This is a genomic window from Halomonas salsilacus (genome assembly GCF_051216275.1).
Classification (GTDB): Bacteria; Pseudomonadota; Gammaproteobacteria; order Pseudomonadales; family Halomonadaceae; genus Halomonas.
Map to the genome: position 1 here is coordinate 55,081 of NZ_JBPKAQ010000005.1, position 56,306 is coordinate 111,386.

Below are 56,306 nucleotides of genomic sequence, written 5' to 3' on the forward strand. Positions count from 1 at the left end.
TAACAAGCAAACCGAGCGCTGAGCGCTCGGTGCTGTCGTTAACCGGCTACGACGAAGATCAGGTACATCGCGATACCGACACCGATCATCGGAACGGCGTCGAGCAGGCCAGCCATGATGAAAGTCTTGGTCTGCAGCTGGTCGCCCAGCTCCGGTTGACGCGCGGTGGACTCGAGCAGCTTGCCACCCAGCATGGCAAAGCCGAGACCGGTAGCCAGGGCGCTGATGCTGATGATGATGGCGGCAGCAATGTAGACGATTTCCATGATGGTGCTCCTAGTAGGTTGAGTTACAAGGGGTAGTGGTTGGTTGAGTTACAAGCGTTGCGCGGGTCTCAGTGATGCTCGTGCGCGGCACTCAGGTACACGATGGACAGCGTCGTGAAGATGAAGGCCTGCAGAGTCACCACCAGGATGTGGAAGATCGCCCATGGCACGTCCAGCAGCCAGATGGCCCAGAAGGGCAGCAGCGCGATCAGGATGAAGATCACCTCACCGGCGAACATGTTGCCGAACAGACGCAGGCCCAGGCTGATCGGCTTGACGATGAGGCCGACCACCTCGAGGATCAGGTTGAACGGAATCAGCGACCAGTGGTTGAAGGGCGTCAGCGAGAGCTCCTTGGCGAAGCCGCCTACCCCCTTCACCTTGCAGCTGTAATAGATAATGAGCAGGAACACGCCGAAGGCCATGCCCAGGGTGGCATTGACGTCGGTGGTCGGCACGATCTTCATGTATTCGAAGCCGAGCTTGCCGAACAACTCGGGGAAATAGTCGACCGGAATGATCTTCAGGGTGTTCATCAGCAGGATCCAGATGAACAGCGTCAGCGCCAGCGGTGCGATGTGGGGATTCTTGCCGTGGAAGGTGGAGCGGGTCAGGTTCTCGATGAACTCGATGACCATCTCGACGCCGTTCTGCAGCCCGCCGGGTACCCCGGTGGTGGCCATCTTGCCGGCCTTGCGGAATAGCCACAGGAACAGCACACCCATGGCGATGGACCAGCCCATGGTATCCAGGTGTATCGCCCAGAAGCCCATCTCTACCGCCTCGGTAGAGCTGGACGCCAGCGACCAGCCGTTACGCGGGTGGTAGCCGAAGGTCAGGTTCTGGAGGTGGTGCTGTATGTAATAGATGGCCGATATTTCGTTATCTGCTGCCATACTGCTTCCTCAGGTTCGGGGGGTCGACCGCTCACGCATCAGCCAGGGGGTCAGCCAGTGCATGAATTGGGCCGCCACATATGCAACGAAGAATAAAGCCGGGTTTGAAGGGGGCACTGCCACAAACACGATCACGAACAGTGCCACCGTCAAACCGAACTTGCCCATCGCCGCCTGATAGAGATTGAGCACATTGACCCGTACTCGCTTGCCGCCCCGGCTGCGCAGTCCGCGCCTCACGAAGTAGAACGAGGGCAGCAGGCTGACCAGACCACCCATCAGGGCCGATACCGCCCCGAAGACCCCCGCCAGCCAGAGCCCCGACAGGGCCACTACAAGCACCGCGGCCCCCTGGGCCATGAACAGCCGCGAGAAATCCAGCTGTCGGCGGCCTGCGGCAGATGAGGCTCTGTGCATCGTGTCATCATCCTGGCCCACTGTCAGGGCCCTTTTCGCCGCGGGTGCCATGCAGGATATCAAGGCAAACACCGGCGGATTATAGGGAAGGGCTATCGGGGCTTCAACAGAGCCGCTGTGGATTTTGCCTGGTTCTGCCCCTTCTTGCGACCAAAGATGCAGGAATTGTCAACATCCTACCGATGTCAGCCGCCCGCTAGCGTATGTGCTCGAGGATGCCATCGAGCTCGTCGAGGCTGGTGTAGCGGATGGTCAGCCGCCCCTTGCCACCGCGGCCATGCTGGATCTTCACCGGCGCGCCGAGCAGCTCACCCAGCCGGGTCTCGAGGCGAGCCACATCGGGGCTGGCCGACGGCTTCTCGGCCTTCTTAGGTTCCCCGGCGACGAGGCGCTTCACCAGCGCCTCGGTGTCGCGCACGGTAAGGTCCTTGTTGACCACCTCGTGAGCCGCGCGGCGCTGCTTGGCGCCGGAGAGCGCCAGCAGCGCCCGGGCGTGGCCCATGTCCAGGTCACCGCGCTCCAGCAGGGTCTGCACCTCGGGGTCCAGTGCCAGTAACCGCAGCAGGTTGGCCACCTGGGCGCGGGACTTGCCCACCGCGTCGGCGACCTGCTGCTGGGTCAACTCGAACTCCTCCAGCAGGCGCTTCAGCGCCATGGCCTCCTCCACCGGATTGAGGTTCTCGCGCTGGATGTTCTCGATCAGCGCCAGGGCCAGGGCCACCTCGTCGGTGACCTCGCGGATCACCGCGGGGATCACGTCGAGCTCGGCCAGCTGGGCGGCCCGCCAGCGTCGCTCACCGGCGATGATCTCGTAGCGATCCTCGCCGGCGGGACGCACCACGATGGGCTGCATCACCCCCTGGGCGCGGATCGAGTCGGCCAGCTCCTCCAGGGCCTCGGGCTGGATGTCCCGACGGGGCTGGTACTTGCCGCGAGTCAGCTGGCCCAGCGGCAGGCGCTCGAGACGATCCTCGGCATCCGGCGCGGTGGCCCTCGAAGCAGCATCGTCCAATTCGATGCCTACCTCGGGAAGATCGAGGCTCTCGCGGCGGCGAGCGCCGGCCCCGATCAGGGCATCCAGTCCACGTCCCAGGGCGCGTTTACGCGTCATCGACACTCCCTCATCACAGCGGTTACGGCATGGGCGCGCCATGCTGTCGTCACAGCGACAGCCGGCGGATCAGTTCCTTGGCCAGCACCCGGTGGGCCTGGCTGCCCCGCGAGAAGCGGGCGTACTTGGTCACCGGCAGCCCGTGGCTGGGCGCCTCGGCGACCCGCACGTTGCGGGGAATGGTGGCCTTGAGCAGCGTGTCGCCAAAATAGTCGCGCAGCTGCTTGGTGATATCGCGGGTCAGGCTGTTGCGGGCATCGAACATGGTGCGCAGGATCCCGTAGACCTCGAGCCCCGGGTTCACGTTGTCCTTGATCTGCTCGACGGTGTCGAGCAGCGCCGAGAGCCCCTCCAGGGCGTAGAACTCGCACTGCAACGGGATCAGCACGCCGTTGGCCGCGGTCAGGCCATTGACGGTGAGCATGTTCAGCGAGGGGGGGCAATCGATCAGCACCACGTCGTATTCGCCGGCGACGTCCGCCAGCGCCCGCTCCAGGCAGCGCTCGCGGCCGACCTCGCGATCGAGCAGCGCCACCTCGGCGGCAGTGAGGTCGCCGTTGCCGGGCAGCAGGGTGTAGCCCGCCACGGGACAGTCGACGATCACCTCCGCGGCGACACGGTCGCCCAGCAGCACGTCCAGCACGCTGCCCTCGAGCTCGTGCTTATCCACCCCGCTGCCCATGGTGGCATGCCCCTGGGGGTCGAGGTCCACCAGCAGCACGCGGCGATCCAGGGCCGCCAGGCTGGCGGCGAGGTTGACCGCGGTGGTGGTCTTGCCGACACCACCCTTCTGGTTGGTCAAGGCGATGATCTTGGTCACGGGCAACTCCCTTGCTGGGAAACGCGGGTTGTCATGGGCGCGAGCCATCGGCCTGGCGTTCGAGGACCACCAGCAGCCGGCTGCCGACGTCGAAGGGCACCTCCAGGGGGTGCCGGGCCACCGGCGCCACGCCGGCCGGCACACCGGCGAGTTCGTCCTCCACGGTGGGGCCCTTCATGGCCAGCCACTGGCCGCCGGGAGCTACCAGCGGCAGCGTCAGGGAGACGAAGTCGCCGAGGCTGGCGAAGGCCCGCGAGATCACCTGGTCGAAGCGCCCCTCGAAGGCCTCGACCCGCATCTGCACCGGGGTCACGTTGGACAGGCCCAGCTCCATCACCGCCTGGCGCTGGAAGCGCACCTTCTTGCCGTTGCTGTCGAGCAGGCTCACGGTGAGCTCTGGCCTGAGGATCGCCAGCACCAGGCCAGGAAAGCCGGGCCCGGCGCCCACATCGAGCAGGCTGGGACCTTTGACGAAAGGCAGCACGGCGGCGCTGTCCAGCAGGTGGCGAGCCACCATTTCCTCGGGCGAGCGTATCGCGGTGAGGTTATAGGCGCGGTTCCACTTGTGCAACAGGCCGACCAGCGACAGCAGTTGTTGGCGCTGGTCGGGGTCCACGCCGATGCCGAGACGTTCGAGCCCCCGGTCGAGGCGTGCCTCGACCGTCGGATCCACTGGCATCATGCGTTGGCCGCCTTGTGCTCATCGAGCAGGCGGCGCTTCTTTAGGTGAATCAGCAGGATGGAGATCGCCGCCGGGGTCACTCCCGAGATCCGCGAGGCCTGGGCCAGGGTCTCGGGGCGCGCCTCGGCGAGCTTCTGGCGGATCTCGTGGGAGAGTCCCTCGACCCGCGCATAGTCCAGGTCCGCCGGCAGCGGCGTGGCCTCGTGACGCTTGAGTCTGGCGATCTCGTCCTGCTGGCGGTCGATGTAGCCCTGGTACTTGGCCTGGATCTGCACCTGCTCGGCCACGCCGTCATGGGCTACCGCCTCGCCCTCGATGCCGGGCAGGTCGGCCAGATCGGCGTAGCCGAGTTCCGGGCGCCTGAGCAGGTCCATCAGGCTGTACTCCCGGGTCAGCGGCTTGCCGGTCTTCTCGGCGACTGCTTCGGCGGCCGCGGTGCCTGGCTGCACCCAGCAGGCCTTGAGCCGGGCGTTCACGCGCTCGATCGCCTCGCGCTTCTCGCTGAAGACGGCCCAGCGGACGTCGTCGACCAGCCCCAGCTCGCGGCCAGCCTCGGTGAGACGGAGGTCGGCGTTGTCCTCACGCAGCAGCAGGCGATACTCGGCCCGCGAGGTGAACATGCGGTAGGGCTCCTTGGTGCCCAGGGTGATCAGGTCATCGACCAGCACGCCCAGGTAGGCTTCGTCGCGGCGCGGAGCCCAGGACTCCAGGTCCTTCGCCCGGCGGGCGGCGTTCAGCCCGGCCAGCAGCCCCTGGGCGCCGGCCTCCTCGTAGCCGGTAGTGCCGTTGATCTGCCCGGCGAAAAACAGATTGTGGATAAATTTCGTCTCCAGCGAGTGCTTCAGGTCCCGCGGATCGAAGAAGTCGTATTCGATGGCGTAGCCAGGCCGGGTGATATGGGCCTTCTCCAGGCCCTTGATCGAGCGCACCACCTCAAGCTGTACGTCGAAGGGCAGCGAGGTGGAGATGCCGTTGGGGTAGAGCTCGTGGGTGTCCAGGCCCTCTGGCTCGATGAACACCTGGTGGCTGGCCTTGTCGGCGAAGCGGTGCACCTTGTCCTCGATGGAGGGGCAGTAGCGGGGCCCCACGCCCTCGATCACCCCGGAGTACATGGGTGAGCGGTCGAGGTTAGCGAAGATGATCTCGTGGGTGCGCTCGTTGGTGTGGCCGATATGGCAGCTCACCTGCCGCGGGTGCTGGGTGCGGCTGCCCAGGAAGGACATCACCGGGGTCGGGCTGTCGCCGGGCTGCTCCTCGAGCAACGAGAAGTCGAGGCTGCGGGCATCCAGGCGCGGCGGGGTGCCGGTCTTGAGGCGATCGACCCGAAACGGCAGGGCCCGCAGGCGCTCGGCGAGGCGGTTGGAGGGCGGGTCGCCGGCGCGTCCACCGCGGCTCTGCTCGAGGCCGATGTGGATCACCCCGCCGAGGAAGGTGCCGGTACACAGCACCACGGTCTCGGCGTGGAAGCGGATACCGGTCTCGGTGACCACGCCGCGTACGGTGTCGTTGTCCACGATCAGGTCGCCGGCGGCCTGCTGGAACAACGTCAGGTTGGACTGGTTCTCCAGCATCTCGCGAATCGCGGCCTTGTAGCGGATCCGGTCGGCCTGGGCGCGGGTGGCCCGCACCGCGGGACCCTTGCGGGCATTGAGCACACGGAACTGGATGCCGCCGAGGTCGGTGGCCTTGGCCATGGCACCGCCCAGCGCATCGATCTCCTTGACCAGGTGGCTCTTGCCGATCCCCCCGATGGCGGGATTGCAGGACATCTGGCCCAGGGTCTCGATGTTGTGGGTCAGCAGCAGGGTCTGACAGCCCATGCGAGCGGAGGCCAGGGCGGCTTCGGTTCCCGCATGGCCACCGCCGATGACGATGACGTCAAAGCGGTCGGGGTAATCCAAGGTGCACCTCGTTGGCGCGGCGGCGCCGTCTTCCAGTCAGGGGATGAAATCAGGCCGCGAGTATAAACCTCCTGTGGGTAATCGTCAGGGTTTTCCACACCGCCTTTGTCCCGGGCCGTTGCCTACCCCCTTCCTAACATTAAATATCAATATATATAGAGAGAAGTTCTATTATGGTAGTTACTACTGGTGTGGACAGAATTCGTGGATAAGAGGTTTATTGTTAATTTTTTCATCAGGTTATATTGTTGATAAGAGGCGGGAAAAGAGGGTGGCAGCCTGCGCACAGGGTGGCAGGAGCCTGTGGATGAAAGGACGATTTGTCCACAGTGGCAATTCTGCACTGTTTGTCCACTGATGGGTACCAGGCTTGTGCCCGCAGCTGTGAACAACCGTCGTGGTTATCCTCAAACCCTACTATCAAGGGGGTGAAAGGAGGAAATTCAACCGTCGGAAAAAATTCTATCCACAGGCAAAAAAAGGCCCTGTCGCGTACGACAGGGCCTTTTTTCACGCTTCGAAGGGGGATATCAGTGCTTGAGTACCCGGGCCAGGAAGCTGCGGGTACGTTCATCGGTGGGACGGTCGAAGATCTGCTCGGGCGGCGCCTGTTCGGCGATCTCCCCCTGGTGGATGTAGATCACCCGGTCGGCCACCTCTCGCGCGAACCCCATCTCGTGGGTGACGATGATCATGGTCATGCCCTCTCGTGCCAACTCGCGCATGGCATCGAGCACCTCGCCGATCATCTCCGGGTCCAGCGCCGAGGTGGGCTCATCGAAGAGCATCAGTCGCGGCTCCATGGCCAGGGCGCGGGCCAGGGCCACGCGCTGCTGCTGGCCGCCCGAGAGCTGGTTGGGGTGCTTGGCGGCCTGATCGCTGATACCGACCCGCGCCAGCAGCCGCTCGGCGGTCTCCATGGCATCGGCGCGGCTCCAGCCGCGCACCTTCATGGGGGCCAGGATGACGTTGTCCAGCACGCTGAGATGGGGAAAGAGGTTGAACTGCTGAAACACCATGCCCACCTCGGTGCGGATCTTCTGGAGGGCTTGGCCGCTCTTGCCATGGGGCGTGAGCTCGTTGCCGTCCACTCCGATATGGCCATCCTGGAACTCTTCCAGCCCGTTGATGCAGCGAATCAGCGTCGATTTGCCCGAGCCGCTGGCGCCGATGATCACCACCACTTCGCCGGGGGCGACCTCGAGATCGATATCCTTGAGCACGTGCAGGCTGCCGAAGTGCTTGTTGACCTTCTCCATCTGCACGATGGGAGCGGTTGCGTTGTCGTTCTGTATCATGCGTTAGCTCCCCTTATTGACCTGCCAGGCCGCGGCGCTCGAGCTGGCGCAGCAGTAACGAAAGGGTCCAGGTGATGGCCAGATACATCAGGGCCACCATGAAGTAGACCTCCAGGGCGGTGAAGGTGGTGGCGATGTAGATCTGCCCCTGGCGGACCAGTTCGCCCACGCCGATTACCGAGAACAGGGAGGTGTCCTTGATGCTGATGATGCCCTGGTTACCCAGCGGCGGAATCATGCGGCGGAAGGCCTGGGGCCAGATCACATAGCGGAAGGCCTGGGTGCGGGAAAGCCCCAGCGACAGCGAGGCCTCGCGCTGGCCGCGTTCGATGGACTGCACGCCGCCGCGTACCACTTCCGAGATGTAGGCGCCGGAGTTGACCGCGATGGCGGCGATGCCGGCGGTCAGGGCATTGATGGGGCTACCCAGCAGCTGAGGCAGGCCATAGAAGATAAACAGCACCTGTACCAGGATGGGGGTGCCGCGGAACACTTCGACGTAGACGATCGCCGGCCAGCGGATCAGACGCGACGGACTGATGCGCATCAGACCGAAGACGATGCCGATGATGAAGCCGATGGCCAGCCCGCCGAAGGAGATCAGCAGGGTCCAGGGAATGCCCGGCAGCAGGTGCGGAATGGAGCGGAACGCCGCCGCCCAGTCGAATTGAAAGGTTACTTCCACGGGCGTTTCTCCGGGATGGCTGGAAACGAGGCGGGGCCGGGAGGTGCTACCGCCCGGCCCCGCTGGTCAGCTCGTCGTGTCACAACGACGAGGGTTCAGGGCGGCTCGGATCACTCCTCCGAGGGAGCCTCGCCGAACCACTTCTCGTAGATCTCGGCGTAGGTGCCGTCCTCGCGCATCTCGGCCAGGGCCTCGTTGACCGGCTCGACCCACTGGCTACCCTTGTGGAAGACGATGCCGTACTGCTGGCCTGCATAGAGGGGGCCGACGACCTTGGTACGTCCCTCGCCACGGGTCTGGGAGAAGTAGGCGACGTTGGGGGCGTCATAGAAGGCGGCGTCGACGTTACGGCCGAGCAGTGCCATGTACATGTCGCTGTTGCCCGGGTAGGGGGTGATGTCGGCGCTGTCGCCGAGGTTCTCCTGGAGGAAGTCGTAGCTGGTGGAGCCGATGCGCGTGGCCACGGACATGCCCTCGAGGTCCTCGATGGCTTCGACGCTGTCGTTGTCGGCACGCACGATGATGCGCAGACCGGAGTCGTAGTAGGGGTCCGAGAAGTCGACGATCTGGGCGCGCTCCTCGGTGATGGTCACACCCGCAACGGCGATCTCCTGGCTGCCGGTCTGCACTGCCGGGATGATGCCGGCGAACTCCATGGTGGTGAGGTTGACCTCGAAGCCGGCACGTTCGGCCAGTTCATTGATCATGTCCATGTCGAACCCGATCATCTCGCCGGTCTCGGGGTCGAGCATCTCGAAGGGTACGAAACTGGGATCGGTGACCACGTTGACGGACGGCGTTTCAGCCAGCGCGGAACCGGCCATGCCGAAGCCCAGCGCCAGGGCGGTGGCCAGGGTGGTTTGCTTCAGGAAGGGTGAAGCACAAGCGGATCTTGTCATGAGGTTCCCCATTATTGAGTCTTTTCTGGTGGGTCTCGCCTCTTCAACCTTGGCGAGAATGCTCCAGAGCGTCAAGTTGGGGATTTTCACGGGCGCCGTGTCCACGGTCGCCGTGGCTTACACCATGAAGGAGGCGCCACAGCCGCAGGTGGTGGTGGCGTTGGGGTTCTGGACCAGGAAGCGGGCGCCGGCGAGGCCCTCCTCGAAGTCCACGGTGGAGCCCACCAGGTACTGGTAGGAGAGCGGGTCGATCACCAGGGCGACCTCGCCGAACTCGATGACCGTGTCATCCTCGGCGACCTCATCGGCGAAGTCGAAGCCGTACTGGAAGCCCGAGCACCCACCGCCGGTAACGTAGACCCGCAGCTTGAGCTGGCTGTTGCCCTCTTCCTCGACCAGCGACTTGAGCCGCTTGCGTGCGCTGTCGGACAGCATCAGGGGAGTGGGAACAAAGGATTCGGCACCGCTCATGGAGAGCTCCCTCGAGGGAAATGGAGAATTCGACCCGTCATTATCCCTAATCCCTAGTAAAAGGGTCAACTTTTGCCGGGGACGCGTCGTTGTCAGGGCATCAGTGCGGGGGCGGTGAGGCCGGCGTTCTCGGCGAGGCCGAACATCAGGTTGAGGTTTTGGATCGCCTGGCCGGAGGCGCCCTTGACCAGGTTGTCGATCACCGCGAGCACCACCACGGTATCGCCATTGCCCGGGCGATGCACGGCGATGCGGCAGAGGTTGGCGCCCTTGACGCTGCGGGTCTCCGGGTGGCTGCCGGCGGGCATCACGTCGACGAAGGGCTCATCCGCGAAACGCTGCTCGAAGAGCGGTTGAAGATCGCCTGGCTCACCCGTGAGCCGCCCGTAGAGGGTGGCATGGATGCCGCGGATCATCGGCGTGAGGTGGGGCACGAAGGTGAGTCCCACCGGGACACCGGCGGCATCCGTCAGGCCCTGGCGGATCTCCGGCAGGTGGCGGTGGCCGGCGGCACCGTAGGCCTTGAAGGACTCGCTGGCCTCGGCCAGCAGCGAGGGCACCTTGGCACCGCGGCCGGCGCCGGTGACGCCTGACTTGCAGTCGGCGATGACGTGGCCAGCATCGATAAGGCCCGCCTCGAGCAGCGGCAGAAGGCCGAGCTGCACCGCGGTAGGGTAGCAGCCGGGCACGGCGATCAGTCGCGCCTGGCGGATCGCTTCGCGGTTGACCTCGGGCAGCCCGTAGACCGCCTCACCCAGCAGTGCCGGGGCACCGTGGGGCTGGCCGTACCACTCGGCCCACTCCTCGGCATCACGCAAGCGAAAATCCGCGGAGAGATCGATGACCCGGGTGCCGCGCTCGAGCAGTTCGCCGGCCAGGGCATGGGCCACGCCGTGGGGGGTGGCGAAGAACACCGCATCGCAGGCGCCGAGGCGGTCGGCATCCGGTTCGCTGAAGGCCAGGGTGTCATAGTGGCCGCGCAGGTTGGGGTACATGTCACAGACACGGACGCCCGCCTCGGAGCGGGAGGTGATGGCTTCCACTTCGACCTCGGGATGCTGGGCCAGCAGCCTGAGCAGTTCGACCCCGGTGTATCCGGTGCCTCCGACGATTCCGACCTTGATCACGTTGCACTCCTTCCGCTTGGCCTTGGGCTGGGCTCGGTTGTGACGAATATGATACACAAGTAGACAGGGGCGCACCCAGGAGGCCCCGGAATCGGTCGAACAGGAATCACGCCGTGCCGCGCTTCTCATTGCCAGACCTCAACCTGGAGGGCTTCCGCCAGCGCCTGGCCAGCGTCGATGCCCTGCCCCAGCTCTGCGTGCTGGGGGTGGTGTCGGGGCTGATCACTGGCGGCTTCATGGTGGGCTTTCGACTGCTGATCGACCTCGGCGCGCTGGCCTTGATGCCCGACGGTGACCCCGAGGCCTTCGAGGGGCTCTCGCCCCTGATGCGTTCCCTTCTGCCGATCCTGGCGGTCACCATCGTCGGGGGGCTGCTGTGGCGCCAGCCAGAGAAGGCCCGCAAGCTGGGTGTAGGCCATGTGATGGAGCGACTGACCTACCATCAGGGGCGCTTCCCTCTACGCAACTGGCTCAATCAATGGTGGGTCGGCGTGGTCACCGTGCTCGGCGGGCTTTCCGCCGGCCGCGAGGGACCGGCGATCCATCTCGGCGCGGCTGCCTCCAGCGGCCTGGGCCAGCAGCTGCGCCTGCCCCACAACAGCCTGCGGGTACTGGTCGCTTGCGGCACCGCTGCGGGCATCTCAGCCTCCTTCAATACGCCTATCGCCGGGGTCATCTTCGCCATGGAAGTGGTGATGATGGAGTACACCATCGCGGGCTTCATGCCGGTGATCCTCGCTTCCACCATGGGGGCCGTGGTAGCCCAGCTGGTCTACGGCTCCGAGCCGGCCTTCCAGGTGCCGACGGTGAGTCTCGGCTCCTTCTCCAACCTGCCCTGGCTGGTGGTCACTGCACTGGTGATCGGCCTGCTGGCGGGGCTCTTCATTCACGTGGCGAGAAGCGACTGGATCAAGGGCCTGCCGGTGTGGCTGCGCCTTTCGCTGGTGGCCGTGGCCACCGCCGCGGTGGCCTGGTGGTACCCGGAGGTGCAGGGCATCGGCTATGACAGCCTGAGCGCTGCGCTGACTGGTGACCTGGCGGTGGACGTGCTGCTGGCCCTGGTGGTGGCCAAGTTGCTGCTCACGGCGATCACCGTGGCCAGTGGTATTCCCATCGGCATCATCGGGCCGGTGCTGGTGATTGGTGCGGCGGCGGGGGCGCTGATGGGGCTGTTCGGTGGCTGGATCTGGCCTACGCGGGGGGCGGAACCGGGGATCTATGCCATGCTCGGCATGGCGGCAATGATGGGAGCTGTGCTGCAGGCGCCGCTGGCGGCGCTGATGGCCCTGCTGGAGTTGACCCACAACCCCAACATCATCCTGCCTGGCATGCTGGCAGTGGTGGTTTCCTGCCTGACCTCCCGACAGCTGTGCCGCTGCGACGGCTTCTTCATCAGCGCGACTCGCCATGGCCTTCACCCGCTGCAGCAGCCGCTGATGCAAGCGCTGTCGAGAGTCTCGGTGCCGGCGGTGATGGAGCGAAGCCTGGAGCGCACGCCGCGCATGGTGACGCATGAGCGTGCCCGGGCGCTGCTTGCGCGCAACCCGATCTGGATCCTGATCGAACGCTCCAGCGACGACAAGCCGACCCTGGCCCTCAAGGCCGCCGACCTGGCTCGCTGGTTGATGGAGCATGAGTCCGAGGAGCAGGTCGCCGTCGTGGAGCCAGAGTCCCATGAAGAGGAGATGATCGACCTGCTGGAGATTCCCGGCCTGCGCCTGGAACTGGCGCCCATCCATCTGCAGGCAACTCTCTCGGAGGCCTTCGAGCGTCTCAACGACCAGGCAGTGGATGCGCTCTATGTGGAACACGGCAACCGCCCGAAACAGAAGCGGATTTCCGGTATCATCACGCGGGGCGCCATCGAGCGGTATTATTCGTTAAAAGATTAGTCTTTCAAGGATTAGCCCTTCCATGAACTAGCACCGCCACTTATAGCTAGCGCTCGCGACCTTTCAACCACTCTCCCACGAGGAGCCTGAATGTATCTGTGGATCAAGGCCCTGCACCTGATCGCCATGGTGACCTGGTTCGCCGCCCTCTTCTATCTGCCGCGCCTCTATGTCTACCACGCCATGGCGCGTGACCGAGGCGAGCAGCAGGCGATCGACCACTTCCTGGTCATGGAGCGCAAGCTCTACCGGGGAATCATGACCCCCTCGATGATCGCCGTGCTGGTATTCGGCGGCTGGCTGCTCTACCTGATGCCCTTCTGGCTCAGTCAGGGCTGGATGCACGTCAAGCTGCTGCTGGTGGCGCTGCTGGTGGCCTACCACCATGTCTGCCTGATCTACCTCAAGCAACTGCGCGACGGGCGCTGCACCAAGAGCCATGTGTTCTTCCGCTGGTTCAACGAGCTGCCGGTGATCGCCCTGCTGATCATCATCTTCCTCGCCGTGCTCAAGCCGTTCTGATGGCAATGAGCGACAGGATGACGCCACACCTGCCGGTGGTGCTGGTGCTGGCCGGCCATGACCCCACCGGGGGCGCCGGGCTGGTCGCCGATGCCGAGGCTATCGCCGCCTGCGGGGGCTGGGCGCTGACCATTCCCACGGCACTGACGGTGCAGAACTGCCGTGATGTCCAGGTGGTGGTGCCCTGCGACCCGCATGCCATGCGTGCCGCCGCCGCGGCGCTGGACGACTTCGAGATCGCTGCCATCAAGGTGGGACTGGTGGCCGACCTGGCGACGCTGGATGCGGTGACCGATATCGTGCGTCGCTTTCCTGGGGTACCGCTGGTGGTGGATCCGGTGCTCAGGGCCGGCGGTGGACACGAGTTGTCCACAGCCGAGCTGGTGGATGCCTTCCGCGAGCGGCTGCTCCCCCTGGTGGACATACTGACGCCCAATCGGGAAGAGCTGGCAAGGCTCTCCGCCCAGGCCGGCGAGGATACCGAGCGGGCGGTGGAGCTGATGACCCTGGGTTGCCAGGCAGTGCTGGTCACCGGGACCGATGGGCCAACTGCCGCCACCCCGGTTGACCGTGTGGCCCACACCCTGCACACGCCCTATCAGAGTCGCCAGTGGAGCTGGCCTCGTCTCCCGGGCCGCTACCACGGCTCCGGCTGTACCCTGGCCTCGGCCCTGGCGGCGCGTCTGGCGGCCGGTGAATCGCTGGTGACGGCCTGTGAGCAGGCCCAGGCCTTTACCTGGCAGGCCCTGGCCCACGCCTGGCAACCCGGCACCGGCCAGGCGCTGCCACGTCGCCTCTGGCGTCTACCCGTGACGCCGGTCAAGGGAGTGGACGAGGCGGAGGCTCCGGGCTGAGCCCGAGGCTGGCCATCCCCTGCTTGAACGCAGAGAATGGGGACAGTCGGGTGGCCATTATCAGGTTATCCAGAGAATTATCCACAGCTTTCGAGGACGAGAGACGCCATGACCACATCCGCCGAGCTCTTCGAACGGGCCTGCCGCCATATTCCCGGCGGCGTCAATTCGCCGGTGCGCGCCTTCAAGGGCATGCAGCGTCCGCCGGTGTTCATGGAGCGAGCCAAGGGCGCCTACCTGATCGACGTGGAGGGCAAGCACTACGTCGACTACGTGGGCTCCTGGGGGCCGATGATTACCGGCCACGCCGACCCGGATGTGCTGCGGGCGGTGCGCGAGCGGCTGGACAATGGGCTGTCGTTCGGCACCCCGACGGCCATCGAGACCACCATGGCGGATCTGATCTGCGAGATGATCCCTTCCATGGAGATGGTGCGCATGACCAGTTCCGGCACCGAGGCCACCATGTCGGCGATTCGACTGGCCCGCGGGGTTACGGGGCGCGACAAGATCGTCAAGTTCGAGGGCAACTACCACGGCCACTCCGATTCGCTGCTGGTCAAGGCGGGTTCCGGGGCTCTGACCCACGGTGAGCCCAGCTCTCCCGGGGTGCCGGCCTCCCTGGCCGAGCACACCGTGACCCTGCCCTACAACGACATCGATGCCGTGGAGCAGTGCTTCGAGGAGATCGGCGACCAGATCGCCTGCATCATCGTCGAGCCGGTGGCCGGCAACATGAACTGCATCCCGCCCCAGCCGGGCTTCCTGGATTGCCTGCGCCGCGCCTGTGATGCCCACGACAGCGTGCTGATCTTCGACGAGGTGATGACCGGCTTCCGGGTGGCCCTGGGCGGTGCCCAGGCCCACTACGGTATCCACCCGGATCTCACCTGCCTGGGCAAGATCGTCGGCGGCGGTATGCCGGTGGGGGCCTTCGGCGGCAGCGAGACGATCATGTCCAACATCTCACCGCTGGGGCCGGTCTATCAAGCGGGTACGCTGTCCGGCAACCCGCTGGCCATGGCGGCCGGGATCGCCCTGCTCACCAAGCTGCGCGAGCCCGGCTTCCATGATGCCCTGGCCCAGCGGGTCGAGACCCTCTGCCACGGTCTCCAGGAGCGCGCGGACGCCGCCGGGGTGGAGATGATCACCCAGTACGTGGGCGGCATGTTCGGGCTCTTCTTCACCGGGCAGAGCCGCGTGGACAACTTTGCCCAGGCCACCGCCTGCGATGCCGATGCCTTCCGGCGCTTCTTCACCGCCATGCTGGAGGAAGGCGTCTATCTGGCCCCCTCGGCCTATGAGGCGGGGTTCATGTCCAGTGCCCATGCACCGGAAGATATCCAGCGCACCCTGGATGCTGCCGAAAGGGCCTTCGTGACCATGCGGCAGGCCTGAAGAGACGGATCGCCGCCAGTGTTTGCGCACTTTTTTCTACCACACCATCAGGAGACTCGTGATGCCCCACTCCTCCGCTGCGGCCCGTGATGACAACGAGAACCTGGAATCGCTGGTGGATTCCCTGGTGGCCTACCACCGCCTGCCCCAGGCCGCCGTGAAGGATGTCGACCCCACCCGGCCACTGGCGCAGATGGCAAAGGAGGAACTGGCGGCCATTCGCGAGGGGCTGCTGGACGAGGAGGAGTGCCTGCGGCTCGACCAGCTAGGGGAGTGGCTGGAGCAGGACCTGGTCCGCCTCAAGCCGCTCCTCGAGGGCCGGCGCGAGCGCGTGGTGACCAGCTGGGCGCTGGTTCATCCGGATAGCCGCCTGCGGCATGAGGGCCGGACGCTGCTGGTCAACGCCATTGGTCGTGATCCAGCGGCTCCCGGTAGCGCGCTCCCGGCGGATCCGGCCAGCGACCTGGCGGCGCTGCTGGTGGGGCTGGAAGCGCGGAGAGAGTCGGCGCTGACACGATTGGCGCTGGACCGTTACCTGCGCCTGTCGGGAGACTACCCCCAGGCGCGGTTACTTTCCCTGTTCGGCACCTGCCATGCGCTGAGCGGCGCCCGGCGGGCCCTACAGCGGCGCCCAGCACCCGGCCAGGATCCGGAACATCCGGCAAGGCTGGCCGAGAGCATGGCCGAGTGCCGCTATTACTTGTCTCTGGCCGAGCGTATCGCCGAGTTCCGCTTCCCACCGCTGGTGATCGCCGTGGGCGTGTCCGGTAGCGGCAAGAGCCGCTTTACCTCGGGGTTGGTCAGTCGGCTGGGGGCAATCCGGGTCTGTTCGGACGCGGAGCGTCGACGGCTTCACCAGCTGCCTCAGGACAAGACCTACCCACAGGCTCAGGCGGTGCCACCGGCTGTGGGTATCTTCGGTGAGGTCGCCACCGAGCGAACCTATCGCCACCTGGCAAGCTGCGCGGGAACCCTTCTCGATGCGGGTATCCCGGCTTGTGTGGACGCCACCTGCCTGAAGCGCTGGCAGCGCGATCTGCTTCGTCAGCAGGCCGAGGCCCGCGGCCTGCCCTGCCTGATGGTCAGCTTCGAGGCGGATGAGGCTACGCTCAGGCGGCGTATCGAGAAACGCGCTCGCCGCCTGAGCGTCGAGGTCGCCAACAGTTTGGCGCTACTCGACCATCAACTCGCCGAACGGGAGTGCTTTGGTGACGAGGAGCGCCTGAATCTGGTCCATCTCGATACCACTGCCGACAATGCCGCCGAGACGCTGGCCGATCTCATCGAGGAACACGTGAAGCTGGTCTGAAGGACTCGATGCTTCAGCCCGAGCCTTTTTCATGTCCGACATCCCGTCGCGGATGATTCTTGTTGGGTGGGGGCGGCACGCCCAGGTTATGACGTGCCCAGTTGACGGCCTGGATGCGGTTATGGACATCGATCTTGCGGAAGATATTGTAGAGGTGCGACTTGACGGTGTGCTCGCTGACGAACAGGCGGTCGGCGATCTCGCCGTTTGAGGCACCCGAGCCAAGCAGGCCGATGATTTCCAGCTCGCGGTGGGTAAGTCCGCAGACCGGGCGGTAGGAGTTGAGCTGCTGGCGCCGCAGAAAGGAGATCATGCGCGTCATCAGAGAGCGCGACATCCAGAGCTCGCCGACGATCAGCGCCTGTAGCCCCTTGCAGATCATCTCCAGGCTGTCACTGCGGTAGAAGACACCCTGCAGGTGGAGGGCCGAGAGGGTCTGTATCGCGTGATCCTCGTCCTTGAGGTTGAAGGCGGCTAATGAGATGCGCTCGTCCTCCATGGTTCGAGCGTGCCACTTCTGCATGAGATCTTCACTGATATGGTCGACATCCAGCAAAACCAAAGTGGGCTGTATCTCATTAGGCTGCCAGTCTTTACCGGGTGCCAGCACAGAAATCGTGCAGTCTACATGCTGGTGCAGATAGTCGATGAAAAGTTGGCACTGTGGGCTGTTGGCAGTGACCAGCAGTAGCAGGTTTCTGCTCTGATCCATGTTCGCCCTCCTTGAATTATAGCCAGGGGTCTAATTCCGGTGCATAAAATGGGTGATAGTAATTTCTAAGCCTGAAGTCTTGGCTATTCTGTAATTTTTCGTAACTACTAATTGGTTATAAAGGAAGTGCTTTTTTATTTTATTCAGCGAATAGGTGCCGGTAATTACAGGAAAATCAAACCCTTAATAATTTTTAGGCGCGCGGGATAAGCTCGTCCTGTGAGCAAAACCAGTCTTCCATCATGACATACGTCATCCCCCCATCTGCAGCGGGGGTGAGATTCGGCCGAGTTTCCGGCTGGGGCGTTTCCTGATTCTCACTGCTGGCCCTAGAATGGCAGGTCGTGAATCGCCAGACCAGGAGTACCTGACATGACTTCGACCCCCTTGATTCTCGCCAGCGGCAACGCCGGCAAGCTGCGTGAGTTTCATCAGCTCCTGGCGCCGCTGGGCTTCGACGTCAGGCCCCAGGCGAAACATGATGTCCCCGAGGTAGAGGAGACCGGCCTGACCTTCGTCGAGAACGCCCTGCTCAAGGCGCGTGAGGCGAGTCGCATCAGCGGCCTACCGGCGCTGGCCGATGATTCGGGGCTGGAGGTCGATGCCCTGCACGGGGCCCCGGGGATCTACTCGGCGCGTTTTGGCGGGGAGCCGAAGAGCGACGCGCGCAACAACGCTCGGCTGCTGGAGGCCCTGGCCGAGGTTCCCGAGGGGCAGCGCAATGCACGCTACTGGTGCGTGCTGGTCTACCTGCGCCACGCCGAGGATCCGGTGCCGCTGATCGTGCAGCGCAGCTGGGAGGGTGAGATCCTGGCCCATCCGCGAGGCGAGGGTGGCTTTGGCTACGACCCCCTTTTCTGGCTGCCGGACCAGGCCATGAGCGTGGCCGAACTGTCGGCAACCGAAAAGAACCGCTTGAGCCACCGTGGGCGTGCCCTCCAGGCGCTGGTGGAGGCGCTGGGCGAGGGCCACACAGCACGATGATCTCCTTGCCGCCTCTCGCGCTCTATGTGCATGTACCCTGGTGCGTGCGCAAGTGTCCCTACTGCGACTTTAACTCCCACGGCGTCGGCCGGGAGGCCTCGCTGCCTGAAGCGGACTACCTGGAAGCCCTGCTGGCCGACCTCGCTGCCGATCTGCCTCTGGCCGCGGGTCGGGAACTGGCCAGCATCTTCATCGGCGGGGGGACGCCTAGCCTGATGTCAGCCGGGTTCTATCGGGAACTGCTGGCCGGTATCACCGCACGGCTCCCCATGGCCCCTGATATCGAGATCACCCTGGAGGCGAATCCCGGGACCCTGGAACGCGGACGCTTCGCCGGCTATCGAGAGGCGGGCATCAACCGGCTTTCCCTGGGGGTCCAGAGTTTCCAGGATGACCAGTTGCAGGCCTTGGGCCGCATTCACTCGGGCCATGACGCCGAGGCGGCGGTGGCCGAGGCGCGAGCGGCGGGCTTTGACAACCTCAACCTAGACCTGATGCACGGGCTCCCGGGTCAGACCCCCGAGCTGGCGCTGGACGACCTGGAACGCGCCCTGTCGCTGGGCACCGAGCATCTCTCCTGGTACCAGCTTACCCTGGAGCCCAACACCGAGTTTTACTCCCGGCCACCGCGCCTGCCCGAGGAGGAGGTGCTCTGGGATATCCAGGATCTGGGACACGAGCACCTGGAGGCCGCAGGCCTGTCCCGCTACGAAATCTCTGCCTACGCCCGCCCGCAGCGTCGCTCACGGCACAATCTCAATTACTGGCGCTTCGGTGATTACCTGGGCATCGGGGCCGGCGCCCATGGCAAGTTGAGCGCCGGAGAGGGTGACGCCGGCCTGCTGATCGAGCGACGCTGGAAGGTTCGACAGCCCCAGGCCTATCTGCGCCGGCGGCACGATCCCCGGGGCTTCATGGCCGGCCGCAGTCGGATCCAGGAGAGCGAACTCGCACTCGAGTTTGCCATGAACGCGCTGCGCCTGGTCGAAGGGGTGTCACTGTGCAACTGGCAAACCGCTACGGGCTTTTCACCGGCTGTGCTCGAGGCTCGCCTGACTCGCGCCCGAAAAAAAGGACTTCTTGTGGAAGATGCCACTCGACTGCAGGCATCGCCTCAGGGTCTATTATTCTTGAATGAATTGCTGGCGCTGATCGGCATGGAGTGACCGGTCCGCCAGACTCATCGCAGCTAGTATCAATGATGAACTGCCCGGCAGGGATGCCTTCCGGGCCACCTGATGACTGAAAGGAGATCTGATTTCATGATCAAGCCCATTCGCTTGTTCGTTCCGCTTGCCGCCGCCGCCCTGCTGGTGGGCTGTGCCACGACCGACCCCTACTCCGGTCAGACCCAGCGTTCCACAACGGGGACGGGAGCCGCCATCGGTGCCGCCGTGGGTGCCGCGGCCGGTGCGCTGAGTGGTGACGGCAGCACCAGCCGCCGCGATCGGGCCCTGATCGGTGCCGCCGTAGGTGCCGCTGCCGGTGCTGGCGTTGGTGCCTACATGGACCGCCAGGAACAGGAACTGCGTCAGAGCACGCAGGGTACCGGCATCCAGGTGGATCGCCGTGGGGATGACATCGTGCTCAACATGCCGAGTAGCGTGACCTTCGGCTTCGACTCCAGTGAGCTCACCACGAGTGCCCGCAACGCCCTCAATGATGTGGCATCGATCCTCACCCAGTACTCCGATACCCGCGTCAATATCGCCGGCCACACCGACAGCACCGGCAACGCCGACTACAATCAGCGCCTCTCCGAACGCCGCGCCGACGCCGTCGGCAACTACCTGGCCCAGTCGGGTGTCTCCCGCAATCGTCTCTACATGAGTGGCTACGGCCAGAGCCAGCCCGTCGCCAGCAACGCTACCGAGGAGGGGCGAGCTCAGAACCGTCGCGTCGAGATCACCCTCACGCCGATCGAAAGCCAGTTCCAGTGATCTTCGGGTAGCGCTTTCACTACCCTGATTCCGGGGCCCGTCACTGAGAAGTGGCGGGCCCCTTTCATTGTCGATCGCCTTGCCGATTCACGGACCGTCTTCCATGCTTTCCTATCAGCACGCCTATCACGCCGGTAATTTTGCCGACGTCCACAAGCACCTAACCCTGCATGCGGTCATCGACCATCTGTTACGTAAAGATTCCAGCATTACGTATATAGATACTCACGCCGGGAGGGGGCTGTATCCCTTGGATGCCTCCGAGACCCTTAGGCTGCAGGAGTACCGGGAAGGCGTCATCCCGCTCTGGAAGGCCCGCCAGGCGTTGGCGAACGAACCGCTTCTGAGCGACTGGCTGGCGGCCCTGGCGAATGCCCAGCCCGCTCCCTCGCGTCTGACTCACTACCCCGGTTCCCCCTGGTGGATGGGCCACCGGCGCCGCAAGGGGGATCGTCAGTGGCTGTTCGAGTTGCATCCCGGTGAGCATGAGCATCTGGCGCAGCAGCCGTTTTCCGAGGCGGTGGAGCGCATTCACGGGGATGGTCTCAAGGGTCTGCTGCAGCGGGTCCCGGTGAAGACACCGAGGCTCTGTGTGCTGATCGACCCCAGCTATGAGCGCAAGGCGGAGTATCACGAGGTGGCCGAGACGCTGCTGACGGCGATGCACAAGGCACGCCATGCGGTAGTGCTGGTGTGGTATCCGCTGCTGCCGGCGGGACGCCACCGGGAACTGCTGGAGGGACTTCGCGATGGCGGACTGCGCAAGGTCTGGTACGGCGAATTCATCCGGCAGTCACCCAGAGAGGGGGAGAGAGGCATGTTTGGCAGCGGCATGCTGGTGGTCAACCCGCCCTGGGGCCTCGATGAGCGGCTGGCCGCGGCGATGGCGCCGGTGGTAGACAGTCTGGGCGCCCCGGGGTCCTATCGCAGCGGCTGGTGGGTGGGAGAGTAGAAGGAACTACTTGCCGATGCAGAAGCTGCCGAAGATCTCGCCGAGGAGGTCGTCCGCGCTGAACTCCCCGGTGATCTCGCCGAGTGCCTGCTGGGCGTCGCGCAGGTCCTCGGCCAGCAGCTCGCCGGCGCCGTAGCCCGCGAGTTGGGCCTCGCCATTTTCCAGGGCCTGTCGGGCCCGGTCCAGGGCATCCAGATGTCGTCGTCGCGCCGAGAAGCGCCCCTCGGTGGTGCCGGTATAGCCCATCACGTCCTTGAGATGCCCCTTCAGGTTATCCACACCCGCACCGGTCCGGGCGGAGAGCCGTAACACCGGCGAGCCTGTGGATAAGTCGATTCCGGGTGTATCCGGTGTCGTGTCGATCTTGTTGCGTACCAGTGTCAGCCGTTCCGGGTCCGGCAGCCGGGCGACAAACTCGGGCCAGATCGTCATGGGATCGAGGGAGACGGTGGTGGCGGCATCCACCAGCAGCAGCACCCGGTCGGCCTTCTCGATCTCCGCCCAGGCCCGTGCCACGCCTATCTGTTCCACGGCGTCCGGCGTGTCACGCAGTCCGGCGGTATCGATCACGTGCAGCGGCATGCCGTCGATGTGGATGTGCTCGCGCAGCACGTCCCGGGTAGTACCGGCGATATCGGTGACGATGGCCGTCTCCTGCTCGGTGAGGGCGTTGAGCAGGCTCGACTTGCCGGCGTTGGGACGCCCGGCGATCACCACGCTCATGCCCTCGCGCATCAGCGCGCCCTGTCCGGCGGCGGCCCGCACCGCGGCAAGTTCCGCCATCACCCCGGCGAGCCGCTCGGCCACCTTGCCGTCGGCCAGAAAATTGATCTCCTCCTCCGGAAAATCGATGGCCGCCTCCACGTAGATACGCAGCTCGATCAGCCGCTGCACCAGCGCTTCGACTCGCCGCGAGAAGTCCCCCTGAAGAGAGCGCAGGGCGTTCTCGGCGGCGGCTCGGGAGCTGGCGTCAATCAGGTCGGCGATCGCTTCGGCCTGGGCCAGGTCTAGCTTGTCGTTGAGGAAGGCACGTTCCGAGAATTCCCCGGGGCGGGCCAGGCGTGCGCCGAGCGCCACGCAGTGTGCCAGCAGCAGATCCATGATCACCGGGCCGCCGTGGCCCTGCAGCTCCAGCACGTCCTCGCCGGTGAAGGAGTGGGGACCTTCGAAGTAGATGACGATGCCCTCGTCGATCATCGCCGATTCGCCCTGGAAGGGCGCATAGTGGGCGCGGCGCGGGGGAGGGCAGTGGCCCACTACCCCCACGGCGATCGTCTCGCACAGCGGCCCGGAGACGCGGATGATGCCGACACCGCCTCGTCCGGGTGGCGTGGCGAGGGCGGCGATGGTGTCCTGGTCGTGGAGGCTGGCCATGGGAATCTCCTGAGGGTGGCGGAGTCATTGTCCGTTTCGGGCCCCACCAACGCCAGACCCCCGCACTGGGCGGGGGTCCGGAAGGGCACAGGTGGGCAGGCGCTACAGGGTCTTGACGCTGCCGCTACTGGATTTTCACGCTGGCGCTATTTGGTCTTCATGCCCTTGCCGACGCTGGGATCGTTCTCGATCTTGCGCGTGATGGCGTACTGCTGGACGATGGAGATGATGTTGTTCACCACCCAGTAGATCACGAGGCCAGCCGGGAACCACAGGAAGAAGAAGGTGAAGACGATGGGCAGCATGCGCATGATCTTCGCCTGCATCGGGTCCGGAGGCGTCGGGTTGAGCAGCTGCTGCACGAACATCGAGGCGCCCATCAGGATCGGCAGGATGAAGAAGGGGTCTTTCACCGAGAGATCCTGGATCCAGAACATGAAGGGCGCATGACGCAACTCCACGGACTCCAGCAGCATCCAGTAGAGGGCGATGAACACCGGCATCTGGACCAGGATCGGCAGGCAGCCGCCCAGAGGGTTGATCTTCTCCTTCTGGTAGAACTTCATCATCTCCTGGGACATCTTCTGCCGATCATCGCCGTACTGCTCCTTGAGCCGCTGCATCTCCGGGCCCAGCTTGCGCATGCGGGCCATGGACTTGTAGGCCTTGGCGGAGAGCGGCCAGAGCACCAGCTTGACCACGATGGTCAGCAGCACGATCGACCAGCCCCAGTTGCCGATTAGGCTGTGGATCTGGTCGAGCAGCCAGAACAGCGGGTTGGCGATGAACCACAGCCAGCCGAAGTCAACGGTGAGGCGCAGGTTGGGAGCCACGGCCTCCAGGTAATCCTGCACCTTGGGCCCCATGTAGAGGGTCGCGCCCAGGCGCGCCTCGCCCTCGGGTGCCAGGGTGCTGACCGGACCGGCAAAGGCGGCCACGTTGCGGTTCTGGGAATCGGTGGTGGCGTAGTAGAGGTTCTGCTGGTTCTGGGACGGCGCCCAGGCCGAGACGAAGTAGTGCTGGATGATCGCCACCCAGCCGCCCTGAGCGTCCACATTGTCGAAGCGACCGCTCTGGATATCGCCGAAGTCGACTTTCTCGTAGCGACTTTCCGGCGTGGAGTAGGCCGCGCCAAGGTAGGAGCTCATGCCCATGGCCACGCCGCTGGAGGGGTCCGGGCTGTTGTCTCGGGCCAGCTGGCCGATAAAGCGGGCGGTGACCGGCGTCTCGGTGTTATTGGCCAGGTAGTAGTTGACGTCTACCGCATAGCTGCCGCGTTCGAAGGTGAAGCGCTTGATGACGTCGATGCCGTTGACTTCGGCGCGTAGGTCAACCTCCAGGCGGTTGTCATCCTCGGCCAGGCGGTACTCGGTCTGATCAGGCGTGAAAGCGATGCGGCCAGCCTGGCCGTCGAGCTGCAGACCGGAGCGAGCCACGTAGCTGCGGCTCTCGCTGTCCGAGAGCAGCACGTAGGGCCGGTCCGAGTCAAGCGTGAGCTTATGCTGCGGCAGCGCCGCGTAGACGACATCACCGCCCTGGGGGTCGATACGCAGGTCCAGCACATCGGTGACCACGGCGATCAGGTCGCGGCCGCTGGTAGGCGTGCTCGCCGCGCCGGGCATGGCCTGACTGACGTCACCTGAAGCGCTGGGCGCCGCCGGGACGGCCAGACCATCCGGGTCGGTCTGCCGAGCCTCGCCGTTGGCTGGGCTTGTGAAGGAGGGGGCCTCGGGCTCAGGGGATACCTGGCCATAGTCCTGATTCCACTGCACAACGATCAGGTAGGCGAGCACCGCCAGGGGGATCAGCAGGAGGAGTCGTTTTACGTCCATGAGGGTTCTGCCCGATGGGTGGTGAACTTGCCGAGGGCGAGATGGAAAACATCTGCCCGAGATAGACAAAAGCCTGCCAAGGGCAGGCTGGATGCCGAACACGGACTATCGGCGAAAATGCCAGCAGGCTCAGTGAGCACCATGGATATGAATCTTGACACGGTGATGACTCCTGGCTGAACGGTCATCTGCCCTGACTGGCGTTCGCACTGGGTGTCTCGACCCTTGGCCGGTCTTCGGCGGCGGCTTTTCTTGCCTCACGCTCCAGGCGACGCCACATCCCGTGCAGCTGCCGATGCAGAATCTCGTTATCCAGATCCCCCACGCCTCGTCGGGCCATGAGCACGATATCCACGCCCGGCAGTCGTTGCTGCTGAAGGCGAAGGGATTCCCGCGCGAGGCGTTTGAGGCGGTTGCGGTCGACGGCACGGCGAAGGGTCTTCTTGCTGACGATCAGGCCGAGACGAGGATGCCCAAGCGCATTGGGCGTCGCCAGGGCCATGAGACCCTTGCCGTGAATCTTGAAGACCGCGGTCTCGAAGACCTGCCGATAGTCCCCGGCCGTCAGCAGGCGCAGACGGCGGGGGAAGTCCTGACGGGACACGCGCAGTCCGTGATCAGGCGCTCAGGCGCTTGCGACCCTTGGCACGACGGCGAGCCAGGACGGCACGGCCGTTCTTGGTGGCCATACGGGCACGGAAGCCGTGCACGCGCTTACGCTTCAGAACGCTGGGCTGAAAGGTGCGTTTCATAACTCGTTATTCCCACGTGGTTTTCTGGAAGAATGGACAATTTCGAGGCGTCCGGATTCCATGGTGGAACCCGGGGGTATTCGGCTCAAGACCGGAAATTGTAGTGATATCGTGGCTTGGGTGCAATTTTTCCGTACCGCCTGCCGAACGCGGAGGCAGGGAGGGCGAGCCTCCAGCGGCCTGCGTCAGGCAGCGAAGGGATCCAGTTTTCACCACCCGCACTACTATTACTATTGTAGATTTTCTTATAGAACCTGTTATTAATACTGGGGATGATCTTAGTGGATAACACCTTTTTATACTTTATAATCAGCATTATATAGTATATTTGAGGCTGTGGACAGCCCGTGGAGCAGCGTGGGATCGTCTGTGAGTTAGCAGTGGATGGTATGCACGATGGTCCACAGGTAGGCGTTGTTCCCAGCGTTCGGGGGACTCTGTCCTTAGGGTCCGGGATAAGTTTTCCACAGCTGTCGAGCGGCAGCGGCAGGGTGTGGATAACCGTCCTTGGGGGCGATACACTATGCGACCGTTTTCCAACCGATGGTGAGGCCGCGTGTCGCTAGCTCTCTGGCAACAGTGTCTGGACACCCTTCAGGACGAGCTGAACTCTCAACAGTTCAACACTTGGATCCGCCCGCTGCAGGCGGAGGAGGGGGAGTCAGGCGAGTTGTGTCTGCTGGCACCCAACCGCTTCGTGCGCGATTGGGTCAGCGACAAGTACGCCAAGCGCATCGGTGAGTTGATGCGTGAGCTGTCGCCGGCCAAACCACCCAAGGTAGTGCTGTCGGTGGGCAGTCGGCGTACCGCGCCCCAGCCCCAGCCCCGCGATCTGGGTAATCCGGTTTCGGCGGCGCCGCGACGTCCATCGGCCCCTGCCGTGCATACTCCTCCGCGTGGGGAGGTGTCCGATGAGCGCGAACTCGACGCCTTGCGCGAGGAAGGCTCGGGACGACGTGCCGCCCGAGGAGGTCGCCAGGTTCAGGTCGAGGGTAGCCTGAAGCACAGCAGCGGTCTGAACCCCAACTTCACCTTCGAGACCTTTGTCGAAGGCAAGTCCAACCAACTGGCCCGGGCCGCCTCGCGGCAGGTGTCGGAAAACCCGGGGGGAGCCTACAATCCGCTGTTCCTCTACGGCGGGGTTGGCCTCGGCAAGACCCACCTGATGCATGCCGTGGGCAATGCCCTGGCCATTCGTCGGGAGAATGCCCGGGTGGTCTATCTGCACTCCGAGCGCTTCGTAGCCGACATGGTCAAGGCGCTGCAGCTCAACGCCATCAATGATTTCAAGCGCTTCTACCGCAGCGTCGATGCGCTGCTGATCGATGACATCCAGTTTTTCGCCGGCAAGGAGCGCTCCCAGGAGGAGTTCTTCCACACCTTCAACGCCCTGCTCGAGGGCGGTCAGCAGATGATCCTCACCTCGGATCGCTACCCCAAGGAGATCAGCGGGGTCGAGGAGCGTCTCAAGTCCCGCTTCGGCTGGGGGCTGACGGTGGCGATCGAGCCGCCGGAGCTGGAGACCCGGGTGGCCATCCTGATGAAGAAGGCCGACCAGGCCAAGGTCGACCTGCCCCATGACGCCGCCTTCTTCATCGCCCAGAAGATCCGTTCCAACGTGCGTGAGCTTGAGGGAGCCCTCAAGAAGGTGATCGCCGATTCCCACTTCATGGGCAAGCCGATTACCCAGGACTTCATCCGTGAGTCGCTCAAGGACCTGCTCGCCCTGCAGGACAAGCAGGTGGGGGTCGACAACATTCAGCGCACCGTGGCCGAGTATTACAAGATCAAGCTTTCCGACCTGCTCTCCAAGCGCCGCTCACGCTCCGTGGCGCGCCCACGGCAGGTAGCAATGGCGCTGGCCAAGGAGCTGACCAACCACAGCCTGCCCGAGATCGGTGATGCCTTCGGTGGCCGCGACCACACCACGGTGCTGCACGCCTGCCGCAAGGTGAAGTCGCTGCAGGAGGAGAGCGCCGACATCCGTGAGGACTACAAGAACCTGCTTCGCCTGCTGACCAGCTGACGAGGCAATCGACAGCACCTCGCGGGAGGAGGCGTCGGTCCTTCCGCTGATCGTGCTGCCGGGTGCCCCTTCCTCCTTGCCTTCGCGCACCTCCCAGGGCCGAGCTGTGGTTAAATGATCGCCTTGCCGTTCGGCCCGGGCCGCGCGAGCTGCAATCCTTCAGGACTAGATGTGGAGCCGACATGAAATTTTCCATCTCCCGCGAAGCGCTGCTGCGACCGCTGACGCTGGTTGCCGGTGTGGTGGAGCGACGCCAGACCCTGCCGGTGCTCTCCAACGTGTTGATCCAGGTCGACCAGGACCAGGTCGCACTGACCGGCACCGACCTCGAAGTGGAATTGATCGGTCGCACCGTGGCCAGCCAGGTCGATGAGCCGGGGGCCGCCACGGTGCCGGCACGCAAGCTGATGGATATCTGCAAGTCGCTGCCCGATCAGGCCGAGATCCAGCTCTCCCTGGAGGAGGGTAGGGCGGTGCTGCGCAGCGGCCGCTCCCGCTTCACCCTCTCGACCCTGCCAGTGGCGGAATTTCCCAACATCGAGGATAGCCAGGGCAGCGTCGAGTTGGCGCTGCCGCGGGGCGTCCTGAAGCAGTTGATCGATGCCACCTCCTTCGCCATGGCGCAGCAGGACGTGCGCTACTACCTGAACGGCATGCTGCTGGAAATGCGTTCCGGTCTGGTGCGCGCCGTGGCCACCGACGGCCACCGTCTGGCGGTCTGCTCGCGCCCCGTGGAGATCGAGGTGGAGCCGGCTCAGAAGCTGATCGTGCCGCGCAAGGGCATCCTGGAACTGGTGCGCCTGCTCGACGACGGTGAAGAGCCGGTGAGCCTGACGCTGGGGACCAGCCACATTCGCGCCCATACCGGCGACTTCACCTTCACCTCCAAACTGGTAGACGGTAAGTTCCCCGACTACGAGCGGGTAGTGCCACGCGGCGGCGACAAGGTGTTCATCGCCGAGCGTGCCGAGCTGCGCCAGGTGTTGTCACGTACCGCGATTCTCTCCAACGAGAAGTACCGCGGCGTGCGCCTGCATCTGGCCGAAGGCAACCTCAAGGTCATGGCCAACAACCCTGAACAGGAAGAAGCCGAGGAAAGCATCGCCATCGAGTACAGCGGTCCGGGGCTGGAGATCGGCTTCAACGTCGGCTACCTGATCGACGTGCTCAACGCCCTGGACGAGGACCGTGTGCAGATGACCCTGGCCGACCCCAACAGCAGTGCACTGATGGAGGAGCCGGGTGGCGGCGACGCCCTCTATGTCGTCATGCCCATGCGTCTCTAGTGACCACCGGCGGCACGTCCGGTGCCGCCCTGCCCGTGTGTGCCCATGCCACTCGATCGCCTCTCTTTTCAGGGTCTTCGCAACCTGCAAGCCATTGATTTCCAACCAGGATCTCGGATCAATCTGGTGACGGGAGACAATGGTAGCGGCAAGACAAGCCTGCTCGAGGGCATCCATGTTCTCGGCATGGGGCGCTCCTTCCGTACTCGCCAGATGCGCCATGTGATCGCCCACGACGCCGACGGTCTGGTCCTGCACGGCCGGTTGGCCGGTGATCCCCCGCTGCCCTTCGGCGTGCGCCGTCGTCGCGACGAGAGTGAACTGGAGATTCGCCTCTCCGGTGAACGCGTCAACCGGCTCTCTCGCCTGGTCGAGACGCTGCCGCTGCAGCTGATCAACCCCGATGCCTTTCGTCTTCTCGAGGGTCCTCCCGGGGGACGGCGAGAGTTTCTCGACTGGGGAGTGTTTCACGTGAAACATGACTTCCTGGAGGCCTGGCAGCGCGCTCGCCGAGCCCTGAAACATCGGAATGCCCTGCTCAGACATGATAGAATGGAGGATGCTTCCCTGTCCGTATGGGAGCGCGAGTTCGTCCACTGGAGCGACCGTATCGATGCCATGCGCAACGCCTGGGTCGACGCCTTCTTCCCGGTTTTCGAGGAGACCCTGGCTGGCTTGACGCCGCTGCCGGGCTTGCAGTTGCGCTACTCCCGGGGCTGGGACCGGCGTCGCGAGCTCGGCGAGATACTGAAGCGGGGCAGGGAGGTGGACAGGCAGATGGGGTTTACCCAGCAGGGGCCGCAACGGGCTGACCTGGCCATCAGGCTTGATCGACGCCCCGCGGTGGAGGTTCTCTCGCGAGGGCAGCAGAAACTGGTAGTGAGTGCTCTCAAGCTGGCCCAGGGGCGTCTGCTCGAGGCTGCCACCGGTCGGCAGTGTCTCTACCTGATCGACGATCTCCCGGCAGAGTTGGACAGCGCCCACCGGAAGGTGTTCTGCCATTTGTTGGAAAGTATGCACTGCCAGGCGTTTATTACCAGCGTCGACAAAGGCGCTCTGGCAGATATGTGGCAGCCCGCCACCCCCGTGGCGATGTTTCACGTGAAACGTTCGCCGTCGGGAGAGGGGCAGCTGGCGCCACTGGAACGACAGACTTCATGATGGAGCAGTCAATGAGCGAACAGGCCTACGACTCATCGAGCATCAAGGTACTCAAGGGGCTGGATGCCGTACGCAAGCGTCCCGGCATGTACATCGGTGATACCGATGACGGCACGGGCCTGCACCATATGGTATTCGAATTGGTGGATAACTCCATTGACGAAGCGCTGGCCGGGCACTGCAGCGAAATTCGTGTGGTCATCCATCCCGACGAGTCGGTCACGGTAAGCGACAATGGTCGCGGGGTTCCCACTGATATCCATGAAGGGGAAGGGATTTCCGCTGCGGAAGTGATCATGACGGTGCTCCACGCCGGCGGCAAGTTCGACGACAACTCCTACAAGGTGTCTGGTGGGCTTCACGGCGTCGGGGTGTCGGTGGTCAACGCGCTCTCGGAGGAGCTTAAACTGACCATCTGGCGCGCTGGTGAGGTGTTCGAGCAGATCTATCACCACGGAGTGCCCAAATCGCCCCTGGCCGTGGTAGGCAAGAGCGAGAAGACCGGTACGCGAATCCACTTCAGGCCCTCTCCTCAAACCTTCACCAGCATCGAATTCCATTACGATATCCTGGCCAAGCGACTACGCGAGCTCTCCTTTCTGAACTCCGGCGTGGCCGTACGGCTGATCGACGAGCGTAGCGGGAAGGAGGAGGTGTTCCACTACGAGGGGGGGCTCAAGGCCTTCGTCGATCACCTCAACACCAACAAGAGCGTGCTCAACCCGGTGTTCCATTTCAATGCCGAGCGTGAGGACGGCGTAGGTGTGGAGGTGGCGATGCAGTGGAACGACTCCTTCAATGAAAACATCTTCTGTTATACCAACAATATTCCCCAGCGAGATGGTGGAGCGCATCTGGCGGGCTTTCGTGCCGCGCTGACCCGGACCCTGAATGCCTATATCGAGTCCGAGGGCCTGCTCAAGAAGTCGAAGATCAACACCTCCGGTGATGACGCCCGAGAGGGGCTGACGGCCATCGTCTCGGTGAAGGTACCCGACCCCAAGTTCTCGTCCCAGACCAAGGATAAGCTGGTTTCGTCAGAGGTAAAGACCGCGGTGGAGCAGGAGATGGGGCGGCTCTTCTCGGACTATCTGATCGAGAAGCCCAACGAGGCCAAGGCGATCGTCAACAAGATGCTCGACGCGGCCCGTGCCCGTGAGGCCGCGCGCAAGGCCCGCGACATGACCCGCCGCAAGGGGGCTCTGGACATCGCGGGCCTACCCGGAAAACTGGCCGACTGCCAGGAGAAGGATCCCAGCCTTTCCGAGATATTCCTGGTAGAGGGTGACTCGGCCGGTGGCAGTGCCAAGCAGGGGCGTGATCGCCGCACCCAGGCGATTCTTCCCCTCAAGGGGAAGATACTCAACGTGGAGAAGGCGCGCTTCGACAAGATGCTTTCCTCCGCCGAGGTGGGCACCCTGATCACCGCCCTGGGCTGCGGCATCGGTCGCGAGGAGTTCAACCCCGACAAGTTGCGCTACCACTCGATCATCATCATGACCGATGCGGACGTGGATGGCTCGCACATACGCACCCTGCTGCTGACGTTCTTCTTCCGCCAGATGGCTCAGTTGATCGAGCGCGGACATGTCTTTATCGCCCAGCCGCCTCTCTACAAGATCAAGCGTGGCAAGCAGGAGCTCTATCTCAAGGATGAGCAGGCGATGACCGACTACCTGACCGCCACGGCTCTGGACGGCGCCCGGCTTTACGTCAACGCCGATGCGCCCGGTATCAGCGGCTCCCAACTGGAGGCACTGGTGAACCAGTATCGTGAGGTGGTTCGCCGTATCGATCGCCTGTCACGTGTCTACCCGAACGAGGTGCTCAAGCGGATCGTGCATGCCGCGCATCTGGAGGGCGAGATCAGCCTACGGGATCGGGGAACCATGCAGAACTGGATCGACCACCTCCAGGGCGAGATGGATGCCGTGGTGGCTTACGAGGGTGGTCCGCGTTATACCTTCCGGCTCGAGGAAGATAACGAGCGCAGCCTCTATTTGCCGGCGGTAACGCTCACCGCCCACGGCGTATCCACGGATTACGTGTGGGGCATCGAGTTCTTTACCAGCGCCGACTATCGCGGTATGGCCGAGCTTGGCGAGACCCTCGACGGCTTGCTGGAGGAGGGCGCCTATGTGGCCCGTGGGGAGCGCCAGAAGCGTGTGGTCACCTTCTACGAGGCCCTCGAGTGGCTGATGGCCGAGGCCCAGCGTGGTTTGTCCATCCAGCGCTACAAGGGGCTGGGGGAGATGAATCCGGATCAGCTGTGGGATACGACCATGAACCCCGAGACTCGCCGGATGCTCAGGGTCACCATCGAGGATGCGGTGGGTGCCGATATGATGTTCAACACCCTGATGGGCGACGAAGTCGAGCCTCGTCGTGACTTCATCGAGCGCAATGCGCTGGTGGCTAATCTCGACGTATGACGGCGACCTGTTTCACGTGAAACGTCTCTGAACGACAAGTCCCGAGTCAGGCAATAGCCCCGCCATCGCAAGATGGCGGGGCTTTTCTCTGAGCGGATAGTTAGGTCCTGCGAAGCTGTGGACTGGCCCTTATGCTCAGGGATATTGTTGATCCAGCAGCCAAGTGACGAATCCGGATAGGTCATCGAAGATACGCGTTGCGCTGGCCTGGTCGGCCAGTTCCGGGTTTTCGGCAAGTGTTCGTTCCCCCTTGCCGGTACGTACCAGCACGGAATGGGCGCCCACGGCCTCTCCGGCCTGGAGGTCGCGTAGGCTATCACCGACCATCCAGCTGCCGGCCAGGGTCTTCATGCCAAGCGCCAGGCGGATCTCATTCAATAGGCCGGGCAGTGGCTTGCGGCAGTCGCAGCCGCCGTCGGGGCCGTGGGGACACCAGGCGATATAGTCGATCCTTCCGCCAGCCTCACCCACTCGTCGATTCAACTCGGCATGCATCGCATCCAGGGTGGCCTCGTCATAGTAGCCACGCGCGATGCCGGACTGGTTGGTGGCCACCGCTACCATCCAGCCGGCCCCGCTCAGACGGGCGATGGCCTGGATCGCGGTGGGGTAGGGGACCCACTCGGCCAGGCATTTCACGTAACTGTCGGAGTCCTGGTTGATCACGCCGTCACGGTCGAGGATCACCAGGCGGTCGGGGGAGGTCATCCATTGGGCTCCTTGTACCAGGTCGAGAGTAAGCACAGTGTTTCACGTGGAACATTCCCTGCCAAGCTGCCAAGCTGCCAAGGTGCCAAGGTGCCAAGGTGCCAAGCGGCCAGGCTATTGGAGAGTTCCACGTGAAACATCGGTTCGTGGGTCAGGCATGAAAAAGGCCGGCAGCGCTGGGCTACCGGCCTTATGTTGGGTTGGCGTGTTTACTGCTGCAGCTGAGCGATATCGGCCACTTCCAGGAAGAGCCCACGCAAGCTGGCCACCAGGGCCAGGCGGTTGATGCGAATGGCCGGGTCGTCGGCCATCACCATGACCTGGTCGAAGAAGGCGTCGACCGGTTCCCGCAGGGCGGAGAGGGTGTCCAGCGCCTCGGCATAGCGTCCCTCGGCGAACAGCGGCATGACCCGTTCGCGTTGGGCGCTCACCGCCTCATGAAGGGCCTGCTCGGCGGACTCCTGAAGCAAAGTGGCATCGACCCGGCTACCCACGTCGACCTCCTGCTTGCCGAGGATGTTAGACACCCGCTTGTTGGCCGCGGCCAGGGCGGCGGCTTCATCGCGACCGGCGAACGCCTGTACGGCGCGCAGACGGCGGGCGAAGTCCAGCGGGCGCGTGACGGTACGGGCGCGCACGGCCAGGTAGACCTCGGCCGAGATGCCTTCGTCCTGTCCCCAGGCGCGGAAGCGGTCGAGCATGTAGGTCAACACCTCGTCCACCAGCTTCTCGGCGTAGGGGAGTTCCTGGTGCTGGGCAACGGCCAGTTCCAGCAGCTCGCGCAGGTCCAGATTCAGCTCCGCCTTGATCAGTATGTTCAGCACGCCGATGGCAGCGCGACGCAGGGCGAAGGGATCCTTGGTGCCGGTGGGGCGGGCGCCGATGCCGAAGATCCCGGTCAGGGTGTCGAGACGGTCGGCCAGGGCCAGCGCCAGGCCGGTTCGACCGTGGGGGATGGCATCGGCGGCGAAGCGGGGCAGGTACTGCTCCTCCAGCGCCTGGGCGACCTCGGCGGGCTCGCCGTCGTGCTCGGCATAATAGCGACCCATGATGCCCTGTAGCTCGGGGAACTCCAGCACCATCTCGGTGACCAGGTCACACTTGGCCAGCTCGGCGGCGCGGCGGGCGTGTGCCACGTCGCCCTCGATACGGCCAGCGATGAAGGCGGCCACGGCGGCGCTACGGTGCGCCTTGTCGGCCAGGGTGCCGAGCTGCTTCTGGAATACCACCCCCGAGAGCTCATCGATGCGCGACGCCAGCGGTCGCCTGCGGTCGGTGTCGAAGAAGAAGGCGGCGTCGGCCAGGCGCGGGCGGATCACCTTCTCGTTGCCCTCGATCACCTGTTGCGGATCGGTGCTGTCGATGTTGGCGATGGTGATGAACAGCGGCTTGAGGCGACCCTCGTCATCGAGAAGATGGAAGTATTTCTGGTTGGCCTTCATGGAGGAGATCAGGCACTCAGCGGGCACGTCGAGGAAACGCTCGTCGAAGCTGCCGGCCAGGGCCACCGGCCACTCCACCAGGCCGCTTACCTCGGCCAGCAGTGCCTCGTCGATCACCGCGGTGGCCTCCTGGGCCTCGGCTTCGGACAGCACCTGCTCGCGAATGCGCTCGCGGCGCTGGTCACGGTCGGCCAGCACCCAGGCCTGTTCCAGCTCGGCGAGGTAGCCGTCGGCCTGGGTGAGCTCGATGGCCTGGGGGGCGTGGAAGCGGTGGCCGAAGGTGGTGCGGCCGGCCTCGAGGCCCAGGGCGCTGGCCTTGACGACGTCGCTGCCGTAGAGCATGACCAGCCAGTGCGCCGGACGGGAGAACTCCACCCGGGAAGCGCCCCATCGCATGTTCTTGGGCACCGGCAGAGCGGCGATGGCCTTCTGCAGGATGCCGGGCAGCAGGGCGGTGGTGGCGTCGCCGCGCTGCTGTTCGCGGTAGCCGAGCCAGATCCCCTTGTCGGTCTCCAGATGGATCAGTGCGTCGACGCCGACGCCGCAGGAGCGGGCGAAGCCCTCGGCTGCCCTCGTGGGCTGGCCATCCTTGAAGGCGGCGGCCAGTGCCGGGCCGCGCTTTTCCACCTCACGGTCGGGTTGGCTGTCTGCCAGGGAGTCGACCTGCACCGCCAGGCGGCGGGGTGTGGCGTAGGCGCGTACCTCGCCGTGGGATACCTCGGCGTCGGCCAGGCCGCGGCGAACGCCCTCGGCCAGGGCGTCGGAGAGGGCATCGATGGCGCCGGGCGGAAGCTCCTCGACGCCCAGTTCAATCAGTAGGGTGTTGGCGGCCATGCTCATGCGTCTCCCTGGTCAAGCAGTTCGCGGCGCAGGGCCTCGGGGGCCAGCGGGAAACCGGCGGCCTTGCGCGATTCGAAGTAGGCGTGAGCCACGTCTCGGGCCATGGTGCGCACGCGCAGGATGAAGCGCTGACGCTCCGTCACCGAGATGGCGTGGCGGGCGTCGAGCAGGTTGAAGGTGTGGGAGGCCTTGAGCACCTGCTCGTAGGCGGGCAGCGGCAGGCCGGCATTGAGCAGCCGGGTGCAGTCGCGCTCCTGCTGGTCGAAGGCGCCGAACAGGAAATCGACGTCGGCATGCTCGAAGTTGTAGGCGGACTGCTCCCGCTCGTTCTGCAGGTAGACGTCCCCATAGGAGACCCGGGTACCGTCCGGAGCCTCGGTCCATACCAGGTCGTAGACACTGTCCACGCCCTGCAGGTACATGGCGATACGCTCCAGGCCGTAGGTCAGCTCGCCGGTCACCGGGTAGCACTCGATACCGCCGGCCTGCTGAAAGTAGGTGAACTGGGTAACCTCCATGCCGTTGAGCCAGATCTCCCATCCCAGGCCCCAGGCACCAAGGGTGGGCGACTCCCAGTTGTCTTCGACGAAGCGGATGTCATGCACCAGGGGGTCGAGACCGAGCCGCTCCAGCGAACCGAGATAGAGCGCCTGGAAATCGGCGGGCGAGGGCTTCATCACCACCTGGAACTGGTAGTAGTGCTGCAGGCGGTTGGGGTTCTCGCCGTAGCGGCCGTCGGTGGGACGCCGAGACGGCTGCACGTAGGCAGCATTCCAGGTCTCGGGGCCGATGGCACGCAGGAAGGTGGCCGGATGGAAAGTGCCGGCGCCGACCTCCATATCGAGGGGCTGCAGGACCACGCAGCCCTGTTCGGCCCAGTACTGCTGCAGGGCCAGGATCAACCCCTGAAAGGTCGAGGCGTCAGGCGCCGACACGGAGGTCGAGGTCGGCGCGGGTGTCGAGGACGAGAGAGTCATTGCGTAAAGCACCGTTGGCCATGAATTCACAGGTCGTCAAGTATACAATCACCGGAAGATCGGTTATAGGCGCACGCCCCGAGACAGAGGATTCTCCCCATGATCGTAGTGACAGGCGGGGCCGGCTTCATCGGCTCGAATCTGGTCAAGGCTCTCAATGCCCGCGGCCGTCAGGATGTGATGGTGGTCGATGACCTTTCCGACGGCACCAAGTTCATCAACCTGGCTGATTGCACCCTCGGCGACTACCTGGACAAGGATGATTTCCGCCGTCGGGTGGAAGCGGAGCTGCGCGACGAGGCCTCGGGGCTGCCCGAGATCGAAGCCATCTTTCATGAGGGGGCCTGTTCGGATACCACCGAGTGGGACGGCCGCTTCATGCTCGACAACAATTTCGAGTATTCCAAGGTGCTGCTGCACTTCTGTCAGCGGCGCGGCATCCCTTTCCTCTATGCCTCCTCGGCGGCCACCTATGGGGGCAGTGAGGTGTTCGTGGAAGCGCCCGAACACGAGAAACCGCTCAACGTCTATGGCTATTCCAAGCTGCTCTTCGACCAGTACGTGCGCGCTCGCCGGGATGAGTTCAAGAGCCAGGTGGTGGGTTTTCGCTATTTCAACGTCTACGGTCCCCGCGAGCAGCACAAGGGCAAGATGGCCAGCGTTGCCTATCACCACAACACCCAGATCAGCGCCGGCCAGGACCTCAAGCTCTTCGGCGCCTGGGATGGCTTTGAAGCCGGCATGCAGAGTCGCGACTTCGTCTACGTGGGCGACGTGGTGAGCGTGAACCTTTGGTTTCTCGACAACCCCGCGGTGTCCGGCATCTTCAACCTGGGCAGCGGCCGCGCCGAGCCCTTCAAGGCGATCGGCGAGGCGGTGATTGACCACTATGGCCGCGGCAGCATCGAATACATCGACTTTCCCGAGGAGCTCAAGGGGCGCTACCAGAGCTATACCCGGGCCGATATCGGCAGCCTGCGCCAGGCGGGCTATGATCGCGAGTTCCGCACCGTGGCCGAGGGGGTGCGCGAGTACCTGGAGTGGCTGAATGACTGAGGGGGCAGCGCCAGGCGCCGGCGAGAGAATCCTGGTGGTCGGCCCCTCCTGGGTCGGCGACATGGTCATGGCCCAGAGCCTGTTCAGCACGCTAGAGGCGCGCCACCCCGGCTGCCGCATCGGCGTGCTGGCGCCGGCCTGGTCGCTGCCTATCCTCGAGCGGATGGCGGAGGTGGATGAGGGGGTGGCCCTGGACGTCGGCCACGGCGAATTCGGCTGGTCTACCCGCCGCCGGGTTGCCCGCTCGCTGCGAGGCCGCTTCGATCGCGCCATCGTGCTGCCGCGCTCCTGGAAATCGGCGCTGGTGCCCTTCCTGGCGGGCATCCCGCGGCGGACCGGCTTCACCGGCGAACAGCGCTACGGCCTGCTGAACGATCGCCGGCGGCTCGACAAGGCTGTGCTCGACCAGACGGTGAAGCGCTTCGTGGCGCTGGGGCTGCCCGCCGCGGAGGCGGTCGCGGGGGGGTTCACGGTTCCGCGACCGCACCTCGCCGTGGATGGCGGCAACCTCGCCGAGCTGCGCAGGATTCATGAACTATCGTTACGCCCAGCCATCGGCATGATGCCGGGGGCGGAGTACGGCCCGGCCAAGCAGTGGCCGTTGGCGCACTTCCGCACGCTGGCCGAGTCGCTGGTGGCCGAGGGCTTCGAGGTGCGGGTGCTGGGCGGCCCCAAGGATGACGAGGCAGGCAAGACTATCACCGAGGGACTGGCGTATGTGCACAACCTCTGTGGTCGGACGCGCCTGGCCGATGCCGTGGACCTGCTGGCCGACTGCCGCCAGGTGGTTACCAACGACTCGGGGCTGATGCACGTGGCCGCGGCGACGGGCACCCGGGTGCATGCCATTTATGGTTCCTCTTCTCCGGTCTACACGCCGCCCTTGACCGACAGCGCCGAGATTCACACTCTGTCACTGGAGTGTTCTCCCTGCTTCGCGCGCACCTGCCCGCTGGGACATACCCGCTGCCTCACCGAGCTGTCGCCGCAGCGGCTGCTGGCGGCGGTGCTGGGCACCGAAAGGCGCCTCGCCGTCGAGGAGTAGCCAGGCGCTACTGGACGCTGGCTGGCACCTCGCCGGTGGCGTCGTAGGGGCTCTCCACCACCTGCTCGTCGGCCGGTGGCGTTTCCTCCCCCTCGGGCTCCTCCGGCCGGTTCGGCACCAGACCCTCCCACAGCCGCTGCTGAAGGGCATTCTCCTCGCGCATGCGGGCGTTGAGCGGCTCAAGACCGTGGCGCTCCACCAGCGTCTGCTCATAGGGTCCGGCCAGCAGGGAGACGCCCAGGCCGGCACGGTGTTTATCGATGGTGAAGCCCATGGCCTCCAGCAGGGTCGGGAAGAGGTCGATCATGGAGGCCTCCCGGCGGATGCGAGTGCCGCCCTCGATGCCGGGGCCGAGCAAAATGAAGGTGTTGTCGCGTTCGCCGGCGGTGAGCTGGTCCCACACCGAGACCCGCATGGTCAGGTGGTCGCTGGCGATCATCACCAGGGTGTTCTCCAGCAGCCCCTCGTCCTCCAGGCGTTCCACCAGGTACCGCGCGAGCCAGGCGGAGCAGGCCACCGAATAGAGGATATCCACACCGTCGAATTCTCCCTGGCGCTCCCGGCAGGCTCGTGCCGGGTAGCCGTTGGGAGCATGGCCGGCGATGGTGAGGTTGACGACTCCCCAGGGGCCGTTGCCCTCGGCATCCAGGCGGCGAATTTCCTCGAGGGTTAACGCGTAAAGGGAGTCATCGAAGAGTCCCCAGTCGTTGATGTAGTCGGGGTCTTCCAGCCGCGGCTCGAGTTCGGCACGGCCGATCACCTCGGTGAAGCCATGGCCCTCGTAGAACAGCCCCTTGCCGGCGAAGGCGGTGCTGGCGCCGCCCAGGTAGCTGAGCCGGTAGCCCTGTTCGGCCAGCAGGTCACCCAGGCAGTCCACGCCGGGGACCACGCGGCCAAGCGGCTCGAACTGGCGGTCGTGGAGCAGGCCGGCGGGCATCAGGGGCGTACCGCACTGGCTGGCAATCTTGCCGGCCATGGTCCAGCCGGTGTTGTCGAGCTGGCGCACCCCCTCGAACACGTGACCGCGCTCGCCCAGCGCCTCGAGGTCGGCGTAGGCGTCGCCGAAGCGTTCCCGGTCCGCATAGGTGCGCTCCATGCTCTCCAGATAGAGCACCAGCAGGTTGGGGGGCGAGGCGGGGGCCTCGAAGATCGCGGGCTCGATGTAACGGCGATCCAGCCAGGCGCCGTCGTCGGTGACGATGGCCGCGCCGCGCTGGGTCATGCCGTAGAGCAGGGGGTTGCTGGCGAGCAGTATCAAGGCCAGCAGCCGCTCGCCCTGTCGCCAGCGGTGATCGACCCGCACCAGCCAGGTAAAGGCCGCCAGCAGGGCGAGCATGCTGAGGGTATAAAGCACGGCGGCCACCAGGCGTTCGCCACCGCCATGGTCGGACATGCCTGCCTGGAGGTGGAAGAAGATCGCCCCCAGGTCGACGATGCCGAAGCTGTCGTTGAGGTAGACATAGATGCCCAGCAGCGCGATGGGCAGCAGCGACCAGGGCCACACCCTGGCCCCGGGGCGAGGATGCCGAGGCGCCCCCCAGCGCAGCAGCCAGCCGGCGACGAGCCAGGCGCCGGCGACGGTTGGCAGGGCCCAGACAGGCAGCCGACTCACGGTGACGACGGCGTAGCCCAGACAGAGCCCGATGGCGAGCAGGGCCCACCAGCGGGGGTGGCGGAGCAACGTGGAGGATGGAACTGGAAGCATGGTGGGTCGGATCCTCGCGATGTCGGCAGCTTAACAAGGCAGACGCATCGCCCAGGCTCAGGATGTATTAAGGCTGTCGTTCGTTCTCATGAAGTTCGTTGAGCTTTGCGTACTTCATATAGGCGTGGAAGGCCGTCGTCATGGCAACCGTCAGGCCGTCGCTTCCCTGCAGTAGCCCCCCCTTCAGGATCAGCTTGCGAATCATCGCACTCAACGCATGCCCGGCCGGCCGAAATGCAGAGGGGGAAACTCCCCGCTCTTTCATGGCCCAGGCGTCTCGTGTGGAGAGCTGATCAATGCGCTGAATCCAGTGAGACAGGTTTTCATAGGTGAAATGCCGAATATGAGCACCGGTGCTTTCAACCCTTGGGGACTGTACCGAAGAGTGGGCCTTTTTGGGCAGATATCCCGATGTCCTACGGTTGTAAAGCCTCACCACCTCGTCCGGATAGAAGCCTGCCGCCTTGACCCAGTGGTTACCACAGAAGTTCCGTCGTCTGAAGCTGTAGGCCACAGATGGATCATCCAGCGAGAGGTTGCGTATTGCTGCTACGGCATCCTCATCCAATCGCTCGTCGGCATCCAGGGCAAGGATCCAGTCGTTACTGGCACGGGGTGCTCCGAAAGCCTTCTGCGGACCATCGCCCAGGTACTTCTGCAACAGGACAGTGGCCCCCTTGCCTTCAGCGACTCTGACGGTGTCATCCTGGCTGAAAGAGTCAACGACAATGATTTCGTCACAGACCATTTTCAGAGAATCAATGCAGTCACCGATACGAGTCTCTTCATTGAGGGTGATGACGATGCCGGTGATGGGAATCATGGTGAAGCCTCTCGGCGGTTGTGCGTCGTGAGAAAGCTGACGATCCGGTCGGTCGCCTCCGTGATATCGATGCTGGCCATATCCTGCTCGCCGGCGCCTTCGGGGGGGCAGAAGGCCAGGCGGTGCTCGGCGCGGTTGCAGGTCTGCCAGCGCAGCGGGGTGGCGGAGCGGCGCGCCGAATAGAAACCGGCGGTGGCGATATCCAGACAGCCGGCGATATGCAGCGGCCCGGTGGAGCCGGCGATAAACAGATCCGCCGCCGAGAGGCTTCTGGCAAAGTCGCCGAGCCCATCGCGGCCCGGCAGACGGAGGACCGGCACGTCGGCCTCGAGCAGCGGGGCCTGTATCGCCTCGGCGGTGGCCTCCTCGCCGGGACCGGCGGTCAGGATCCACTGGGGGCGCCGCTCGCCCGTCAGGCGCGCGTCTACGTCCAGCACCAGGCGGGCGTACTGCTCGGGGGTGAGGTTCACCGCGGACCCGCCGCTGCCGCCGTGCAGGAAGACCCAGGGCCGCGCCGGATCAATGTCGAGCTCCTCGGCGAGGCGCCGGCGCTCGGCGAGGCGCTCGGTCTGTGGCAGCGGCCAGTAAGGAGGCTCGGGCGGGGCGCTGGGGTCCAGCTCCAGCGCCGTCAGTAGCGTCTCGGCCAGCTCCAGGTTGTAGCGGTATTCGGGCTTTTCCGAGCGCGACCTGCGCTGTGCCACCCTTCGGTTGTAGAATACCTGCGCCCACTTGGTAGCCGGCGCCAGGCGCAGCGGGATGCCCGCACGCCAGCCGAGCCAGCCGATGCGCGGCGTGGAGAAGAGCGTGAGCAGCCCATCGAAGCGGCCCGTCTTCACCTCGGCCAGCAGTCGTCGGCGCTCGCTGCGGTCGGCACTCTCGCCGGGGTCGATCAGCACCCGGTCGATCCAGGGGCAGAGCCGCGCCATGGGCGCGGTATAGGCCGGCACCAGAACGCTGACGTGGGGCACTGGGCGGGCCGCCTTCAGGCGGGCCAGCGCCGGCCACGCCAGCATGAAGTCGCCGAGCTTGTCGTTGCGAACCACCAGCAGGCGCGAAGACGCGCCCGAGGCAGCGGAAGTAGCAGTCATCCGGGCTCCCGAGCCCCGAGATACCGAAGGAGTCAGCCTTGTCGCACAAGGTTCTGCATATCTGCCTCTCCAGTGGCTGGGGCGGACTGGAAATGTATCCGTCCCGGATTATACCCGAGCTGGCCCGGCAGGGGTGGCAGAGCCACGGGTTGGCCTTGGCCGGCTCCCGGGTCGCCGAGAGCTTTCGCGAGGCCGGGTTAGAGCCGCTTGAACTCGCTTCCAAGGGACGGGCGCTGCTGGCCGTGGGGCGGGTGCTCGCCTACCTGAAGGCCCACGACATCGGCGTGATCCACTGCCACAAGTCCAGCGATCTCCGCCTGGGGGCGCTGCTGGCAAGTCTGAGGCCGTCGCTCAGGCTCTTCTTCACCGACCACATGGGCGTGACCCGTCCCAAGAAGGATCTCTACCACCGCTGGGCCTACGGGCGCGTCACCCGTCTCTTCTCCATCAGCGAGGCGACGCGACAGCGCAACCTGGCGGCCTTCCCGCTGCCCGCCCAGCGCATCCGCCGCCTCTACCTGGGCATCGACCCGGCCCCCTATGCGCCGCGCCTCGATGACCAGGAACGGGCCGCGCTGCGCCGCGAGCTGGGCGTACCCGAGGGCGCCGTGGCCATCGGCCTGCCGGGGCGACTGACGCCGGGCAAGGGCCAGGAGGTGTGGGTCGAGGCGTTGGCTTGCCTGGCCGAGGCGCAGCCGAGCCTGGCCTGGCACGGGGTGCTGATAGGCGGTCTGACGGCAGAGGAGGGCAGCGACGAGGCGCATGTGATGATGCTAAGGCAGCGCATCGCAGCGCTGGGCCTCGAATCGCGGATCACCTTCACCGGCTTTCGCCGCGACCTGCCGCGCCTCTTCGAGGCGCTGGACATCGTCTGTGTGCCCTCGCGCAACGAGGCCTTCGGCCTGACGGTGATCGAGGCCATGGCAGCCGGCCGTGCCGTCATCGGCAGCGACAGCGGGGCGATCCCGGAGCTGCTCGATGCCGAGACGGGGCGCCTGGCGCCCCCCGAGGACGCCACGGACTGGGCGGGCGCGATGGCCGAGCTGGCCGCGGATGGCGACCTGCGCCGGCGCCTGGGCCAGGAGGCCCGTGCGCGGGTACTGGCGGGCTTCACCCTGGCGGCCCATGTGGCCAACCTGGTCGCCGAGTACTCAGGCGCGCCCGAGCCGGGTCAACCCTCCGCGTAGCCCCGTTGGATCGGCGCCATGGCGTCCCGAGCGCCGAACTTGGCCAGGGAGCGCTCGAGTCGCGCCAGGTTCGCGGACTGCCAGCGCCCCTTCGGACGCTGCCGACAGCGGTCCAGGTCGATGAGCCAGACGCGCTCCTCGTCATCCACCAGCAGGTTGCGGGCGTTGAGGTCCACGTGGTCGAGGCCGGCGTCGTGAAAGCGGCGGATCGTTCGGCCTACAGCTTCCAGCAACGCCTCGTGGGCGCGACCTTCCTCGAGCCGGCTGGCCAGGGCGCGGGCGCCGGGGAGGCGTTCGGTGATCAGGGCGGCCTCATAGCTGAGGCCGTGGCGGATGACGGCCGCGGCCACCGGACGGGGCACCGGCAGGCCGCGCTCGTGAAGGGCGGCGGTCAGGCGCAGTTCGCGAAAGGCGCGGGTGTGTTCGAGCCCGGTCCACAGGTAGCGGGTCGCGCTGAGTCGGGCGACGAGGCCCCCCCGGCGGTAGGGGCGTAGCACCCACTCGCGGCCGTTGCCGGCGTCCAGGAACTGGCTGGCGCCGCGCCCCGGGGCCTCGCCGGTCACCCGCCTCTGACGGCGCCAGTGGTCGGGGTCGAAGAGCAGCGGGCCGGGCGGCACCTCGGCGGCGGCATCACATAAACGCTGCGCATCATATAGAATGAAATCCTTTCCTGCTCGACACGTTGCCAACCCCATGAAGCATCCTCTGCCTGCACAACCCCGGCACATCGGCGTGCTGCGACTCTCCGCTCTGGGCGATGTCTGCAACCTGGTACCGACGGTTCGTGCCCTGCAGCGCCAGTGGCCCGAGGCGCGCATCACCTGGATCATCGGCAAGGGCGAGCACAGTCTACTGGCCGGCCTTTCCGGGGTCGAGTTCGTGGTCTACGACAAGGCCAGCGGACTTGCCGGCATGCGCGCTATCTGGCGCGAGCTGGCCAACACCCGCTTCGACGTGTTGCTGCACATGCAGCAGGCGCTGCGCGCAAGCGCCCTGTCGCTGGGGCTCAAGGCCGAGGTGCGGGTGGGTTACGACAAGGCCCGCGCCAAGGACGCCCAGCACTGGTTCACCCATCGCCAGCTGGCCCCCCACCCCCGTGCTCACGTGCTGGAATCCTTCCTGGATTTCGCTCGCTTGCTGGGCGTGGAGGATCTCTCCCTGGCGTGGGACCTGCCGGTGCCCGATGCCGCCTTCGACGAGGCCCGGACGCTCACCCATGAGGGACCCTACCTGCTGATGAGCCCCTGCGCCAACCCGCGGCTGCGCAACTTCCGCAACTGGTCCGCCGAGGGCTATGCGGCGGTGATCCAACACGCCTGGCAGCAGCACGGCCTGGCGACCTTGCTAACCGGCGGCGGCAGCACCCAGGAGCGCGAGATGGGCGAGCGGATCCAGTCGCTCTGCGAGCCCGGCTCGGTGATCGACGCCATCGGTGGCACCTCGCTGAAGGGGCTGCTGGCGCTGATCGCCCGGGCTCGGGCCGTTATCGCCCCGGACTCCGGGCCGGTGCACATCGCCAACGCTCTGGGCACCCCGACGGTGGGGCTCTACGCCACCACCAACCCCGACCGCGCCGCCCCCTACTGCTGGCGAGAGTTCGTGGTTAATCGCTACCCGGACGCCGTGCTTACCTACCTGCACAAGTCCCCGGAGGAGATCACCTGGGGACAGCGGGTGCGCCACCCCGACGCCATGTCGTTGATCCATGCCGAGGACGTCATCGAGCGTCTGGAGGCCCTGTTCGACCACATCGCCGCCACCCACACGGAAAGGGAGCTTCCCGACGATGAAACTTGATCTGACCGCCCTGGAGCGCTCCCGCCTGCTGGTGGTGGGCGACGTCATGCTCGACCGCTACTGGCACGGCGGCACCTCGCGGATCTCGCCCGAGGCGCCGGTGCCGGTGGTGCGGGTCGAGCAGAGCGAGGACCGACCCGGCGGCGCCGCCAACGTGGCTCTCAACATCGCCTCCCTGGGGGCCCGGGCGGCGCTGGCCGGGCTGGTCGGCGATGACGACAACGCCGACCGCCTGGTGTCCCGCCTGGAAAGTGCCGGAGTGTGCACTCACTTCGCCCGTAGCCCCGGCATTCCTACCATCACCAAACTTCGGGTGATGAGCCGCAACCAGCAGCTGATCCGCCTCGACTTCGAGGAGGGGCTCGGCGAGGTGGATACCTCGCCCCTGCTGGCCCAGGTCGAGGCGGCGCTGCCCGAGGCGGACCTGGTGATCCTCTCTGACTACGGCAAGGGCACCCTGAACCGGGTTGAGGAGCTGATCCGCCTGGTCCGCGCCAGCGGCAAGCGGGTGCTGGTGGACCCCAAGGGCAGCGATTTTTCCCGCTACCGAGGGGCCAGCGTGATCACTCCTAATCTGACGGAGTTCGAGGCGGTGGTGGGCCACTGTCGCGACGACGCCGAGCTGGCCGAGCGCGGCGAGGCGCTGCGTATCGACCTGGAGCTCGAGGCGCTGCTGATCACCCGCAGCGAGAAGGGCATGACCCTGATCCGCGAGGGCCACGAGCCGCTGCACCTGCCGACGCGGGCCCGTGAAGTCTATGACGTCACCGGCGCCGGCGACACCGTCATCGGCGTGCTCGGCCTCGCGCTCGCCGCCGGCCATGCCTTCCCAGAGGCGATGACCCTGGCCAACCTGGCCGCCGGCCTGGTGGTCGCCAAGCAGGGCACCGCGACCCTCTCCATCGCCGAGCTCTACACTGCCCTGCAGGGCGACAAGCTGGCCGAGTTCGGGGTGATCGAGGAGGCGCCGCTGATCGAGGCGGTCAGGGCCGCCCAGGCCCGCGGCGAGCGGGTGGTGATGACCAACGGCTGCTTCGACATCCTGCACGCCGGCCATGTGGCCTACCTGGAGCAGGCTCGCAAGCTGGGCGACCGGCTGATCGTGGCGGTCAACGACGACGCCTCCATCGCCCGCCTCAAGGGACCCAAGCGGCCCATCAATCCCCTGATGCGACGCATGCAGGTGCTGGCCGGCCTCGGCGCCGTGGACTGGGTGGTGCCCTTCGCCGAGGACACCCCCCAGCGGCTGATCGAGGCGGTGTTGCCCAACGTGCTGGTCAAGGGCGGCGACTATCGCCCCGAACAGATCGCCGGCGGTGAGGCGGTGCGCGAGGCCGGCGGCGAGGTCAGGGTGCTGGGCTTCGAGGATGGCGTCTCCACCACGGCGATGATCTCCACCATCCTCGACCGCGAGGCCTGATGGGCTGGCCCCGAGTCCTCTATTCGGCGGCGCTGCTGGTCCTGGCGCCGCTGATCTGGCGGCGCATTCGGCGTGAGCATGCGCTCACTGACTCTCGACAAACCCCCCGCGAGCTGCGCCTGGGGCGCATTCCCGAGACGCCGCCCGGCGAGCGCATGCTGTGGCTACACTGCGCCTCGGTGGGGGAGGTGCTGGCAGCCCGCCCGCTCATCGAGGCGCTGCTCGAGCGCTACCCCGAGTACCGCCTTACCCTCACCACCATGACCGCCACCGGGGCGGAGCGCGCCCGAGCCCTGGCGGCATCCCGGGACGACGAGCGCCTCGTTCACCGCTTCGTTCCGCTGGATTTTCCATGGGCCGCGGTACGATTCGTCGAGCGACTGCGCCCGGCGCTGGCGCTCTTCTTTGAGACCGAGCTGTGGCCCAACCTGCTGCACGCCTGTCGGCGCTTCGGCGTACCGGTGGCGGTGGTCAACGGCCGCCTCTCGCCGCGGGCCTTCCGCGGCTATCGCCGGCTACGCCCGCTGATGCGCGAGGCCCTGGCCTGTGTCGACTGGCTGGCGGCCAAGTCGAGTGCCGACGCCGAGCGCTTCCGTGCACTGGGCATGGCGGCTGAACGTATCGCCGTGGTGGGGTCGCTCAAGTTCGATATTTTCTGGGATGACGGAGGTTTTGAAGAGAGTGAGCGCTTGCGTACCCGCCTTGGCGAGCGCCCGGTGTGGGTGGCTGGTTCTACCCACGAGGGCGAGGAGGCGGCGCTGCTGGCTGCTCATGCCCGGCTCCGCGAGAGCCATCCGATGCCCCGTTTCAAGAGCTGTCCCGAGGCGTTGCTGGTGTTGGTGCCGCGCCATCCCCAGCGTTTCGAGGCCGTGGCGGCGCTGTGCGAGCAGGCGGGCATGCCAGCGGCACGACGCTCTCGCGGCGCGTGGCCGGAGGCCGCGACGGCTGTCTACCTGGGCGACACCATGGGCGAGCTGCTCACACTCTATGGCGCGGCGGATCTCGCCTTCGTGGGGGGCAGCCTAGTGCCGATCGGCGGTCACAACCTGCTGGAGCCGGCCGCACTCGGGTTGCCGGTGCTCACCGGCCCTGCGCTTGCCAACTTCGCGGAGGTGGCCGAGGTGCTGCGTGAGGCCGATGCCCTGGTGGAGGTGGCCGACGAGGCGGCGCTGGCCACGGCCCTCGCGGAACTCTTCGCCGACCCCGCCGAGCGGCGCCGTCTGGGCGAGGCGGGCCGTGGTGTGGTGGCGGCCAACCGCGGGGCGCTGGCGCGCACCCTGGAAGGCCTGGCGAGGTTGCTGCCGTCGAAGTGAGGGCTCACTTTCAGGGTGAGTGCTGTCAGGAGGGCGTCAGTCGCTCCACGCCGCCTTCCGCACCCAGCAGCAGCACGTCGGCTCCGCGGGCGGCGAACAGGCCGTTGGTGACCACGCCGACGATGGCGTTGAGGCGCGCTTCCATGGCCACCGGGTCGTCGATCATGAACTCGAAGCAGTCGATGATCTGGTTGCCGTTGTCGGTCACTACCCCCTCGCGGTAGACGGGATCGGCGCCCAGCTTGACCAACTCACGGGCCACGTAGGAGCGCGCCATGGGGATCACCTCCACCGGCAGCGGAAACTCGCCCAGCCGCTCGACCTTCTTGGAGGCGTCGGCAATGCAGATGAATCGGTCGGCGCAGGCGGCAACGATCTTCTCCCGGGTCAGGGCCGCGCCGCCGCCCTTGATCATGTGCAAGTGAGCGTTCACTTCGTCGGCGCCATCGATGTAGAAAGGCACGGTGCCGACGCTGTTGAGCTCGAACACCTCGATGCCGTGCCCGCGCAGCCGTCCGGCACTGGCCTCGGAACTGGCCACGGCTCCCTTGAAATCGTCGCGCAGCCTGGCCAGGCGGTCGATGAACCGATTGGCGGTGGAGCCGGTGCCGATGCCGAGCACGGTATCGCGTTCGAGCCAGGGCTTGATTTCGTCGATGGCGGCCGCGGCCACGGCATCCTTCAGCTGATCTTGGGATAGGCCGGCCTGGGTCATGGGTTGCTCTCCGGTGGCGGGATGGATAGGGCATGAAACCGGCGCCATTATAGGCCAGCCGGCCCCGTCTGCCGATGTAGCACGCTTGGTGGAAGCTGCACTCTCGAGGCCGATCCGGCGACAGGCCTGCGAGGGGGAGCCATGAACCCCTCCCTGGGGGCTACCTAGACCATCCCTGGTCCACGGCCCCCTCTTCGACCTGTCCCCGGCGCCTCTCGCTTCAAACGCTGGAATTGCCCCGCTGGACGCCATGCCGGCCGGGATGCTACCAATAGGGGTTGTCTGCGGCACAGCAAAGAGCGCCGCAGCCCCTCGCGCCACGCCTCTGGGATATCAGGATGCTCGAAGCTACCGTCAAGAAGATTCTCCAGGCCCGGGTCTATGAAGCCGCCCGGGAAACGCCGATCTCCCCGGCACCCTTCCTCTCCCGCCGCTTCAACAACACCATCTTGATCAAGCGCGAGGATCTCCAGCCGGTCTACTCCTTCAAGATTCGCGGGGCCTACAACAAGATGGCCCAGCTCAGCGAGGCCCAGAAGGCCAATGGCGTGATCACGGCATCCGCCGGGAACCACGCCCAGGGGCTGGCCATGGCCGCCAAACAGATGGGCGTCAAGGCGGTGATCGTGATGCCGCGCATCACCCCGGAGATCAAGGTTCTCGCGGTGCGTGCCCGCGGGGCGAAGGTGGTGCTCAAGGGCGATGCCTTCTCCGCGGCCGCCGAGCACGCCCAGGAGCTGGTTCGTGAACACGGTTACACCTATATTCCGCCCTTCGACGATATCGACGTCATCGCCGGCCAGGGCACGGTGGCAGTGGAGATCCTGCGCCAGCACGCCGGCCCGCTGGATGCCATCTTCGTGCCGGTGGGCGGCGGTGGATTGATCGCCGGGGTGGCGGCCTATGTGAAGTACTTGCGCCCGGACATCAAGGTGATCGGCGTCGAATCCGAGGACAGCGCCTGCCTCAAGGCCGCCATGGCGGCGGGCCGGCGAGTTACCCTGGAGCAGGTCGGGGTGTTCGCCGAGGGCGTGGCAGTGGCGCAGATCGGCAAGGTGCCCTTCTCGATCATCCGCGACCTGATCGATGACGTGATCACCGTCAACACTGACGAGATGTGCGCCGCAGTAAAGGACATCTTCGAGGATACCCGGGCGGTTGCGGAGACCTCCGGCGCCCTGTCGCTGGCGGGCCTCAAGAAGTACGTGCAGCAGACCGGCGTCGAGGGAGAGACCCTGCTCTGCATCAACTCCGGCGCCAACACCAATTTCGACCGCCTGCAACACATCGCCGAGCGCACCGAGTTGGGCGAGCAGCGCGAGGCGATTCTCGCCGTGACCATTCCCGAGAAGCCCGGCAGCTTCAAGAAATTCTGCAAGATCATCGGCAAACGCATGGTCACCGAGTTCAACTACCGCTATGCGGACCCGGAAAACGCCCATATCTTCGTCGGCGTCCAGGTCAAGCCGGGAGGCGAGGATCGCCAGGCGGTGACCGACCGGCTGCGGGAGGCGGGCTACCCGGTGGAGGACCTCACCGACAACGAGCTGGCCAAGCTGCATATCCGCCACCTTGGCGGCGGCCGCCCCAGGGAGCACTTCGACGAGGAGGTCTACCGCTTCGAGTTTCCTGAGCGCCCCGGGGCCCTGATGAACTTCCTCACCCACCTGCCCCACGACTGGAACATCTCGCTGTTCCATTACCGCAACCATGGTGCCGCCTACGGCCGGGTGCTGGTGGGCATGCAGATCCCCAACGGCGACCGCTCCCACGTCGAGGAGCACTTCGACGAGATCGGCTATCGCTACTGGAAGGAAACCGACAATGCCGCCTATCGGCTGTTCATGGCCTGAGCGATTTTCCTGTGGGGTAAGCACTGGCTCGCGTCCTGCGCCATGCCTGCCGGGTGTTTCAATCTGTAAGCGTTGGGGAGGGGTGGTTGTCGAGGACGTGGAATGGCCCTATAGTCTCGGCCAGTTCTACCCCCCCTACGGAGTCGATGATGAAGCGCAAGCCCGATCTGGTCATGGCACTGGTACTGCTGTTCGGTATCGGCCTTGTGGCAACCGGTTACGCTCAGGCGCTGGCGGGCAGCTGAGCCTGGGAGCGCGGCCGACAGCGCCATGACCCGAGACCGCCAGCAAACGGGGCGATGCCGAGAGGCATCGCCCCGTTTACGTGGGGAGCAGTGGCGAATGAAGGCCTCAGGGACGCACGGCCCGGGCATCGCTGACGATGGCATCCAGGGGCACGTCCCAGGGCTCCACCGGTAGTGCCTCAACCCGCTGACACTCGTGGGCCAGGCCGATCAGCCGTGGCCGCGGGCCGGGGCGACGCGTGAAGGCCAGGCTGCGGTCATAGAAGCCGCCGCCCATGCCCATGCGCTGGCCCGCCTCGTCGAAGCCCACCAGGGGCAGCAGGATCAGGTCCAGGGCCCAGGCGGGAAGACGCCTGGCGCGGTGGGCGCCGTGGCGTGTCTCCGGCTCCGGAATGCCGTAGCGGTTGGTCGCCATGGGCGTGTCGGAGTGGTAGTGGACGAACCACAGCCGGTTGCGGGAGAGCGGTCGCAGCACCGGCAGGTGGACGCGAGCACCGCGACGGTCCAGCCAGGCGATCAGCGGCGTGGGGTCGATTTCGCCATCATTGGGCAGGTAGAGGGCGACACGTCGGGCGCGCTGGACCTCTGGCAGCCGGCGCAACCGGTGGCACATGCATTCGCTGGCGCGCTTTTGCTGTTGTGGCGTCAGGGCGCGGCGGCGACGCCGCAACTCGCGGCGCAGGGCCTGGCCAGAGCCATCGAAGGCATCGAGAAGAAGGGGTGCGGCAGGTGTCGTCATGAAGTGGGTCATGGCAGACGAGGTTCCCCAGAGTGCCGCTGTCGTTCTGGCCCTTGAACCCAGTGGTTCAAGGTGGGTGGCCGCAGCCGAACCGTCAGGCTTTCCGACGCGCGGACATGCACACGGGTCCGGCTAGCATATGGCCCCCTGGGTACTGCGCATAGGCTCGAGGGACGATAACGACTGGCAAACACCCCAGGGAACACCATTATCCTAACAGAGCCATACAGCCCGGCCAACGGATTCTGCCGGGGGGCGAGGTACGCTTGCAGGGGAATGGTCGTGTGGTCTTCAACGCTGGGGGGTATCGGCCAGGGCGCGCTCCAGGCGGGTGCTGAGAGCGTCCAGGCTGCTTTCCGATGCACGTTGGGCATCCAGTGCCTCGAGAAGTTCGTGGGCGATGTTTAGGGCCGCCATGATGGCGATGCGTTCGGTGCCCAGCAGGTTGTTCTGGGAGTGAATACCGCCCATGGCGCGATCCAGGTAGCGGGCGGCGCGCTCCAGCTTGTCCTGTTGCTCGGGCGGGCAGGCAATGACATAGCCGCGCCCCAGCAGGGTGATTTCGGTGGTCGGACGCGAGGCGTCGGTCATCGGAAGACTCCGGGTCGGCCTGCCGGGAGCGCTGCCGCGCGCCCCGGTGGCCCGATGCGTTAACATCCATGGCAGGAAAGGTTTCGGACCTCACTATAAGAGAGCCCTTCCGGGGCGGTCAACGCGCCGCCCTCGGAGAGGTTCTTTCATGCCCGCACCCGTTACGGATCTTCACATGTCTCTGATCAATGAACGCCAGGACTTCTCCACCATCGCCGACCTCTTCCTGCTTCACGGCAGCATGCAGTCGCCGGCCTTCCTCGATGGCCGCCTGTGCGCCGGCCTGGCCATGCATGACCTCACCGCCGAAATATGGCTCGAGGAGGTCTGCCTGGCCCTGGGCGTCGAGCAGCCCCGCGATGAGTCCTCTGCCGAGCGCTTCCTGGGCTGGCGGCGCCAGGCCCTCGACGCCCTGTCCGGCAGCGAACTCGGCTTCGAGCCGCTGCTGCCGGACGACCTCTTCTCCCTGACCGAGCGCGCCCAGGGCCTCAGGGAGTGGACCCTGGGCTTCCTGGAAGTGGTACGGGATGCCGGCGATGCCCCTCGCGAGGCCTGGTCCCCGGCCCTGCGCGAGGCCCTGGACGATCTGGAAGGGGTCGCCGCCATGGAGGTCGAACTCGAGGAGAGCGCCGAAAACGAAGGGGACCTCTTCGCCCTCGCCGAACATGTCCGCATGGCCGCCATGCTGCTCTACACCGAGCAGCACCCCGGTCGGCCCCAGGTCGAGGATGTCGGGAACGACACCCGCCACTGACGCTGTCCCAGTAGCAGCCTATCCACATCTCAGCCCCAGCCCCAGCCCCAGCCCCAGCGAAAGGAGCCCCCATGCTGCCCGAGATCCTGCCCCGCCCCGCCCCCATCACCAACGACGAGTACCTGGCCCGGCGTCGGGCGCTGATGGCGGCGCTGCCTGCGGATAGCGCCGTGCTGCTGCCCGGCGCCTCCCTGGTCACCCGCTCCCGTGACAGCGAATTCCCCTTCCGCCAGGACAGCGACTTCCACTACCTGACCGGCTTCCCGGAGCCCGATGCCCTGCTGGTGCTGCTGCCCGGGCGGCCCGACGGTGAGAGCGTGCTGTTCTGTCAGGATCGCAATCCGCTGATAGAGGCCTGGACCGGCCTCCGGCTCGGGGCCGAGGGAGCGGTGCGCGAGCACGCCGTAGACCAGGCCTTCGAGAACACCGAGCGCGAGAAGCGTCTCGAGGCGCTGCTGGACGGCCGCCGCACCCTCTACCTGCCCCTGGACAGCCCCGAGGCCATGGCCATCGCCGAGGAGGTGCGCTCCGCCCTGATGGCCAGGGCGCGCCGTGGCGCCTGCCCCCCGGAGGTGCTGGCCGACGTGGCACCGCTGCTTCATGAGGCGCGCCTGATCAAGAGCGAGGCCGAGCTGACGCTGCTGCGCCATGCGGCCGACATCTCCGCCAGGGCTCATGTACGGGCCATGCGGGCGGCGCGCCCGGGGCTCGCCGAATACCACCTGCAGGCCGAGCTGGAGCACGAGTTCCACTGGCAGGGGGGGAGCGGGCCGGCTTACGCCAGCATCGTCGGTGGCGGCGCCAATGCCTGTGTGCTGCACTACATCGAGAATCGCGGTCTACTAGGAGACGGCGATCTGGTGCTGATCGACGCCGGCGCCGAGTTCGACCTCTATGCCGGCGACATCACCCGTACCTCCCCGGTGAACGGCCGCTTCAGTGATGCCCAGCGGGCCCTCTACGCCTTGGTGCTGGAGGTTCAGGAGCGGGCCGTGGCCACCATCAGGCCGGGCGTGACGCTGATCGAACTCCATGACGGCGTGGTACGCGGTCTCACCGAGGGGCTGATCGGCTTGGGGCTGCTCGAGGGCGAGGTGCAGGCGCGCATCGATGACGAGAGCTATCGACGCTTCTACCTTCACTCCACCTCCCACTGGCTGGGGCTGGATGTCCATGACGTGGGGGCCTACCGCAGGGAGGGCGAGCCGCGCCCCCTGGCGCCGGGCATGGTGCTGACCGTGGAGCCTGGGCTCTACATTCCTGCCGATGAGGATATCCCCGAGGCCTTCCGCGGGATCGGTATCCGCATCGAGGACGATGTAGTGGTAACGGCAGGGGGGCACGAAGTGCTCACGTCCGGCGTGCCCAAGCGGATGGAGGAAATAGAAGCGCTGATGGCTGCCGAGTGATCACGTTTCCACCTGCTGATGCCGATGTTATGTAATTTACATTACGAAATACTCTGTTCGGAGATGCCGTGAACAACCCCCAATCCTCTGCCCGACCTTGCTCTCCAGCGGCCGCTGCGGCCGGTGGCAAGGCGCGCCGCGTGGATGTCGCTATCGTCGGCGGTGGCCTGGTGGGGGCCAGCCTGGCCAGCGCCTTGGCGCCGCTGATCGAGCGGGCCGGCCTGTCGGTCGCGGTCATCGAGGCCGCCCCCCTCCTCGAGATGACCGACGCCCCCTTCCAGCCCAGCTTCGATGCGCGGGCCAGCGCCATCGCCCAGGGGTCGGCAGACCATTTCGCCGACATGGGGCTTTGGCAGGCCATGGCGGAGCACGCCGCGCCCATCCGGCGCATCCATATCAGTGAGCGGGGCCGCTTCGGCGCCACCCGGCTCTCAGGCGAGGAGCTGGGAGTGGCGGCCCTGGGGCATGTGATCCCGAACGCCTGGATGGGTCGGGTGCTGCACCGGCGCCTGGCCGAGCTGCCGATCGCCTGGCACTGCCCGGCCAGGGTGGAGGAGATCGCGCCGGTGGCAGACGGCCACGCGCTCACCCTCTCCGATGGAGAGTGCCTCGAGGCGGGGCTCACCGTGCTGGCCGACGGGGGACGCTCGGGGCTCAAGGAGCGGCTCGGTATCGAAAGCGACCGTCACCCCTATGACCAGGTGGCGCTGATCGCCAGTGTCGAGCTGAGCCGGCCCCACGACGGCGAGGCCTGGGAGCGCTTCACGGCCGATGGCCCCATTGCCCTGCTGCCGCTTCGCGGCCAGGCCATGGAACTGGTCTGGACGCACCCCCTGGGGGCGGAGCAGCGTCGGATGGCGCTCAGCGATAGGGATTTCCTCGCCGAGCTGCAGCAGGCCTTCGGGGACCGCGCCGGTCGCTTCCGCCGGGTGGGCAGTCGCCATGCCTATCCGCTGAGCCTGGTCACCGCCCGCGAGACCACCCGCCCGGGCCTGGCGGTGCTGGGCAATGCGGCCCATGCGCTGCACCCGGTGGCGGGGCAGGGCTTCAACCTGGCGCTGCGCGGCGTGATGGATCTGGTGGCGGCCATGGAGGCCGGTCGGGAGAGAGGCGAGACGCCGGGAAGTGCCGCCATGCTGGCCGACTTCGAGTCGCGCCGCCATGCTGACCGCCACAACGTGATTCGCTTCAGCGATGGCCTGGTGCGGCTGTTCGGGATCGACAGCGCGCTGCTCTCACGTGCCCGTGCGGCGGGGCTGGTCGGCCTCAACCTGGCCGGGCCGCTGCGCCGGGGCCTGGCACGCCGCGCCATGGGCCTGGAGCGCTAGAGAAAAACCATGATGAGGACGCGACCATGAGTGCAGCGAACGAGTACAGGTCGATGGAAGAGGCGGCAGAGCCTGGCGAGACCCGCGAGCCGCCGGCGGGCATCGAGGAGCGCGCCGAGGTGGTGATCGTCGGCGCCGGTATGGTGGGGGCGGCCCTGGCCTGCCTGCTGGGCAGGGCGGGTGTCGAGGTGACCCTGGTGGATGCCCGCGAGTCGCTGCTGGACCCCGAGGCGGTGGGTCGTGGACAGCCCGGCATCCGGGTCAGCGCGCTGACACCGGTCTCCCAGCGGCTGCTGGAACGGCTGGGCGTCTGGGAGTGGATGGCGGCGCGACGCATCAGCCCCTACCGCTTCATGCAGGTGTGGGACGCCGAGGGCAGCGGCGAGGTGAGCTTCTCCGCCGAGCAGGCCGGGGTAGTGAAGCTGGGTCATATCGTCGAGAACGACGTGACCCAAGCGGCACTGGAGCAGCGCCTGGTGGCGCTGCCATCGGTCAGGCTGGTGCTTGGGGCCCGGGTGACCGGGCTGGAAGCGGCCGACGGCAAACGCTGCCTGCGCCTGGCGGATGGCCGCCGGCTGGTGGCGCCCCTGGTGGTGGCCGCCGATGGCGCCCGCTCGCCGCTGCGTGAGCTCGCCGGCATCAAGACCCGCGAGCGCGACACGGGCCACCGGGCGGTGGTGACCACCGTGAAGGTCGAGCTGCCCCACGGCGACGTGGCCCGCCAGGCCTTCCTGCCCACCGGCCCGCTGGCCTTCCTGCCGCTGCGCATTGACGGTGAGCGTCATCACTGCTCCATCGTCTGGTCCACTTCGCCGGAGGAGGCCGAACGGTTGCAGGGTCTGGCGCCCGAGGCGCTAGGGGATGAGCTGGCCGGGGCCATCGACCATCGCCTCGGCGAGGTGACCGTGGTGGACAAGGCGGTGGCCTTCCCGCTGGTGCAGCGGCATGCGCAGCGCTACGTGCTGCCCGGCCTGGCGCTGGTGGGGGATGCCGCCCACAGCATTCACCCCCTGGCGGGCCAGGGGGTGAACCTGGGGCTGATGGATGCGGCCGTGCTGGCCGAGGAGCTGCTGGCGGCGCGTCGCCGAGGCGTGGCGCTGGGTGAGGAACGCTGGTTGGCCCGCTACGCGCGGCGGCGGCGCGGCGACAACGCGGGCATGCTGGCGCTGATGGACGGCTTCCGGCTGCTGTTCGGTGCGCGCCACCCGGCGCTGGCCCTGGCGCGCAACCTGGGGCTGGGCGCCGTGGACCGGCTCATCCCGCTCAAGCGCC

The 56,306-nt window shown here is 65.8% G+C and carries 51 protein-coding genes and 1 other RNA gene (1 of these 52 running past the window's edge); 24 read left to right on the forward strand and 28 right to left on the reverse strand.

Annotated features, from left to right (window positions below; genetic code table 11):
* Window positions 1-38: 38 nt before the first annotated feature.
* From atpE to argC, 12 genes are all read right to left on the reverse strand, one after another.
* Window positions 39-266 (reverse strand): F0F1 ATP synthase subunit C, encoded by a 228-nt coding sequence (gene atpE / locus ACR80S_RS08985; protein ID WP_435401078.1) that lies wholly within the window; start codon window positions 264-266, stop codon window positions 39-41.
* A gap of 68 nt (window positions 267-334) precedes the next feature.
* On the reverse strand, window positions 335-1,162 hold the full coding sequence (atpB, locus tag ACR80S_RS08990) for a F0F1 ATP synthase subunit A (protein WP_435401077.1): 828 nt from the start codon (window positions 1,160-1,162) through the stop codon (window positions 335-337).
* 9 nt (window positions 1,163-1,171) lie between these two features.
* A complete protein-coding gene (locus tag ACR80S_RS08995; protein WP_435401076.1) occupies window positions 1,172-1,579 on the reverse strand; it encodes an ATP synthase subunit I in 408 nt (135 codons plus the stop codon).
* Window positions 1,580-1,775: 196 nt separating this feature from the next.
* Window positions 1,776-2,690 carry a ParB/RepB/Spo0J family partition protein gene (locus tag ACR80S_RS09000; protein ID WP_435401075.1) on the reverse strand — a complete coding sequence of 305 codons (915 nt, stop codon included), beginning with the start codon at window positions 2,688-2,690 and terminating at the stop codon, window positions 1,776-1,778.
* 49 nt (window positions 2,691-2,739) lie between these two features.
* Entirely contained in the window at window positions 2,740-3,510 is a 771-nt protein-coding gene (locus tag ACR80S_RS09005) for a ParA family protein (RefSeq protein ID WP_435401074.1), read from the reverse strand.
* Window positions 3,511-3,541: 31 nt separating this feature from the next.
* Window positions 3,542-4,192: a 16S rRNA (guanine(527)-N(7))-methyltransferase RsmG gene (rsmG, locus tag ACR80S_RS09010; RefSeq protein WP_435401073.1), complete on the reverse strand. Its 651-nt coding sequence runs from the start codon at window positions 4,190-4,192 to the stop codon at window positions 3,542-3,544.
* Window positions 4,189-6,093 carry a tRNA uridine-5-carboxymethylaminomethyl(34) synthesis enzyme MnmG gene (mnmG, locus tag ACR80S_RS09015; protein WP_435403043.1) on the reverse strand — a complete coding sequence of 635 codons (1,905 nt, stop codon included), beginning with the start codon at window positions 6,091-6,093 and terminating at the stop codon, window positions 4,189-4,191. Before mnmG ends, rsmG begins: the two co-directional genes overlap by 4 nt.
* Window positions 6,094-6,623: 530 nt before the next feature.
* Window positions 6,624-7,391, reverse strand: a complete 768-nt coding sequence (locus tag ACR80S_RS09020) for an amino acid ABC transporter ATP-binding protein (RefSeq protein WP_435401071.1) — start codon at window positions 7,389-7,391, stop codon at window positions 6,624-6,626.
* Window positions 7,392-7,404: 13 nt separating this feature from the next.
* Entirely contained in the window at window positions 7,405-8,076 is a 672-nt protein-coding gene (locus tag ACR80S_RS09025) for an amino acid ABC transporter permease (protein ID WP_435401070.1), read from the reverse strand.
* A 110-nt stretch (window positions 8,077-8,186) separates the two neighbouring features.
* Window positions 8,187-8,975: a transporter substrate-binding domain-containing protein gene (locus ACR80S_RS09030; protein ID WP_435401069.1), complete on the reverse strand. Its 789-nt coding sequence runs from the start codon at window positions 8,973-8,975 to the stop codon at window positions 8,187-8,189.
* 117 nt (window positions 8,976-9,092) lie between these two features.
* Window positions 9,093-9,446 carry an iron-sulfur cluster insertion protein ErpA gene (gene erpA / locus ACR80S_RS09035; protein ID WP_435401068.1) on the reverse strand — a complete coding sequence of 118 codons (354 nt, stop codon included), beginning with the start codon at window positions 9,444-9,446 and terminating at the stop codon, window positions 9,093-9,095.
* A 92-nt stretch (window positions 9,447-9,538) separates the two neighbouring features.
* Window positions 9,539-10,573 carry an N-acetyl-gamma-glutamyl-phosphate reductase gene (gene argC / locus ACR80S_RS09040; RefSeq protein WP_435401067.1) on the reverse strand — a complete coding sequence of 345 codons (1,035 nt, stop codon included), beginning with the start codon at window positions 10,571-10,573 and terminating at the stop codon, window positions 9,539-9,541.
* 113 nt (window positions 10,574-10,686) lie between these two features.
* Between argC and ACR80S_RS09045 the strand changes: the two genes are divergently transcribed.
* The 5 genes from ACR80S_RS09045 (at window position 10,687) to ACR80S_RS09065 (ending at window position 16,548) form a co-directional block, all read left to right on the forward strand.
* Window positions 10,687-12,465, forward strand: a complete 1,779-nt coding sequence (locus tag ACR80S_RS09045) for a chloride channel protein (protein WP_435403044.1) — start codon at window positions 10,687-10,689, stop codon at window positions 12,463-12,465.
* Between the two features lie 90 nt (window positions 12,466-12,555).
* Window positions 12,556-12,987 (forward strand): protoporphyrinogen oxidase HemJ, encoded by a 432-nt coding sequence (gene hemJ / locus ACR80S_RS09050; protein WP_435401065.1) that lies wholly within the window; start codon window positions 12,556-12,558, stop codon window positions 12,985-12,987.
* Window positions 12,988-13,004: 17 nt separating this feature from the next.
* Window positions 13,005-13,841: a bifunctional hydroxymethylpyrimidine kinase/phosphomethylpyrimidine kinase gene (gene thiD, locus ACR80S_RS09055; protein WP_435401064.1), complete on the forward strand. Its 837-nt coding sequence runs from the start codon at window positions 13,005-13,007 to the stop codon at window positions 13,839-13,841.
* A gap of 108 nt (window positions 13,842-13,949) precedes the next feature.
* On the forward strand, window positions 13,950-15,239 hold the full coding sequence (gene hemL, locus ACR80S_RS09060) for a glutamate-1-semialdehyde 2,1-aminomutase (protein WP_435403045.1): 1,290 nt from the start codon (window positions 13,950-13,952) through the stop codon (window positions 15,237-15,239).
* A 61-nt stretch (window positions 15,240-15,300) separates the two neighbouring features.
* On the forward strand, window positions 15,301-16,548 hold the full coding sequence (locus tag ACR80S_RS09065) for a P-loop nucleotide/nucleoside kinase family protein (RefSeq protein ID WP_435403046.1): 1,248 nt from the start codon (window positions 15,301-15,303) through the stop codon (window positions 16,546-16,548).
* A gap of 13 nt (window positions 16,549-16,561) precedes the next feature.
* Here ACR80S_RS09065 and ACR80S_RS09070 read toward each other — a convergent pair whose 3' ends face one another.
* Entirely contained in the window at window positions 16,562-17,260 is a 699-nt protein-coding gene (locus tag ACR80S_RS09070) for a LuxR C-terminal-related transcriptional regulator (protein WP_435401061.1), read from the reverse strand.
* A gap of 372 nt (window positions 17,261-17,632) precedes the next feature.
* Between ACR80S_RS09070 and rdgB the strand changes: the two genes are divergently transcribed.
* The 4 genes from rdgB to ACR80S_RS09090 all read left to right on the forward strand — a co-directional run bounded on the left by rdgB (window position 17,633) and on the right by ACR80S_RS09090 (window position 21,136).
* On the forward strand, window positions 17,633-18,244 hold the full coding sequence (rdgB, locus tag ACR80S_RS09075) for an RdgB/HAM1 family non-canonical purine NTP pyrophosphatase (RefSeq protein ID WP_435401060.1): 612 nt from the start codon (window positions 17,633-17,635) through the stop codon (window positions 18,242-18,244).
* A complete protein-coding gene (gene hemW, locus ACR80S_RS09080; protein WP_435401059.1) occupies window positions 18,241-19,410 on the forward strand; it encodes a radical SAM family heme chaperone HemW in 1,170 nt (389 codons plus the stop codon). The genes rdgB and hemW overlap by 4 nt, the downstream gene beginning before the upstream one ends.
* Before the next feature lie 96 nt (window positions 19,411-19,506).
* Entirely contained in the window at window positions 19,507-20,184 is a 678-nt protein-coding gene (locus ACR80S_RS09085; RefSeq protein WP_435401058.1) for a YiaD family glycine zipper/OmpA-like lipoprotein, read from the forward strand.
* A gap of 103 nt (window positions 20,185-20,287) precedes the next feature.
* Window positions 20,288-21,136: a 23S rRNA (adenine(2030)-N(6))-methyltransferase RlmJ gene (locus tag ACR80S_RS09090; RefSeq protein ID WP_435403047.1), complete on the forward strand. Its 849-nt coding sequence runs from the start codon at window positions 20,288-20,290 to the stop codon at window positions 21,134-21,136.
* A 6-nt stretch (window positions 21,137-21,142) separates the two neighbouring features.
* On the opposite strand, the gene mnmE is transcribed toward ACR80S_RS09090, so the two are convergent.
* The 4 genes from mnmE to rpmH all read right to left on the reverse strand — a co-directional run bounded on the left by mnmE (window position 21,143) and on the right by rpmH (window position 25,094).
* Window positions 21,143-22,510 carry a tRNA uridine-5-carboxymethylaminomethyl(34) synthesis GTPase MnmE gene (gene mnmE / locus ACR80S_RS09095; RefSeq protein WP_435403048.1) on the reverse strand — a complete coding sequence of 456 codons (1,368 nt, stop codon included), beginning with the start codon at window positions 22,508-22,510 and terminating at the stop codon, window positions 21,143-21,145.
* A gap of 146 nt (window positions 22,511-22,656) precedes the next feature.
* Window positions 22,657-24,342, reverse strand: coding sequence for a membrane protein insertase YidC (gene yidC, locus ACR80S_RS09100; RefSeq protein ID WP_435401055.1), 1,686 nt, complete (start codon window positions 24,340-24,342; stop codon window positions 22,657-22,659).
* Between the two features lie 184 nt (window positions 24,343-24,526).
* Window positions 24,527-24,946 carry a ribonuclease P protein component gene (gene rnpA, locus ACR80S_RS09105; protein ID WP_435401054.1) on the reverse strand — a complete coding sequence of 140 codons (420 nt, stop codon included), beginning with the start codon at window positions 24,944-24,946 and terminating at the stop codon, window positions 24,527-24,529.
* Between the two features lie 13 nt (window positions 24,947-24,959).
* On the reverse strand, window positions 24,960-25,094 hold the full coding sequence (gene rpmH / locus ACR80S_RS09110; RefSeq protein ID WP_010626003.1) for a 50S ribosomal protein L34: 135 nt from the start codon (window positions 25,092-25,094) through the stop codon (window positions 24,960-24,962).
* Between the two features lie 556 nt (window positions 25,095-25,650).
* On the opposite strand from rpmH, the gene dnaA reads away from it, so the two are divergent.
* The 4 genes from dnaA (at window position 25,651) to gyrB (ending at window position 31,999) form a co-directional block, all read left to right on the forward strand.
* On the forward strand, window positions 25,651-27,120 hold the full coding sequence (dnaA, locus tag ACR80S_RS09115) for a chromosomal replication initiator protein DnaA (RefSeq protein ID WP_435403049.1): 1,470 nt from the start codon (window positions 25,651-25,653) through the stop codon (window positions 27,118-27,120).
* 182 nt (window positions 27,121-27,302) lie between these two features.
* A complete protein-coding gene (gene dnaN / locus ACR80S_RS09120; protein ID WP_435401052.1) occupies window positions 27,303-28,406 on the forward strand; it encodes a DNA polymerase III subunit beta in 1,104 nt (367 codons plus the stop codon).
* Window positions 28,407-28,451: 45 nt separating this feature from the next.
* The gene (gene recF, locus ACR80S_RS09125) at window positions 28,452-29,567 is read left to right on the forward strand and encodes a DNA replication/repair protein RecF (protein WP_435401051.1); all 1,116 of its coding nucleotides are present in this window, start codon (window positions 28,452-28,454) and stop codon (window positions 29,565-29,567) included.
* A gap of 11 nt (window positions 29,568-29,578) precedes the next feature.
* Window positions 29,579-31,999: a DNA topoisomerase (ATP-hydrolyzing) subunit B gene (gene gyrB, locus ACR80S_RS09130; RefSeq protein WP_435401050.1), complete on the forward strand. Its 2,421-nt coding sequence runs from the start codon at window positions 29,579-29,581 to the stop codon at window positions 31,997-31,999.
* A gap of 135 nt (window positions 32,000-32,134) precedes the next feature.
* On the opposite strand, the gene gmhB is transcribed toward gyrB, so the two are convergent.
* From gmhB to glyQ, 3 genes are all read right to left on the reverse strand, one after another.
* Window positions 32,135-32,707 (reverse strand): D-glycero-beta-D-manno-heptose 1,7-bisphosphate 7-phosphatase, encoded by a 573-nt coding sequence (gene gmhB / locus ACR80S_RS09135; RefSeq protein ID WP_435401049.1) that lies wholly within the window; start codon window positions 32,705-32,707, stop codon window positions 32,135-32,137.
* 209 nt (window positions 32,708-32,916) lie between these two features.
* Window positions 32,917-34,983: a glycine--tRNA ligase subunit beta gene (gene glyS / locus ACR80S_RS09140; protein ID WP_435401048.1), complete on the reverse strand. Its 2,067-nt coding sequence runs from the start codon at window positions 34,981-34,983 to the stop codon at window positions 32,917-32,919.
* Window positions 34,984-34,985: 2 nt separating this feature from the next.
* Window positions 34,986-35,966 (reverse strand): glycine--tRNA ligase subunit alpha, encoded by a 981-nt coding sequence (glyQ, locus tag ACR80S_RS09145; protein WP_435403050.1) that lies wholly within the window; start codon window positions 35,964-35,966, stop codon window positions 34,986-34,988.
* Between the two features lie 99 nt (window positions 35,967-36,065).
* Here glyQ and rfaD point away from each other — a divergent pair, with 99 nt between their 5' ends.
* Both rfaD and waaF read left to right on the forward strand, forming a co-directional pair.
* Window positions 36,066-37,022 (forward strand): ADP-glyceromanno-heptose 6-epimerase, encoded by a 957-nt coding sequence (gene rfaD, locus ACR80S_RS09150; protein ID WP_435401046.1) that lies wholly within the window; start codon window positions 36,066-36,068, stop codon window positions 37,020-37,022.
* A complete protein-coding gene (gene waaF / locus ACR80S_RS09155; protein ID WP_435403051.1) occupies window positions 37,015-38,067 on the forward strand; it encodes a lipopolysaccharide heptosyltransferase II in 1,053 nt (350 codons plus the stop codon). Before rfaD ends, waaF begins: the two co-directional genes overlap by 8 nt.
* Before the next feature lie 7 nt (window positions 38,068-38,074).
* On the opposite strand, the gene ACR80S_RS09160 is transcribed toward waaF, so the two are convergent.
* The 3 genes from ACR80S_RS09160 to ACR80S_RS09170 form a co-directional block, all read right to left on the reverse strand.
* Entirely contained in the window at window positions 38,075-39,772 is a 1,698-nt protein-coding gene (locus ACR80S_RS09160; protein WP_435403052.1) for a sulfatase-like hydrolase/transferase, read from the reverse strand.
* Between the two features lie 67 nt (window positions 39,773-39,839).
* Window positions 39,840-40,595 (reverse strand): glycosyltransferase family 2 protein, encoded by a 756-nt coding sequence (locus ACR80S_RS09165; protein WP_435403053.1) that lies wholly within the window; start codon window positions 40,593-40,595, stop codon window positions 39,840-39,842.
* A complete protein-coding gene (locus tag ACR80S_RS09170) occupies window positions 40,592-41,683 on the reverse strand; it encodes a glycosyltransferase family 9 protein (RefSeq protein ID WP_435401042.1) in 1,092 nt (363 codons plus the stop codon). The genes ACR80S_RS09165 and ACR80S_RS09170 overlap by 4 nt, the downstream gene beginning before the upstream one ends.
* A gap of 38 nt (window positions 41,684-41,721) precedes the next feature.
* Between ACR80S_RS09170 and ACR80S_RS09175 the strand changes: the two genes are divergently transcribed.
* Window positions 41,722-42,870 (forward strand): glycosyltransferase family 4 protein, encoded by a 1,149-nt coding sequence (locus ACR80S_RS09175; RefSeq protein WP_435403054.1) that lies wholly within the window; start codon window positions 41,722-41,724, stop codon window positions 42,868-42,870.
* Here the strand turns inward: ACR80S_RS09175 and ACR80S_RS09180 are convergent.
* On the reverse strand, window positions 42,855-43,565 hold the full coding sequence (locus ACR80S_RS09180) for a 3-deoxy-D-manno-octulosonic acid kinase (RefSeq protein WP_435401040.1): 711 nt from the start codon (window positions 43,563-43,565) through the stop codon (window positions 42,855-42,857). The two genes, ACR80S_RS09175 and ACR80S_RS09180, sit on opposite strands and share 16 nt — an antisense overlap.
* On the opposite strand from ACR80S_RS09180, the gene ACR80S_RS09185 reads away from it, so the two are divergent.
* Genes ACR80S_RS09185 through waaA form a run of 3 tightly spaced genes read left to right on the forward strand, consistent with a single transcriptional unit; the run spans window position 43,564 to window position 47,400 of the window.
* Window positions 43,564-44,667: a glycosyltransferase family 9 protein gene (locus tag ACR80S_RS09185; RefSeq protein ID WP_435403055.1), complete on the forward strand. Its 1,104-nt coding sequence runs from the start codon at window positions 43,564-43,566 to the stop codon at window positions 44,665-44,667. The two genes, ACR80S_RS09180 and ACR80S_RS09185, sit on opposite strands and share 2 nt — an antisense overlap.
* Window positions 44,657-46,087, forward strand: coding sequence for a bifunctional D-glycero-beta-D-manno-heptose-7-phosphate kinase/D-glycero-beta-D-manno-heptose 1-phosphate adenylyltransferase HldE (gene hldE / locus ACR80S_RS09190; protein WP_435401038.1), 1,431 nt, complete (start codon window positions 44,657-44,659; stop codon window positions 46,085-46,087). The genes ACR80S_RS09185 and hldE overlap by 11 nt, the downstream gene beginning before the upstream one ends.
* Entirely contained in the window at window positions 46,087-47,400 is a 1,314-nt protein-coding gene (gene waaA / locus ACR80S_RS09195) for a lipid IV(A) 3-deoxy-D-manno-octulosonic acid transferase (protein ID WP_435403056.1), read from the forward strand. The genes hldE and waaA overlap by 1 nt, the downstream gene beginning before the upstream one ends.
* A gap of 25 nt (window positions 47,401-47,425) precedes the next feature.
* On the opposite strand, the gene rpiA is transcribed toward waaA, so the two are convergent.
* Window positions 47,426-48,115 carry a ribose-5-phosphate isomerase RpiA gene (gene rpiA / locus ACR80S_RS09200; RefSeq protein ID WP_435401036.1) on the reverse strand — a complete coding sequence of 230 codons (690 nt, stop codon included), beginning with the start codon at window positions 48,113-48,115 and terminating at the stop codon, window positions 47,426-47,428.
* 338 nt (window positions 48,116-48,453) lie between these two features.
* Here rpiA and ilvA point away from each other — a divergent pair, with 338 nt between their 5' ends.
* Window positions 48,454-49,968, forward strand: coding sequence for a threonine ammonia-lyase, biosynthetic (gene ilvA / locus ACR80S_RS09205; protein ID WP_435401035.1), 1,515 nt, complete (start codon window positions 48,454-48,456; stop codon window positions 49,966-49,968).
* A gap of 351 nt (window positions 49,969-50,319) precedes the next feature.
* On the opposite strand, the gene ACR80S_RS09210 is transcribed toward ilvA, so the two are convergent.
* The 3 genes from ACR80S_RS09210 to ACR80S_RS09220 form a co-directional block, all read right to left on the reverse strand.
* Window positions 50,320-50,952: a 5-formyltetrahydrofolate cyclo-ligase gene (locus tag ACR80S_RS09210; RefSeq protein ID WP_435401034.1), complete on the reverse strand. Its 633-nt coding sequence runs from the start codon at window positions 50,950-50,952 to the stop codon at window positions 50,320-50,322.
* 20 nt (window positions 50,953-50,972) lie between these two features.
* Window positions 50,973-51,157: non-coding RNA, 6S RNA (ssrS, locus tag ACR80S_RS09215), on the reverse strand.
* Between the two features lie 86 nt (window positions 51,158-51,243).
* Window positions 51,244-51,543 carry a cell division protein ZapA gene (locus ACR80S_RS09220; RefSeq protein WP_435401033.1) on the reverse strand — a complete coding sequence of 100 codons (300 nt, stop codon included), beginning with the start codon at window positions 51,541-51,543 and terminating at the stop codon, window positions 51,244-51,246.
* A gap of 175 nt (window positions 51,544-51,718) precedes the next feature.
* Between ACR80S_RS09220 and ACR80S_RS09225 the strand changes: the two genes are divergently transcribed.
* The 4 genes from ACR80S_RS09225 to ACR80S_RS09240 form a co-directional block, all read left to right on the forward strand.
* Window positions 51,719-52,297 carry a UPF0149 family protein gene (locus ACR80S_RS09225; protein ID WP_435401032.1) on the forward strand — a complete coding sequence of 193 codons (579 nt, stop codon included), beginning with the start codon at window positions 51,719-51,721 and terminating at the stop codon, window positions 52,295-52,297.
* 71 nt (window positions 52,298-52,368) lie between these two features.
* Complete coding sequence (gene pepP, locus ACR80S_RS09230) at window positions 52,369-53,706, forward strand: Xaa-Pro aminopeptidase (protein ID WP_435403057.1); 1,338 nt, start codon at window positions 52,369-52,371, stop codon at window positions 53,704-53,706.
* Between the two features lie 140 nt (window positions 53,707-53,846).
* Window positions 53,847-55,034 carry a 2-octaprenyl-6-methoxyphenyl hydroxylase gene (ubiH, locus tag ACR80S_RS09235; protein WP_435403058.1) on the forward strand — a complete coding sequence of 396 codons (1,188 nt, stop codon included), beginning with the start codon at window positions 53,847-53,849 and terminating at the stop codon, window positions 55,032-55,034.
* Between the two features lie 26 nt (window positions 55,035-55,060).
* Window positions 55,061-56,306, forward strand: the 5' portion of a protein-coding gene (locus ACR80S_RS09240; RefSeq protein ID WP_435403059.1) for a UbiH/UbiF/VisC/COQ6 family ubiquinone biosynthesis hydroxylase. The gene runs 56 nt beyond the window's last position; only the first 1,246 of its 1,302 coding nucleotides appear in the window; the start codon lies at window positions 55,061-55,063; the stop codon falls past the right edge of the window.

Bases quoted from the DNA above. Each gene is read 5' to 3' on its own strand.
- waaA (WP_435403056.1), top strand. From the start codon at position 46,087: ATGGGCTGGCCCCGAGTCCTCTATTCGGCGGCGCTGCTGGTCCTGGCG.
- ACR80S_RS09210 (WP_435401034.1), bottom strand. From the start codon at position 50,952: ATGACGACACCTGCCGCACCCCTTCTTCTCGATGCCTTCGATGGCTCT.
- recF (WP_435401051.1), top strand. From the start codon at position 28,452: ATGCCACTCGATCGCCTCTCTTTTCAGGGTCTTCGCAACCTGCAAGCC.
- ACR80S_RS09165 (WP_435403053.1), bottom strand. From the start codon at position 40,595: ATGATTCCCATCACCGGCATCGTCATCACCCTCAATGAAGAGACTCGT.
- ACR80S_RS09160 (WP_435403052.1), bottom strand. From the start codon at position 39,772: ATGCTTCCAGTTCCATCCTCCACGTTGCTCCGCCACCCCCGCTGGTGG.
- gmhB (WP_435401049.1), bottom strand. From the start codon at position 32,707: ATGACCTCCCCCGACCGCCTGGTGATCCTCGACCGTGACGGCGTGATC.
- dnaN (WP_435401052.1), top strand. From the start codon at position 27,303: ATGAAATTTTCCATCTCCCGCGAAGCGCTGCTGCGACCGCTGACGCTG.
- gyrB (WP_435401050.1), top strand. From the start codon at position 29,579: ATGAGCGAACAGGCCTACGACTCATCGAGCATCAAGGTACTCAAGGGG.
- rdgB (WP_435401060.1), top strand. From the start codon at position 17,633: ATGACTTCGACCCCCTTGATTCTCGCCAGCGGCAACGCCGGCAAGCTG.
- ACR80S_RS09065 (WP_435403046.1), top strand. From the start codon at position 15,301: ATGCCCCACTCCTCCGCTGCGGCCCGTGATGACAACGAGAACCTGGAA.
- rpmH (WP_010626003.1), bottom strand. From the start codon at position 25,094: ATGAAACGCACCTTTCAGCCCAGCGTTCTGAAGCGTAAGCGCGTGCAC.
- ACR80S_RS09030 (WP_435401069.1), bottom strand. From the start codon at position 8,975: ATGACAAGATCCGCTTGTGCTTCACCCTTCCTGAAGCAAACCACCCTG.
- pepP (WP_435403057.1), top strand. From the start codon at position 52,369: ATGCTGCCCGAGATCCTGCCCCGCCCCGCCCCCATCACCAACGACGAG.
- ACR80S_RS09180 (WP_435401040.1), bottom strand. From the start codon at position 43,565: ATGGGGTTGGCAACGTGTCGAGCAGGAAAGGATTTCATTCTATATGAT.
- ACR80S_RS09085 (WP_435401058.1), top strand. From the start codon at position 19,507: ATGATCAAGCCCATTCGCTTGTTCGTTCCGCTTGCCGCCGCCGCCCTG.
- glyS (WP_435401048.1), bottom strand. From the start codon at position 34,983: ATGGCCGCCAACACCCTACTGATTGAACTGGGCGTCGAGGAGCTTCCG.
- hemJ (WP_435401065.1), top strand. From the start codon at position 12,556: ATGTATCTGTGGATCAAGGCCCTGCACCTGATCGCCATGGTGACCTGG.
- mnmE (WP_435403048.1), bottom strand. From the start codon at position 22,510: ATGGCCAGCCTCCACGACCAGGACACCATCGCCGCCCTCGCCACGCCA.
- ACR80S_RS08995 (WP_435401076.1), bottom strand. From the start codon at position 1,579: ATGCACAGAGCCTCATCTGCCGCAGGCCGCCGACAGCTGGATTTCTCG.
- hemL (WP_435403045.1), top strand. From the start codon at position 13,950: ATGACCACATCCGCCGAGCTCTTCGAACGGGCCTGCCGCCATATTCCC.
- rsmG (WP_435401073.1), bottom strand. From the start codon at position 4,192: ATGATGCCAGTGGATCCGACGGTCGAGGCACGCCTCGACCGGGGGCTC.
- ACR80S_RS09090 (WP_435403047.1), top strand. From the start codon at position 20,288: ATGCTTTCCTATCAGCACGCCTATCACGCCGGTAATTTTGCCGACGTC.
- ACR80S_RS09000 (WP_435401075.1), bottom strand. From the start codon at position 2,690: ATGACGCGTAAACGCGCCCTGGGACGTGGACTGGATGCCCTGATCGGG.
- thiD (WP_435401064.1), top strand. From the start codon at position 13,005: ATGACGCCACACCTGCCGGTGGTGCTGGTGCTGGCCGGCCATGACCCC.
- hemW (WP_435401059.1), top strand. From the start codon at position 18,241: ATGATCTCCTTGCCGCCTCTCGCGCTCTATGTGCATGTACCCTGGTGC.
- waaF (WP_435403051.1), top strand. From the start codon at position 37,015: ATGACTGAGGGGGCAGCGCCAGGCGCCGGCGAGAGAATCCTGGTGGTC.
- ACR80S_RS09185 (WP_435403055.1), top strand. From the start codon at position 43,564: ATGAAGCATCCTCTGCCTGCACAACCCCGGCACATCGGCGTGCTGCGA.
- erpA (WP_435401068.1), bottom strand. From the start codon at position 9,446: ATGAGCGGTGCCGAATCCTTTGTTCCCACTCCCCTGATGCTGTCCGAC.
- ACR80S_RS09070 (WP_435401061.1), bottom strand. From the start codon at position 17,260: ATGGATCAGAGCAGAAACCTGCTACTGCTGGTCACTGCCAACAGCCCA.
- rfaD (WP_435401046.1), top strand. From the start codon at position 36,066: ATGATCGTAGTGACAGGCGGGGCCGGCTTCATCGGCTCGAATCTGGTC.
- yidC (WP_435401055.1), bottom strand. From the start codon at position 24,342: ATGGACGTAAAACGACTCCTCCTGCTGATCCCCCTGGCGGTGCTCGCC.
- ACR80S_RS09225 (WP_435401032.1), top strand. From the start codon at position 51,719: ATGTCTCTGATCAATGAACGCCAGGACTTCTCCACCATCGCCGACCTC.
- glyQ (WP_435403050.1), bottom strand. From the start codon at position 35,966: ATGACTCTCTCGTCCTCGACACCCGCGCCGACCTCGACCTCCGTGTCG.
- ACR80S_RS09220 (WP_435401033.1), bottom strand. From the start codon at position 51,543: ATGACCGACGCCTCGCGTCCGACCACCGAAATCACCCTGCTGGGGCGC.
- atpE (WP_435401078.1), bottom strand. From the start codon at position 266: ATGGAAATCGTCTACATTGCTGCCGCCATCATCATCAGCATCAGCGCC.
- hldE (WP_435401038.1), top strand. From the start codon at position 44,657: ATGAAACTTGATCTGACCGCCCTGGAGCGCTCCCGCCTGCTGGTGGTG.
- ilvA (WP_435401035.1), top strand. From the start codon at position 48,454: ATGCTCGAAGCTACCGTCAAGAAGATTCTCCAGGCCCGGGTCTATGAA.
- ACR80S_RS09170 (WP_435401042.1), bottom strand. From the start codon at position 41,683: ATGACTGCTACTTCCGCTGCCTCGGGCGCGTCTTCGCGCCTGCTGGTG.
- rpiA (WP_435401036.1), bottom strand. From the start codon at position 48,115: ATGACCCAGGCCGGCCTATCCCAAGATCAGCTGAAGGATGCCGTGGCC.
- ACR80S_RS09020 (WP_435401071.1), bottom strand. From the start codon at position 7,391: ATGATACAGAACGACAACGCAACCGCTCCCATCGTGCAGATGGAGAAG.
- atpB (WP_435401077.1), bottom strand. From the start codon at position 1,162: ATGGCAGCAGATAACGAAATATCGGCCATCTATTACATACAGCACCAC.